The organism is Nonomuraea sp. NPDC003560 (genome assembly GCF_042878785.1).
GTDB lineage: Bacteria > Actinomycetota > Actinomycetes > Streptosporangiales > Streptosporangiaceae > Nonomuraea.
Genome location: NZ_JBIAOF010000013.1, coordinates 56137 through 113222, shown reverse-complemented (window position 1 = coordinate 113222; position 57086 = coordinate 56137). Strand labels below are relative to the sequence as shown.

At 73.4% G+C, this 57086-nt stretch carries 47 protein-coding genes (2 of these 47 only partly in view); 30 read left to right on the top strand and 17 right to left on the bottom strand.

The genetic code is table 11. The features are described from left to right. Positions 1–561 carry the start of an oxygenase MpaB family protein gene (locus tag ACFYUV_RS40050; protein ID WP_387678592.1) on the bottom strand. It extends 663 nt beyond the left edge of the window, so the window shows 561 of its 1224 coding nt (coding positions 1–561); the start codon lies at positions 559–561; its stop codon lies off the left edge, out of view. Between the two features lie 265 nt (positions 562–826). Between ACFYUV_RS40050 and ACFYUV_RS40045 the strand changes: the two genes are divergently transcribed. Continuing rightward, on the top strand, positions 827–1498 hold the full coding sequence (locus ACFYUV_RS40045; RefSeq protein WP_387678590.1) for a TetR/AcrR family transcriptional regulator: 672 nt from the start codon (positions 827–829) through the stop codon (positions 1496–1498). A 17-nt stretch (positions 1499–1515) separates the two neighbouring features. On the opposite strand, the gene ACFYUV_RS40040 is transcribed toward ACFYUV_RS40045, so the two are convergent. Beyond that, positions 1516–1956: a hypothetical protein gene (locus tag ACFYUV_RS40040; protein WP_387678588.1), complete on the bottom strand. Its 441-nt coding sequence runs from the start codon at positions 1954–1956 to the stop codon at positions 1516–1518. 305 nt (positions 1957–2261) lie between these two features. Here ACFYUV_RS40040 and ACFYUV_RS40035 point away from each other — a divergent pair, with 305 nt between their 5' ends. Further along, entirely contained in the window at positions 2262–5444 is a 3183-nt protein-coding gene (locus ACFYUV_RS40035; RefSeq protein ID WP_387678585.1) for an amidohydrolase family protein, read from the top strand. Positions 5445–5603: 159 nt separating this feature from the next. Beyond that, entirely contained in the window at positions 5604–7154 is a 1551-nt protein-coding gene (locus ACFYUV_RS40030) for an alpha/beta hydrolase (RefSeq protein ID WP_387678583.1), read from the top strand. 80 nt (positions 7155–7234) lie between these two features. Here ACFYUV_RS40030 and ACFYUV_RS40025 read toward each other — a convergent pair whose 3' ends face one another. After that, complete coding sequence (locus tag ACFYUV_RS40025) at positions 7235–8920, bottom strand: tetratricopeptide repeat protein (RefSeq protein ID WP_387678580.1); 1686 nt, start codon at positions 8918–8920, stop codon at positions 7235–7237. 298 nt (positions 8921–9218) lie between these two features. On the opposite strand from ACFYUV_RS40025, the gene ACFYUV_RS40020 reads away from it, so the two are divergent. From ACFYUV_RS40020 to ACFYUV_RS40010, 3 genes are read left to right on the top strand one after another with little or no spacing between them, the layout of a single operon-like run. Continuing rightward, positions 9219–10547, top strand: coding sequence for an SWIM zinc finger family protein (locus tag ACFYUV_RS40020; RefSeq protein WP_387678578.1), 1329 nt, complete (start codon positions 9219–9221; stop codon positions 10545–10547). Then, on the top strand, positions 10544–13735 hold the full coding sequence (locus tag ACFYUV_RS40015) for a hypothetical protein (protein ID WP_387678575.1): 3192 nt from the start codon (positions 10544–10546) through the stop codon (positions 13733–13735). The genes ACFYUV_RS40020 and ACFYUV_RS40015 overlap by 4 nt, the downstream gene beginning before the upstream one ends. Then, positions 13732–16488, top strand: a complete 2757-nt coding sequence (locus tag ACFYUV_RS40010) for a hypothetical protein (protein WP_387678572.1) — start codon at positions 13732–13734, stop codon at positions 16486–16488. The genes ACFYUV_RS40015 and ACFYUV_RS40010 overlap by 4 nt, the downstream gene beginning before the upstream one ends. Before the next feature lie 170 nt (positions 16489–16658). Here ACFYUV_RS40010 and ACFYUV_RS40005 read toward each other — a convergent pair whose 3' ends face one another. Then, positions 16659–16868 carry a heavy-metal-associated domain-containing protein gene (locus ACFYUV_RS40005; protein WP_358301112.1) on the bottom strand — a complete coding sequence of 70 codons (210 nt, stop codon included), beginning with the start codon at positions 16866–16868 and terminating at the stop codon, positions 16659–16661. 150 nt (positions 16869–17018) lie between these two features. Here ACFYUV_RS40005 and ACFYUV_RS40000 point away from each other — a divergent pair, with 150 nt between their 5' ends. The 3 genes from ACFYUV_RS40000 to ACFYUV_RS39990 are packed head-to-tail and all read left to right on the top strand — an operon-like array spanning position 17019 to position 19509. Next, positions 17019–18161, top strand: a complete 1143-nt coding sequence (locus ACFYUV_RS40000) for an NAD(P)/FAD-dependent oxidoreductase (protein ID WP_387678569.1) — start codon at positions 17019–17021, stop codon at positions 18159–18161. Between the two features lie 26 nt (positions 18162–18187). Then, positions 18188–18562: a BlaI/MecI/CopY family transcriptional regulator gene (locus ACFYUV_RS39995; RefSeq protein ID WP_357972372.1), complete on the top strand. Its 375-nt coding sequence runs from the start codon at positions 18188–18190 to the stop codon at positions 18560–18562. Further along, entirely contained in the window at positions 18559–19509 is a 951-nt protein-coding gene (locus tag ACFYUV_RS39990) for a M56 family metallopeptidase (protein WP_387678566.1), read from the top strand. The genes ACFYUV_RS39995 and ACFYUV_RS39990 overlap by 4 nt, the downstream gene beginning before the upstream one ends. A gap of 38 nt (positions 19510–19547) precedes the next feature. Here the strand turns inward: ACFYUV_RS39990 and ACFYUV_RS39985 are convergent, their stop codons facing one another. Continuing rightward, positions 19548–20153 carry a MarC family protein gene (locus tag ACFYUV_RS39985; protein WP_387678563.1) on the bottom strand — a complete coding sequence of 202 codons (606 nt, stop codon included), beginning with the start codon at positions 20151–20153 and terminating at the stop codon, positions 19548–19550. 344 nt (positions 20154–20497) lie between these two features. On the opposite strand from ACFYUV_RS39985, the gene ACFYUV_RS39980 reads away from it, so the two are divergent. The 4 genes from ACFYUV_RS39980 to ACFYUV_RS39965 all read left to right on the top strand — a co-directional run bounded on the left by ACFYUV_RS39980 (position 20498) and on the right by ACFYUV_RS39965 (position 25184). Next, positions 20498–21094 (top strand): DUF4396 domain-containing protein, encoded by a 597-nt coding sequence (locus ACFYUV_RS39980; RefSeq protein ID WP_387678561.1) that lies wholly within the window; start codon positions 20498–20500, stop codon positions 21092–21094. Positions 21095–22041: 947 nt separating this feature from the next. Beyond that, complete coding sequence (locus ACFYUV_RS39975; protein ID WP_387678559.1) at positions 22042–23481, top strand: MFS transporter; 1440 nt, start codon at positions 22042–22044, stop codon at positions 23479–23481. A gap of 32 nt (positions 23482–23513) precedes the next feature. Further along, positions 23514–24002 (top strand): universal stress protein, encoded by a 489-nt coding sequence (locus ACFYUV_RS39970; RefSeq protein WP_387678556.1) that lies wholly within the window; start codon positions 23514–23516, stop codon positions 24000–24002. 234 nt (positions 24003–24236) lie between these two features. Beyond that, the gene (locus ACFYUV_RS39965; RefSeq protein ID WP_387678553.1) at positions 24237–25184 is read left to right on the top strand and encodes an NlpC/P60 family protein; all 948 of its coding nucleotides are present in this window, start codon (positions 24237–24239) and stop codon (positions 25182–25184) included. A gap of 83 nt (positions 25185–25267) precedes the next feature. Here the strand turns inward: ACFYUV_RS39965 and ACFYUV_RS39960 are convergent, their stop codons facing one another. From ACFYUV_RS39960 to ACFYUV_RS39945, 4 genes are read right to left on the bottom strand one after another with little or no spacing between them, the layout of a single operon-like run. Next, on the bottom strand, positions 25268–27508 hold the full coding sequence (locus tag ACFYUV_RS39960) for a heavy metal translocating P-type ATPase (protein ID WP_387678550.1): 2241 nt from the start codon (positions 27506–27508) through the stop codon (positions 25268–25270). 28 nt (positions 27509–27536) lie between these two features. Continuing rightward, positions 27537–28523, bottom strand: a complete 987-nt coding sequence (locus ACFYUV_RS39955; protein WP_387678547.1) for a hypothetical protein — start codon at positions 28521–28523, stop codon at positions 27537–27539. Continuing rightward, the gene (locus ACFYUV_RS39950; protein WP_358301136.1) at positions 28520–28732 is read right to left on the bottom strand and encodes a copper ion binding protein; all 213 of its coding nucleotides are present in this window, start codon (positions 28730–28732) and stop codon (positions 28520–28522) included. Before ACFYUV_RS39950 ends, ACFYUV_RS39955 begins: the two co-directional genes overlap by 4 nt. A 22-nt stretch (positions 28733–28754) precedes the next feature. Then, entirely contained in the window at positions 28755–29036 is a 282-nt protein-coding gene (locus tag ACFYUV_RS39945; RefSeq protein ID WP_352356023.1) for a metal-sensitive transcriptional regulator, read from the bottom strand. 115 nt (positions 29037–29151) lie between these two features. Between ACFYUV_RS39945 and ACFYUV_RS39940 the strand changes: the two genes are divergently transcribed. Beyond that, positions 29152–29637 carry a cyanamide hydratase gene (locus tag ACFYUV_RS39940; protein WP_387678544.1) on the top strand — a complete coding sequence of 162 codons (486 nt, stop codon included), beginning with the start codon at positions 29152–29154 and terminating at the stop codon, positions 29635–29637. A gap of 24 nt (positions 29638–29661) precedes the next feature. Here ACFYUV_RS39940 and ACFYUV_RS39935 read toward each other — a convergent pair whose 3' ends face one another. Genes ACFYUV_RS39935 through ACFYUV_RS39920 form a run of 4 tightly spaced genes read right to left on the bottom strand, consistent with a single transcriptional unit; the run spans position 29662 to position 33757 of the window. Continuing rightward, entirely contained in the window at positions 29662–30423 is a 762-nt protein-coding gene (locus ACFYUV_RS39935) for an SDR family NAD(P)-dependent oxidoreductase (protein WP_387678541.1), read from the bottom strand. Then, positions 30420–31262, bottom strand: a complete 843-nt coding sequence (locus ACFYUV_RS39930) for an amidohydrolase family protein (RefSeq protein WP_387678539.1) — start codon at positions 31260–31262, stop codon at positions 30420–30422. The genes ACFYUV_RS39935 and ACFYUV_RS39930 overlap by 4 nt, the downstream gene beginning before the upstream one ends. Continuing rightward, a complete protein-coding gene (locus tag ACFYUV_RS39925) occupies positions 31252–32433 on the bottom strand; it encodes a mandelate racemase/muconate lactonizing enzyme family protein (protein ID WP_387678536.1) in 1182 nt (393 codons plus the stop codon). The genes ACFYUV_RS39930 and ACFYUV_RS39925 overlap by 11 nt, the downstream gene beginning before the upstream one ends. Beyond that, a complete protein-coding gene (locus ACFYUV_RS39920; protein ID WP_387678533.1) occupies positions 32420–33757 on the bottom strand; it encodes an aspartate aminotransferase family protein in 1338 nt (445 codons plus the stop codon). The genes ACFYUV_RS39925 and ACFYUV_RS39920 overlap by 14 nt, the downstream gene beginning before the upstream one ends. 161 nt (positions 33758–33918) lie before the next feature. On the opposite strand from ACFYUV_RS39920, the gene ACFYUV_RS39915 reads away from it, so the two are divergent. The 12 genes from ACFYUV_RS39915 (at position 33919) to ACFYUV_RS39860 (ending at position 49222) form a co-directional block, all read left to right on the top strand. Then, a complete protein-coding gene (locus ACFYUV_RS39915; protein WP_352356035.1) occupies positions 33919–34716 on the top strand; it encodes an IclR family transcriptional regulator in 798 nt (265 codons plus the stop codon). 175 nt (positions 34717–34891) lie between these two features. Beyond that, complete coding sequence (locus ACFYUV_RS39910) at positions 34892–36841, top strand: hypothetical protein (RefSeq protein ID WP_387678529.1); 1950 nt, start codon at positions 34892–34894, stop codon at positions 36839–36841. A gap of 12 nt (positions 36842–36853) precedes the next feature. After that, positions 36854–38920, top strand: coding sequence for a hypothetical protein (locus ACFYUV_RS39905; RefSeq protein WP_387678526.1), 2067 nt, complete (start codon positions 36854–36856; stop codon positions 38918–38920). Beyond that, complete coding sequence (locus tag ACFYUV_RS39900) at positions 38921–40141, top strand: Gfo/Idh/MocA family protein (protein WP_387678523.1); 1221 nt, start codon at positions 38921–38923, stop codon at positions 40139–40141. Between the two features lie 12 nt (positions 40142–40153). After that, positions 40154–41377, top strand: a complete 1224-nt coding sequence (locus tag ACFYUV_RS39895; RefSeq protein ID WP_387678520.1) for an ABC transporter substrate-binding protein — start codon at positions 40154–40156, stop codon at positions 41375–41377. Next, positions 41377–42231, top strand: coding sequence for a sugar ABC transporter permease (locus ACFYUV_RS39890; RefSeq protein ID WP_344207378.1), 855 nt, complete (start codon positions 41377–41379; stop codon positions 42229–42231). Before ACFYUV_RS39895 ends, ACFYUV_RS39890 begins: the two co-directional genes overlap by 1 nt. Continuing rightward, complete coding sequence (locus ACFYUV_RS39885) at positions 42228–43073, top strand: carbohydrate ABC transporter permease (protein ID WP_344207377.1); 846 nt, start codon at positions 42228–42230, stop codon at positions 43071–43073. Before ACFYUV_RS39890 ends, ACFYUV_RS39885 begins: the two co-directional genes overlap by 4 nt. Next, positions 43073–44095 carry an NAD-dependent epimerase/dehydratase family protein gene (locus ACFYUV_RS39880; RefSeq protein ID WP_387678516.1) on the top strand — a complete coding sequence of 341 codons (1023 nt, stop codon included), beginning with the start codon at positions 43073–43075 and terminating at the stop codon, positions 44093–44095. The genes ACFYUV_RS39885 and ACFYUV_RS39880 overlap by 1 nt, the downstream gene beginning before the upstream one ends. After that, positions 44095–45111: a dihydrodipicolinate synthase family protein gene (locus ACFYUV_RS39875; protein WP_387678513.1), complete on the top strand. Its 1017-nt coding sequence runs from the start codon at positions 44095–44097 to the stop codon at positions 45109–45111. Before ACFYUV_RS39880 ends, ACFYUV_RS39875 begins: the two co-directional genes overlap by 1 nt. Further along, positions 45095–46069 (top strand): hydroxyacid dehydrogenase, encoded by a 975-nt coding sequence (locus ACFYUV_RS39870; protein ID WP_387678510.1) that lies wholly within the window; start codon positions 45095–45097, stop codon positions 46067–46069. The genes ACFYUV_RS39875 and ACFYUV_RS39870 overlap by 17 nt, the downstream gene beginning before the upstream one ends. Continuing rightward, positions 46066–46923 carry a GNAT family N-acetyltransferase gene (locus tag ACFYUV_RS39865; protein WP_387678507.1) on the top strand — a complete coding sequence of 286 codons (858 nt, stop codon included), beginning with the start codon at positions 46066–46068 and terminating at the stop codon, positions 46921–46923. The genes ACFYUV_RS39870 and ACFYUV_RS39865 overlap by 4 nt, the downstream gene beginning before the upstream one ends. A 109-nt stretch (positions 46924–47032) precedes the next feature. Beyond that, positions 47033–49222, top strand: a complete 2190-nt coding sequence (locus ACFYUV_RS39860) for an alpha-L-fucosidase (protein ID WP_387678504.1) — start codon at positions 47033–47035, stop codon at positions 49220–49222. Between the two features lie 51 nt (positions 49223–49273). On the opposite strand, the gene ACFYUV_RS39855 is transcribed toward ACFYUV_RS39860, so the two are convergent. Continuing rightward, complete coding sequence (locus ACFYUV_RS39855) at positions 49274–50821, bottom strand: alpha/beta hydrolase (protein WP_387678501.1); 1548 nt, start codon at positions 50819–50821, stop codon at positions 49274–49276. Between the two features lie 138 nt (positions 50822–50959). Between ACFYUV_RS39855 and ACFYUV_RS39850 the strand changes: the two genes are divergently transcribed. After that, a complete protein-coding gene (locus ACFYUV_RS39850) occupies positions 50960–52162 on the top strand; it encodes a histidine kinase (protein WP_387678498.1) in 1203 nt (400 codons plus the stop codon). A gap of 17 nt (positions 52163–52179) precedes the next feature. Beyond that, positions 52180–52866, top strand: coding sequence for a response regulator (locus ACFYUV_RS39845; protein ID WP_387678495.1), 687 nt, complete (start codon positions 52180–52182; stop codon positions 52864–52866). 35 nt (positions 52867–52901) lie between these two features. Here ACFYUV_RS39845 and ACFYUV_RS39840 read toward each other — a convergent pair whose 3' ends face one another. Continuing rightward, positions 52902–53609: an alpha/beta fold hydrolase gene (locus tag ACFYUV_RS39840; RefSeq protein WP_387678492.1), complete on the bottom strand. Its 708-nt coding sequence runs from the start codon at positions 53607–53609 to the stop codon at positions 52902–52904. An 82-nt stretch (positions 53610–53691) separates the two neighbouring features. On the opposite strand from ACFYUV_RS39840, the gene ACFYUV_RS39835 reads away from it, so the two are divergent. Further along, positions 53692–54639 carry a helix-turn-helix transcriptional regulator gene (locus ACFYUV_RS39835; RefSeq protein WP_387678490.1) on the top strand — a complete coding sequence of 316 codons (948 nt, stop codon included), beginning with the start codon at positions 53692–53694 and terminating at the stop codon, positions 54637–54639. A 131-nt stretch (positions 54640–54770) separates the two neighbouring features. Beyond that, complete coding sequence (locus ACFYUV_RS39830; RefSeq protein WP_387678487.1) at positions 54771–55154, top strand: hypothetical protein; 384 nt, start codon at positions 54771–54773, stop codon at positions 55152–55154. 37 nt (positions 55155–55191) lie between these two features. Here the strand turns inward: ACFYUV_RS39830 and ACFYUV_RS39825 are convergent, their stop codons facing one another. Together ACFYUV_RS39825 and ACFYUV_RS39820 are read right to left on the bottom strand one after the other, a co-directional pair. After that, positions 55192–56886, bottom strand: a complete 1695-nt coding sequence (locus tag ACFYUV_RS39825) for a SulP family inorganic anion transporter (protein WP_387678485.1) — start codon at positions 56884–56886, stop codon at positions 55192–55194. Beyond that, positions 56883–57086 carry the 3' portion of a metalloregulator ArsR/SmtB family transcription factor gene (locus tag ACFYUV_RS39820; protein WP_352327141.1) on the bottom strand. Its footprint extends 138 nt past the window's final position, so the window shows 204 of its 342 coding nt (coding positions 139–342); the start codon falls outside the window, past its right edge — the gene reads right to left on this strand; the stop codon is at positions 56883–56885. Before ACFYUV_RS39820 ends, ACFYUV_RS39825 begins: the two co-directional genes overlap by 4 nt.

Genomic DNA, 57086 nt, shown 5'->3' with positions numbered 1-57086 from the left:
GCCGGGCCCCCAGGCGTTCTGGGGCCTGACCGCGTACGCCAGGACGTTCGTCTTGGCGACCCGGTCCTTCAGGTCGGCGCCGCCCGCGGAGTAGTAGACCGCGCGGGCCTCCTTGGGGATGGCGGTGGCCAGCATGCCGGCCCCGACGATGGTGAGCACGACGATGTAGTTGCCCTTGAGCGCGTGGAACCGCGACGCGGCGTCCAGCTTGCCCTGGTCGGCCCAGGACGGGAGCTGCCGCGCCTGCTCGATGAAGGCCCGCAGGTCGGCCGGCAGCCCGGCGGGCAGCGGCTGGTCGTTGCGGTTCCAGTCGTAGAGCAGCCGGTTGACCTCGGGGATGACCCCGCGGTCGAACAGCGAGGCGAGGAGCGGGTCGGCGACGTCGTCCCACACCCAGCGAGGGTCGGCGCCGGTGCCGGAGCCCGCGACCGAGCCGGCGGCCGGCCACTCCCAGCCGTCGGCGAGGGCCTTGGCCTGGGCCGGGGAGGTGATCCCCAGCGCGCCGAGGGCTCCCAGTGCGGTGCCCGAGATCAGTATCTCGCGCCTGCTCAGCTCTGCCATGCTCTGCACTCCTTCGAGATGGGGGTCCCGCTCAGGGCAGTCTCGATCGGCTCGCCGGAGATCCACCGAACAGGGAGCGCGTGTCGGCGCCGTCGCCGGAATCACGCCTGCTGAGTTCTCCCACGCCGCTTCCTCCTTCTCGCCCGGGGCCGAGAAGTGGGTGATACTGAGAAACAAACCATGAGTCTGTGTATCATCATGAGAGCACGTTGTGATGGACATCACAAGACCCGCCCCTGAGGCAGAATCGATCCAGGAGGTGATCGTGGAATCCGTGCTGTCCGGCTTCATGGCGCCGTCGGGCTCGGAGTCGTTGCTGGAGCGCGCCTTCGTCGACGCCGTCGAACGCGTCGGCGACCCCGACGAGCTGCGGACGCGCATCCTCGACGCGGCCTACGAGCAGTTCTGCCGGATGGGCATCAGGCGCTCCACCATGGAGGACGTCGCGCGCCTGGCCAAGGTGTCACGGATCACCGTCTACCGGCGCTTCGACACCAAGGACACGCTGGTCGAGCACGTGGTGCGCCGGGAGTTCCGCCGCTACTTCGACCGGTTCCTCATCGACATCGAGCAGGCGCACACGCCGGCCGACCGGGTGGTCCTCGGCTTCGTCAGCTCGTTGCGGGCCATCCGCGGCAACCCGCTGATCGGCGGTCTCATCGCCACCGAGCCCGATCTGCTCGTGCCGTCCCTGATGACCGACGGCGGCCAGACCCTCGCCACGGTGCGGCAGTTCGTCGCCGGCCAGCTCCGCCGGGAGCAGCGCGCGGGCAACGTGTCCGACGGCCTCGACGCCGATCTCGTCGCGGAGATGATGGTGCGCATCTCCACCTCCTTCCTGGCGATCCCCAGCGCCGTCATCGACCTCGACGACGACGGGCAACTCGCCGAGGTGGCCAGGCGCTTCCTGGTGCCCATGCTCCAGCCGCCCGCCTGACCCGCGGGGCCCGGGCCTCACTTCCCGCCGGCGAAGGCGGCGCGCAGCGCGGCGCCGCGGGCGATGACGGCGACGCCGGCCAGGGGCAGCGCCGACAGGCCCTGGAGCACGGCGTACCAGGCCGGGCAGAGTCCGGGGATCAGGTCCACGCCGATGATCGCGATCGGCATGACGGTGGACAGGGTGCGCACCCGGTCGAACGCCTTGTACGACCCCTCCGCGGCGCGGACGGTCATCCGGTGGATCAGCGCAGCCATCGCGACCAGCACGACCCCCCGGACCCACATGAAACCGGACGCCTCGCCGCCGGTGAACGCCATCACCGCGACCACGCCGAGCACGATGACACCGACGGCCCCGAAGAGCGTGACGCACTTCCTCACCGTGGCGAGGGCCTCCTGGGCACGGGCGTCGCCGAGGGCCGTCGTCGCGGTCGGGGTATCGCCGGTGTTCGCCATGATCTGTCTCCTCCGTGTCGTTGTGGCAGCGAGCCTAGGAAGCACCCGCCGGGCCGGAACATGGGGTTGGCCGTACGGGTGGGTGGGGCTGGCCCCACTTCTGCCGGCGATCCCGTCCCGCCCGTCCCTCTTGACTTATTCTTTTGACCGACATATCTACTTTCCTGAAGGCATTTTCCAGCCACGAAACATTGGCCGATCAGATGAACTCCGAGGCGATTAGGCAATTCGTCTGGGACCATGAATCGCGCGTCGTCGTGTTCAGCCTTTCGCCGACCATCTGAACAGTGGAATGGAAATTCGCGATGTCTCACGCACCGGTTCCCTCCGACGTCTCCGCCGCCCCGTCCGGATCGATGTCAGGGCCGTCCCGGCGGGCCGTCCTGGCCGGTGGCGGCGCCGCGCTCGCCGCCGCGCTGGCCCCGGCCGCACCGGCGCGGGCCCGCGTGGCGCGGGACGCCGGCCGGACGGCCGTCACCTCCGGCACCGACTTCGCCGTCGCGCCCTCGCCCGACGGCCGCCTGCTCGCCCTCGACCTGCTCGGCGTGCTGTGGGTCTGCTCGGCCTCCGGCGGCGCCGCCCGCAGGCTCACCAGCGACCTGTACGACATCGCCCAGCCCGACTGGTCCCCCGACGGCGAGACGATCGTGTTCCAGTCGTACCGCGACGGCGTCTTCGACCTGTGGACGATCCGGCCCGACGGATCCGCGATCAGGAAGCTGACCACCGGCCCGTACGACCACCGCGAGCCCCGCCACAGCCCCGACGGCCGCACCATCGCCTACTCCTCCGACGCGGGCGGCAGCTACGGCATCCACCTGCTCGACGTCGCCACCGGCGCGAGCCGCGTCCTGACCGACGGCTCCGCCGAGGAGTACGAGCCGGCCTGGTCGCCCGACGGAAGCAAGATCGCCTTCGTCGTCGCCGACACCAGGATCGACGTCGTCGAGGTCGCCACCGGCACGCGCGCCACCGCGGTCACGGTGCCCGCCGGGCAGGTCGTCCATCAGCCGTCCTGGCTGCCGAACGGCGCCGACCTCGCCTACCACCACTTCCACTCGGGCGCCAACGACCTGGCCGGCACCGCGGGCGCGCTCGTCACCGGCGAGGAGGTGTTCCCGTTCCGCGCCCGGTTCGCCCCGGACGGACGCTATTACTACACCTCCGCCGGCACCATCAAGGTCCGCCGCCTCGGCTCCCCCACCGCCGGCACGGTCGGCTTCACCGCCGCGCTGACGACGACCACTCCGAAGTACCGGAAAAAGGTCCGGGTATTCGACCGGCCGGGATCGTTCCCGGTCGTCGGAATCGGCAGCCCGGCCGTTTCGCCGGACGGCTCACTCGTCGCCTTCCGCGCGCTCAACGACATCTATCTCATGCGCGCCGGCGGCACCCCGGAACCGCTTTTCCGGGACCGCTGGTGGAAAGCCGACCCGGATTTCTCCCCCGACGGGCGGCGGCTGGCATTCGTCACCGACCGCACCGGCACGCTCAACGTCTGGGTCCGCGAGCTGGACACCGGCGCCGACCGGCAGGTGACCCGGCTGACCGACTCCGCCGCTCTGTCGGTCCGCTGGTCGCCGGACGGCAGCGAGATCGCCTACCTGGACCAGGACGGCGCCCTGTGGGTCGTGGAGGTCTCCACCGGCGACCGCCAGAAGATCTACGACGCGACCTTCGAGCCGGGCCGCCCGACGTGGTCCCCCGACGGCAGGACGCTGGCGATGGCCGCGGTGGTGCCGTACTCGCGGCGCTACCGGGAGGGGCTGTCCAAGATCCTGCTCGTGGACCGGGCCACCGGCGCCGGCACGTACGTCGACCCCGCGCCCCACCGGTCCCTGCAGACCCGCGGCGACGACGGCCCCGTCTGGTCGCCCGACGGCACGATGCTCGCCTTCGCCATGGAGTCGCTCCTGTGGGTGCTGCCCGTCGACCGGACCGGCCGGCCCACCGGCGCGGCCCGTCAGGTCACCCGGGAGGTCTCCGACGCCCCCGTCTGGGCCGGCGACTCGGCCACCCTCCTCTACCTGAACGAGGGACGTCTCAAGCGGGCGAGCCTCGACGGGAGGCCCGCGCGGCCGGTCCCGGTGCGGCTGACCTGGCGCAACGACCCCGGCCCCGACCAGGTCGTCATTCACGCGGGCCGCATGTGGGACGGCGTCTCCGGCCGCGTCGTCCGTGACGTCGACATCGTCGTGCGGGGCCAGCGCATCGCCGCGATCGAGCCGCACCGGGACGGACGGCCCGGCGACCTGATCGACGCCCGCGACAGGTTCGTCATGCCCGGCCTGATCGACATCCACCACCACCGCGAGATGCAGGGCTACGCCTACGGGTCGCGGCAGGGCCCGCTGTGGCTGGCGCTGGGCGTCACCACCACCCGTTCGCCGGGCTCGCCCGCGTACCACATGGTCGAGGAACGGGAGTCGGTGCAGTCGGGCGCCCGGCTCGCGCCGCGCTACCTGGGCACCGGCGAGGCCATCGACGGGGCGCGCATCTATTACAACTTCATGCGCCCGACGTACTCGCACGAGCAGCTGCGGCTCGAACTGCGGCGGGCCGCCGCCCTCGACTACGACCTGCTGAAGTGCTACGTGCGGCTGCCGGTCGTCTGGCACCGGGAGGTCATCGACTGGGCCCACCGCCAGGGCAAGCCGGTCAGCTCGCACTACCACTACCCGGCGATCGCCATGGGCGGCGACCAGACCGAGCACGTCGGCGCCACCAACCGGTTCGGCTACTCGCGCACCGTCACGAACGTCGGCTCGGCCTACTCCGACGTCATCTCCATGTTCAACGCCTCGAAGATGGCCAGGACCCCGACCCTGTTCGCCTCCTCGACCCTGTACCGGGAGGACACCTCGCTGGTCACCGACGAACGGGTGCGCCGGCTCTACCCGAACTGGCGGATGGCCGCGCTCCGGGCGACGGTCACCGCGGCGCAGACCGCCGACCCGGCGGCGGTCCAGGTGGTCCGGACGAACCTCGCCAACCAGGTCGCGCAGCTCGCGGCGATGATCCGCGGCGGCGGCGTGATCACCGCCGGCACCGACGCGCCGATCGACCACCTCGGGCTCAGCCTGCACATGAACTTGCGGGCCATGGTCCGGTACGGCCTGACCCCGCGCGAGACGCTCACCACCGCGACCAGCACGTCCGGGGCCTACCTGGGCCTCCCGCTGGGCCGGATCGCCACGGGCATGTACGCCGACCTGGCCATCGTCGACGGCGACCCGCTGTCCCGCATCGAGGACGCGGCCAACGTCACCGCCGTCGTCGTCGGCGGCAGGCACCACACCGTCGAGCAGCTTCTCGCGCCCTACCCGTCCGCTACCACCACCGCCACCGACCAGGCGGCGTCCGTGGCGGCCGCGCCCTCCGGGCGGGTCAAGGCCCGCGTCCCCGTCCATCCGAGCACGGCGGGCCACTGGTGGAACGACCCCGCCCACCTCGCCGAAGCCCGCACCGCCTGCTGCGACGGCCACTGAACCAGCCCCGGCCGCTCATGTCCGCGTGCGGGTCAGGCTGTCCGGAGCAGGACGTCGGAATGGCCGTACGGCCGATCTTGGTCGGCCGTTCGGCTGATCAAGGTCGATCGCGCGGCCCCCTAGCGTCGGTGCCGACATCATCAGAAAAGGGGGCTTTCTGTGCGTGCACGAAGGATCGTCACAGCCGTCGCCGCGAGCGCGACCCTGATGGCGGGGATGGCGGTCACCGGCCAGGCGTCGGCGGACGTCAGGCGGGACAGCGGGACCGACGCCCTGGCGGGGTTCCACCGCCAGGCGCTCGCCTGGCACCGCTGCTCAACCGGTCCGGCCGACGACGCCGGCGCGGCTCTGGACGCGGCGGGCGCCCAGTGCGCCGAGGTGACCGTTCCGCTGGACTACCGCAGGCCCCGGGGGCGGACCGTGTCGGTGACGATCTCACGGATCAAGGCGGCCGATCCCGGCGCGCGCCGGGGCGTCCTGCTGATCAATCCCGGCGGTCCGGGCGGGAGCGGGCTGCGACAGCCGCTGCTCGGCAGGCTCATGCCCGCCGTCGCGGCCCGTTACGACCTGATCGGGATGGATCCGCGCTTCGTCGGCCGCAGCACGCCGATCCGCTGCCGGTGGACGACCGACACCCCCACCCGGTCGGCCGGCCCGACCCGCCGCACGTTCGGCGAGAGCGCCACGCTCATGCAGGAGCTGGCCGCCGGATGCGTCCAGGGCAACCGTGACCTGCTGCCGCACGCCTCCACCCGCAACACCGCCCGCGACATGGACGTCATCCGCGCCGCGCTCGGCGAGCCCAGACTGTCCTACCTCGGCTACTCCTACGGCACCTACCTGGGCGCCGTCTACGCGCAGCTGTTCGGCGGCCGCGCCGACCGGTTCGTGCTGGACAGCGCGGTGGACCCGGACGTCTACGGCCCCGACCTGCTGTCCGCGACCGGCCCGGCGATCGACGCCGCGCTGAGGCACTGGGCCTCCTGGGCCGCCGCCCGCGACGCCGAGTACGGCCTGGGCGCCACCGAGGCCGACGTCCTGGCCACCGTGGAGCGGGTGAACCGGGCCGCGTCGCGTCGTCCGCTGCGCGTCGGCGGGTACCGGATCGACGCCCACCACGTCCCCTACCTGCTGTTCATCCGCCTCTACGACGACAGCGCCAAGGCGTACGCGAGCTTCGCCGCGGAGGTGCGGACGCTGGACCGCGCCGCCCGCGGCGACGCGGTCACCGTCCCGGCGTCGTTGAAGGAGACGCTCGACGGCCTGTTCACCGGGTCGGGGTCGGCCGAGGACCGGGCGGGCACCCCGATCCTCTGCGCCGACCGGGCCGCCTCCCGCGACCTGGAGTCCTACTACCGCGACATCCAGGCCCACCGCGCGGACGAGCCGCTGTTCGGGCCGATGACCCGCAACCTCGGGCCCTGCTCCTTCTGGCCGGTCGCGCCGGTGGAGGCGCCCACCGCGCTCGGCAACGACGTCCCGCTGCTGGTCGTCGGGGCCGAGGGCGACCCCGTCACCCCCTTCCCCGGCCAGCGGTCCATGCACCGGGCGCTGACCGGCTCACGCATGATCACCCTGCGCGGCGCCTACCGCCACGGCGCCTACCTCGCCGCGGGCGACGCCTGCGTGAACGCCACCGTCGACCGGTACCTGGTGGACGGCGTCCTGCCCGCCGAGGACACCACCTGCGACGGGACCGGCCGGGGATGAACCCGGCCGCGGATCGACAGGCGGGACCGGCCGGGGGAACCCCGGCCGCGGATCGATCGGCGGGCTGACCCCGCCGGAGGTCAGCCGGAGCGGGCGCGCCGGCAGCGGTCCAGCTCGGCGCGCAGGTCGCGGCGGAGCGCCCGGTCCAGGCCCGGCTGGGCGAGCGCGTCGGTGAAGTCGCGGGCCGCCTCCTCCCAGCGGCCGAGCCGGGCCAGCGCGGTGCCCCGGTTGTAGCGCGGCTCGGGCGCGGGCGACAGGGCCACCGCCCGGTCCAGGTCGGCCACGGCGGCGGTCACCTCACCGCGTTCGAAGCGGACGGCGGCGCGATTGGTCCACGCCTCGACCAGCGTCTCGTCGCCCTCCAGAGCCTGGGTGAACAGGTCCTCGGCCGGTTCGCCGCGCTCGGAGCGGATCAGGCCGAGCGTGCACAGCAGCGCGGGGTCCTTGGGGGCCAGTTCGAGGCCGGCCAGCGCGTCCCGTTCGGCGGCGTCGAGCGCGCCGCGCTCCAGGTGGGCGTTGACCAGGGCGATCCGGGCGTCCAGGTGGCCGGGGTCGATGGCGAGCGCGTGCTCCAGGTCCTCGCGGGCCCGGTCGTCGCGGCCGCGTTCCAGGTGCAGCACGGCGCGGTTGTAGTAGGCCTCGGGCAGGTGCGGCCCCAGGCTGATGGCGGTGCCGTAGTCCTTGATCGCGGCTTGGACGCGACCGGCCGCCCGGTGCAGGGCGGCCCGGTCCACGTAGTACTCGCTGTTGTCCGGGTCGTGGGCGATCACGCTGTCCAGGTCGGCCAGGGCCCGCTCCGGGTCGCCGAGCGCCAGGTGCACCTGGGCGCGGTTGTGCCGCAGGCGGGCCAGGTGCTGCGGGTGCTCGCCCGGCGCGAGCACCGCGGTCAGCCTGGCCAGCCCGTCGTCGACCAGCCGCAGCGCCCGGTCGGGCGCGCCCGACTTGGCGTCCAGCAACGCCAGGCCCTGCTCGTAGAAGACGGTGGAGATCACCCGGTGACGCGGGTCGTCCAGGCTCTGCGCCAGGTCGAGCGCCTGTTCCAGCCAGTGCCGGGCCTGCGCGGGGTCCTGGCGGGCGGCCGGGAGGTGGCGGGCGTACAACATGGCGGTGGCGTACGCGGCGGACATGTTGATCTTCGGGTCGCCGGTGGCGGCGCGGGCCTCGTCGTAGAGATCGAGCGCCTCCTCGGCGCGCTCCAGCGCCGCCAGCGCGGTGGCCAGGCCGGTGCTGCAGGCCCACCATTGCCGCAGGTCGCCGTCCGGGGTGACGAGGGCGCGTCCGTGGGCGGCGACGCGGGCCGCGTGGTGGTAGAAGCCGCGGGCCAGGCCGTCGCCGAGGGCGGCGCGGACGGCGTCCGGGGCCGTGGGCAGCGGCGGCGGCTCGGCGGGACCGTCGGCACGCAGGTCCAGGCGCAGCGGGGTGGCGGCGGTCCGCGGGACCAGGACGTCCAGCAGCTCGGCGGTGGTCTCGTCGGCGTTCGCGACGTGGTCGAAGGTGACGGTGACCGGGCGGCGGAGGGTGCCGGCCCAGGCGGCGGCGAACTCGGCGGCGCCGTACGCCAGGCAGGCGGTGCGGCGGGCGGGGTGGAACCTGATCGGCTCCTCCTCGGCGGCCGGTCGCGCCGTACGGTCGAGCCAGGGGGCGATCGCGTACAGCTCGACCCGATGACGGGCGGCCAGGCGGGGACGCTCGGCGGCGATCGTGGCGAGGAATCCGGCGACCCCGGCATAGGGCCCGTGGCCGCGATGGCAGTCGTAGCGGTTCACGGCCGCACCGGGAACCGCAGGGGCGGGCACCCGAGAGCGCCCGCCGTCTCGGCACCTACCAGCACCACTCGATCCAGAGCCGGCGGGCCCCGGCCATCAGGCGCTGCGTGCTCTTGCGGCGGATGGTCATCTTCTTCATGGGCGCCTCCCAGGGGGGGTGATCCACTTCAGGTTGCCCAGAGCATAAACCGGCTTGTCCGAAATGAGTAGAGCATCCGGAATCAAAGATGATCTGGCCTCAAAACCGGCGGAACGCGTAGCGGAGATCTTGTCGGTGGCGCGATCTATCGTCCCGGCCATGACTTCAGCGACGCAGGCGTACACGTACGCCGCGCCCTCCTCGCTCATCGACGGTCGCCTCGGGCTCGCGACCTCCGGCGGCCGTGCCCTGTCCGGCCCCGCCGTGGCCCCCCGCTTCTTCAGCGGCGTGGTGACCCAGGCCGCCCCCGCCGCGGCGGCCCTGCTCGGCGTCGCCGACGTGGCGCTGGCCCGCTACCACCAGCCGCAGGAGCGACCCGGCTGGGTGCGCGACCCGGTGGTGACGTGCAACGGCGACCGCCTGCGCTTCGAGTCGTTCTCCGCCTGCGGCGGCGTGTACGCCCGGCTCGACCTGCTGCAGGGCGCGCTCGACGGCGAGGTCTTCGACCGGGGCACCACCAACGTCGACGTGAACGCCCCGCTGCGGGAGGCGCTGGCGCGCATCGGCGCGCGCGACCCGCTGCACCTGGGAGTGGGCCTCGACGAGCTGGTCGTGACCACCACGGACGGCGCGGTGGTGGAGAAGAAGGTGCCGCTGCCCGAGCGCTGGCTGCGCGGGTTCGCCGAGGTGCAGGTCATCGCCTCGGGCATGGACCAGCGCGGCGAGCTGGCCGGCATGGCGGCGGTGCGCTTCCTGCGCGGGCTGCCCAGGAAGGGCACGGTGTGGGTGGCCCAGGTGGGGCGCGACCTGAAGGTCTCCGACCGCCCGGTCGCCGGATCCGTCCAGCTCGCCGGCCCCAACCGGCTCGCCACCCTGCTGCCGTTGCTCCGCTTCGCCAAGGCCCTGCGGGTGTACGGCCCGTCCGACGCCGCCTCCAGCGCCTGGGAGCTGGAGCTGCCGGGCATGCGCTACACGCTCACCCTGTCGCCCGAGCGCTGGCGCGGCTTCTCCGGCGAGGGCGCGGTGCTCGACGACCTGGCCACCGACGAGGCCGAGAACGACGCCGACGTGGTCGGCATGCTGCTCAACTTCGAGCCCGAGGTCGAGATCGGCCTGCTGGCCGACCGCGCCGGCATCCCCGCCGACCGGGTGCGGGCCGCGCTGACGCAGCTCGGCGTCGCCGGCCGGGTCGGCTACGACCTGGCCGAGGCCGCCCACTTCCACCGCGAGCTGCCCTACGACAAGGACAACGTGACCGTGCTCAACCCGCGGCTGGCCAAGGCGCGCAGGCTCGTCGAGGCGGGCGCCGTGCGGCTCGACGGCGAGTCGGCCACCGTCCGCACCTCGGGCGGCACGCGTCAGGTCTCGCTGGCCGACGGCTCCTGCACCTGCGAGTGGTGGTGGGACCACCGCGGCTCCCGCGGTCCGTGCAAGCACGTGCTGGCCGCACGGATCGTCGCCCGCGCCGCCGTGGAGGTCTCCCGATGACCACCTGGACGGAGATCCGCGACCTCGTCGTCCGCAACGAGTCCGGCCGCCTGGCCGACCGGCTGGTCACACTCACCGAGCAGGAGCGCGCCGAGCTGGCCGGGCAGCTGCCCGGCCTGGTCAAGGAGCTGCGCCGGGTCCGCACCGAGCAGGTGCGCGCCGAGCACCCCGACGACTTCGGGGAGATGGTCTCCTGGGAGGTCGAGAAGCTGTTCACCGGCATCGCCAGGGCGCTGCTGGTGGCCGGCGTCGGGCTCATCACCGGCCCGGCCGCCGCGGTGACGTGGATGACCGGCCGCGACGTCAACCGCCGCTGGGGGCCTGCCATCAGGGTCGACCAGGTGTGCCGGGTGGCGGCCGCCCGTCCGCCGGAATGGCGCCGGGACGTCGCGGTCCGGCTGGCCCGGCGGGTGCGCCGTCCCGCCGACCGCATCGCGCCGCTGGCCCTGGAGCTGCTGCGCCAGTCCGGCGCGGTGCCGCCCGACCACGACCCGCTGGTGGCCGCCTGGCTGTTCCAGCCCACCGTGCCCGACGACCCGCTGGCCCCCGTGCTGCTGCCCCGGGTCTTCGACGCCGACGGCGCCGGCCGCGTCCTGCGGGAGGAGTCGCTGCAGCCCCGGCCCTCCCGCTGGCTGGCCGCCGTCGCCCGCAAGATCCCCAGGGAGCAGGCCCTCGACGGTTGCGTGAGCCGGTTCCTGCGCGGCGGCGAGCAGCAGGACCTGCGGTTCTTCGTCCGGCTGCACACGCTGCTCGACCCCACGCCCGCGGAGTCGGCTGCCCGCCTGCGCGACTACCTGCGGTTGTTGCCGTCCGCGCCGGGCACGGTCGCCGAGTCGGCCGCCGCGCGGGTGCGCGCCGCGATGCCGCTCGACCACGCCGACCTGGTCGAGGCGGTCGACGCGCTCACCTTCCGGGCCGAGGCCAAGCTCGCCGCCACCGGGCTGCGCTGGCTCGACCGGGCGATCCGGGCCAGGCCGGAGACCGCCGCCGACTTCGTCGCCGCGCTGACCACGGCGTACGCGCACACGTCCTTCGAGGTGCGCAACCGCGCGGTCGAGCTGACCCTCAAACACGCCGGCCTGCTCACCGACCACGCCGGGGCGATCCTCGACGCCGTCCGCGACCTGCCCGCCGACCTGGGCGCGAAGCTGGCCGGGCGGTTCGGCGGGGAGACCCCGGTCGAGGAGCTGCTGGAGCCCAAGGAGTTCCCGCCGCTGCCCGAGCCCGCGCAGGCGCTGCCCTTCCCCGAGCCGTCGATCTTCCCCGGCGGGCACGAGCCCTGGATCGACGAGGAGCGCTGGCTGGCGGCCTTCGTCACCGGCGTCGCCGACGACCGGGCGGAGCTGCGCCGCAGGCTCGCGCCCCACATCGAGCAGGCACACGCCGAGCAGGTCCACGTCGCGCAGGCCCACATCGCGCAGGCCCACGTCGCGCAGGCACACGGCCACCGGCGGCTCAAGGACGTGTGCCTCGATCCCGGCGAATGGCGGGCGGCGCTGGCCGCGGAGCTCGTCACGCCCGGCAGCGTGCCGGAGCTCCCGCCGATCCAGCCGGAGAGGTTCTGGGAGCGCGCCGCCCACTCCGTGGGAGTGCGCGTCGTCCCCCGCGGGCAGGAGCCCGGCCAGGAGCCGCCGACCGGGCGGATCATGGTGGGCGGCGGCCGCCGGCCCGGCCGCTTCCTCGACGACGACGCCCCGCTGCGCGCCTTCTCCATCACCTGGACCAGCGACGAAGGTCCCGCCAAGGCGGTGGTCCGCGAGGTCGACCAGGAGATCCCCTTCGCCGGCGGCCGGATCCGGCTGAACGAACCCGATGATCGCCCGGTGCGGAAGAGGCCCGGCGTCCTGTACGACGACTCCGTGGAGGCCATGCCGTACCACGTCCTCGACCGCGCCTACGACGAGATGACGGCGCTCGGCGTGGACCCCGCCCGGATCGCGGCGATGCGGCTGGGGGAACCGGTGCCCCCGCCGGGCCCGGACGAGCCGCTCGCGCGGGTGACCGTCGTGTTCGTCCCGCCGCGGCGACGTTCGTACCTGCCCGAGGCGCTGTCCGAGCAGGACGAGTGGCGGCGGCGCAACCGCCTGCCCCGCGCCGGCCGGGTCGCCCCGCTCCACGACTTCCTGCTGCACCGCTACGCGGAGCTCGCCGCGGCCCTCCGCGAGAACGCCCTCCCGCCGGTGCTGCTGGCCACCCCGACCTGGACGAGCGGCCACCTCGACCCCGACGTGCTGGTCGGCCGGCTGGAGACGTGCGCCGCCGCCGGGGTGGAACCGCTCCCCGCCGACCTGGCGCAGGCGCTGCTGCGGCTGCCGCGGGGCCGCCATCCGGCGGCGGCCGAGCGGGCCGCCAAGGTCGAGTCGGAGGCGGCGCGGTCGGCCGCCCGCTGGCTCGCCGGTGACGGCATGGCCGACCCCGAGTGCGGCCACGGGTGGCGGCACATGGTCGACGCGTCCATGGTCGAGTTCGGCGACGGCGACCCGGAGCACTTCACCGAGGTCAGGCTGCGGCCCGTGCTGCGGGTGACGGCCCCGACCGGCCATCGGCTGATCGACGAGGTGGTGCTGCGGGAGCCGTCCGACCGGGCGGGCAGCGAGTCCGGCCACATTCTGGGGGCGTGGCCCGCCGTTCTGCCCTCCCACCGCGAGGTCGTGGCCGTCAACTTCCTGCCCTACCTGCTGCAGGGCCACTGGGGCGTCTGGCGCGCTCCGGCGGAGATCATCGGCCTGGAGCTCGCCCAGGGGCCGATGGGCGAGTCCACGGCGCTGATCCTCGCCTTCCTCCTGGCCGGCGGCGTGCCCGACCTGATCCCGCTGGTCCTGCGCATGGCCGCCAGGGGCGAACTGCCCGCCGAGGAGATGGGCCGTCAGCTCGCGCTGGTGCTGCGCCGCACCTGGCAGGAGACCACCCCCGCCATCGCGGCCCTGACCCGGCTGGCCGAGGCCGGCGGCCACCACGAGGTGTGGCGCGTCATGCGGGCCCTGCTGCCCGTGATGTCGCCCGGCGAGGGGCGGCGCGTCACCGTGAGCCACACCCGGCTCGTCGCCCTCGCCACCGACGTGGCCCTCTGGACCGGCGCGCGCGGGGAGATCCCGGTCGTCGCCGAGTTCGCGGGCGGCCGCCGGACGACCCGCTTCGCCCACGCCTGCCGCCGCCTGCACGCCCAGCTCACCGGGGCCACGTCATGACCGCCGACGACGTCCGCGCCGAGATCAGGCGCCTCGTGCTCGCCCGCGACACCGAGCGGCTGGCCTCCCGGTTGCCGGACCTCACCGGCGCCGAGCGGGCCGCCGTCGCCGCCGAGCTGCCGGGCCTGCTCGCCGAGCTGCGCCCGCGACTGCCGGCCGCCCGCTGGAACGCCTTCGACCAGCCCACCAGTCACTCCGAGGCGCTGATGATGGTGGGCGCGGCGACCGTTCCCGGCCCGGCCGGCGCGGCCACCTGGCTGATGAAGCGCGACCTCGACCCGGGAACGTCCGGCGCGCCGAGCCCGCACCGGCTGGTCAGGGCGGTCTCCGGCCGCCCGGCGGCCTGGCGGGCCGATCTGGCGGTCCGGCTCGCGCGCCGCGTCCGCCGTCCCGACGACCGGGTCGTGCCGCTGGCGCTGGCGCTGCTGCGCGACGGCCCGGTTCCCCCGCCCGACCACGAGCCGCTGGTGGCGGCCTGGTTGTCGGCGGCGACCGTGGCCGACGACCCGCTGACGCCCCACCTGCTTCCGCGGATCTTCGAGGCGGCCGGCGCGGGCCGGGCGCTGGCCGACGAGCAGCTCACCCCCGAGCCGTCCCACTGGCTGGCCCTGACCGGCCGCGCGCTGCCGCGCGAGCAGGTCATCGCGGGCTGCGTGCGCCGTTTCCTGCTCGGCGGCGACGCGCGTGACCTGCGCTTCTTCGTCCGGCTGCACACGCTGGTGGCGCCCACGCCGGCGGAGTCGGCCGGACGGCTGCGCGACTACCTGCGGCTGCTGGCCACCGCGCCGGGCCCGGTGGCCGAGCTGGCCTGGCGGCAGGCGCGCGCGGCCCGGCTCGACCCGGCGGACGTCGCCGAGGCCGTCGAGTCGATGACCTTCCGCCCGGAGGCCGGGCTCGCGGTGAAGGGCCTGACCTGGCTCGACCGTGCCCTCGGCCCTCACCCGGAACGGGTGAACAACCACGTCAGGGCGCTGACCAACGCGTACGGGCACGCCTCCCACGAGGTGCGCGACCGCGCGGTGGCCCTCACCCTCAAGCACGCCGGTCACGTCACCGACCCCACAGCGCTCCTGGAGGGGGCCGAGCTGCTGCCCCCGGCCTCGGCCCGGCGGCTCCACGAGCGCTTCGGCGCGGGCCGGACCGGCGACTTCACCCCTGGCCGGCTGCCCGAGGCCACCGTGCCCGGCCCGTTCCCGGTCCGCGGCCCGGAGGCCGGCCCGCCGGCGGAGGCAGGCTGGATCGCCGTCGAGGCGTGGCTGGCGGCGGTCGTGCGGGAGGCCCACGCGGACCCCGGCTCCCTGCGCGAGACGCTGGCCCGGCGGTTCGGCGAGGAGCTGCGGCCGGTGCTCTACGACATGCCGGTGTGGGAGTCGCCGCGCGACTGGTGCACCGCGCTGGCCAGGGAGCTGGTCAACCCGGGCGAGGATCCGGGGCCGCCCGGCTCGCGTCCGCCGCGGGGGTGGCCGCCGTACCGGAGCACGCCCGGCGACGTCGGGCAGGCCCTGTACGACGGCATGGTGAACCTCGCGGCCACGGCCTTCCGGCTGCTCCCCGGCCTGCGCACGATGCTCCCGCTGCACGACCTGCCCGACGACGTGCAGGAGGAGCTGCTGCGGACGGACGACGTCGAGACCGATCTCTACGACCCCGACGCCCGACCGGCGCCCGCCGAGTGGAACCGCCTCCCCCGCCCGGAGGAATGCGCCGGCCCCCACGCCTTCCTGCTGTCCCGCCTCGACGAGCTGCTGCGCGCCGCGAAGGCCGGCGCCCTGCCCCCGGTCCTGCTGGCCACGCCCACCCGCGCCGACGGCGACCTCGACCCCGAGACCCTGCTCACCCGCCTGGCCGGGTGCGCGCGCTCCGGCCGCGAACCGCTGCCGTTCGACCTGGCGCAGGCCCTGCTGCGGCTGCCCCCCGATCCGGCCCCCGACCTGGCCGAGCGGGCGCGGGGCATCGGCTCGGAGGCCGCCGCCGCGGTGGCCCGCCGGCTCGGACGCGGCGCGCCCCCGCCGCCGCGGGTCGAGGTGACCTGGACCCCCGGCCTCGGCTCGGCGCCCCACGAGCAGGTCCCCGGCCGGCGCGGGATCGCCGCCGTGAGCTGGCCGCCCGCCGAGCCCACCGGCCTCGCCGCCGTCGACGCCCTGCTGGCCGCGCCTTCCCGGAGAGGCTTCTGGCGCGGGTCACGTGACTTCTGGACGGGCATGACGCCGCACCACCGGGAGCTCGCGGCGGCCCATCTGGCGCTCTGCCTGCTCGACTACTCGGTCCCGCCCGGCGTCGACGACCTGCGCGGCCTGGCGCTGGCCGGCGGGGAGTCCGGTCCGGCCACGGCCCTGGTCCTGGCCTTCGTGCTCACCACGGAGGGCGACGACGCGGTGCCCCCGCTGCTCGAACTGGCGGCCAAGGGCGCGCTGCCCGCCGCCGGGACGGGCCGTGCGCTGGGCATGCTGAGCCGCCGCGGCGGCGTGCGGCCCGACCTCGCCCTGCCGTCACTGGAACTGGCCGCCCGGCAGGGCGCGCACGCCGAGGTGTGGACGATCCTGCGCCACTTCCTGGCCGTCTTCCTCCCGCGCGGGGGCGAGCGGGCCCGGCGTGCGCACACCGACGCCGTCGTGCTGGCCACGGACGTCGCCATGTGGGCCGGGGCGCGCGGCGAGATCCCGGAGGTGGCCGCCCACGCGGGCAGACGCGGCTCGACCGCGCTCACCCGCGCCTGCCGTGGCCTGCACCAGGCGCTGACCAGGGAGCCCTGAACCGGCCCTGAACCGGCCCTGAACCGGCCCTGAACCGGCCCTGCCCCGGAAGCCCTGAACCGGCCCGGCGCCGCTCCCGCCGACCAAGCCGAACCGGCGGCGGGGTCAGCGCCGGGCATGCCGAAGCGGCGCCGGGGTCGGCCCGACGCCGCTTCGGTGGTCTTGACGGCTCAGCCGGCCACCAGCTCGTAGCCCGCCTCTTCGACGACGTCCCTGATCTTCGTGTCGTCGAGGGCGTCGGTCGAGGTGACGGTCACCTGCCCCGTGGCCAGCTCGACGTCGACCGAGGAGACCCCGGCGACCTTGCCGATCTCGGTCTTGACGGTGCCCGCGCAGCCGCCGCAGGTCATTCCGGACACCGTGTAGGTCTTCGTGCTCATCGCCTCGCTCCTCTCGTGATACCCCGGCCGGGTATGTCGGAAGAGAACGTACGCCCGATCTTGCGTAAAGGCAAGCCATACGCCGGAGGGGTATGTGAGACGCGCGTCACATTGCCGCACCCATACCCCCTCCCGGTATCGTTGCCTCGCATGAGAACCCTTGACAAGATCGTTGTGGTCGGCGCCTCGCTGGCGGGGCTGCGGGCCGTCCAGACCCTGCGCCGGGAGGGCTTCGACGGCGAGCTCACGCTGGTCGGCGCCGAGGCGCACGTGCCGTACAACCGGCCGCCGCTGTCCAAGAGCGTCCTGCGCGGCGACGAGGACGTCACGCTCCCCGGCGCCGAAGAGCTCGGCGACGACTGGCTGCGCGGCAGGCAGGCGGTACGCCTGGACGCCAGGAGCCGCACGGTCGTCCTCGACGACGGCGCCGAGCTCGGCTACGACGGCCTGGTCGTCGCGAGCGGCGCCCGTCCCAGGCGGCTCGACGGCGTGCGCACCCTGCGCACCCTTGAGGACGCCCTGGCCCTGCGCGCCGAGCTGGACTCCGGCCACGAGCACGTGCTGGTCATCGGCGGCGGGTTCATCGGCGGCGAGGTGGCGACCACGGCCAGGCAGCTCGGCCGCAAGGTCACCCTGGTCGACTCCGGCCCGCACCCCATGCACGCGGGCCTCGGCGCGCAGGCGGCGCGCTGGCTGGCCGGGCACCATGAGCGCAACGGCGTCGAGCTCGTCACCGGTGCGCGCGTCACCGAGGTGACCGGCGGCCAGGTGCGGCTCGACGACGGCCGCGTGCTCTCCGCCGACCTGGTCGTGGGCGGCATGGGCGTGACGCCCAACACCGAATGGCTGGACGGCAGCGGCCTGGCCGTGGACGACGGCGTGCTGTGCGAGCCGACGCTGTACGCCACCGGCTCGGTGAACGTCGTCGCGGCGGGCGACGTGGCCCGCTGGCCGCACCGCCTGTACGGCGACGCCCTGATCCGGGTCGAGCACTGGTCCAACGCCAACGAGCAGGGCGCGGTGGCCGCCCGCAACCTGCTGGCCGGGCCCGACGAGGCGCAGCCGTTCGCGGACGTGCCGAACTTCGCCACCCACGTGCACGGCGCCCGCATCCAGACGGCCGGCCTGCCCCACCTGGCCGACGAGGCGCGCGTCGTCGCCGGCGACCCGGAGGAGGACCGCTTCGCCGTGGCCTTCGCCCGCGACGGCGTGCTGGTCGGCGCGGTCGCCGTCAACGCGCCGAAGGACCTGATCAGGCTCAAGCGGTCCATCGCCGCGGGCGAGGCGATCTGACTACGACCGCGGGTAGCATGACCGGCATGATGCGTGGCCTTGGCGAGCTCGAATCCACGATCATGGACTGGATGTGGGCCAGGCGGCGTCCCGCCTCGGTCCGCGACGTCTTCGAAGACCTCAAGCAGCGGCGGACCATCGCCTACACCACGGTGATGACCGTGATGGACAAGCTGCACACCAAGGGCATGCTCCGGCGCGAGGCCGTCGGCCGCGCCTACGTCTACGAACCGGTCGCCTCCAAGGAGGCGTACACCGCCGACCTGATGCGCCGCGCGCTCGCGGGCAGCGGCAACCAGGCCGCCACCCTCGTGCACTTCCTCGAACGGCTCACCCCCGAGGAGGCCGCGGCGCTGGAGGCGGCCCTTCAGGTCTACCCGCACCGGGGCCGTCCCGCATGATCGCCGCCGTCGTCCTGGCCTGTTACACGGTGGCGGCGGCCGTCTGGCTGCCCGTGCTGGGGCAGCGGGCCGCCAAGTGGTCCGACCGGGCGCCGCGGCTGGCGATCGCGCTGTGGCAGGCGGGAGCGGCGTCCGTGGTGGCCTCGGCCGTGCTCGCCGCGCTGGCCTTCGCCGTGCCGGCCGAGATCGTGGGCCACGGGCTGGCGGGGTTGTTCGAGGCGTGCGCCGACATGCTCGGCGACGGCTCCAGCGTGTCCCGGGTGGGGTTGGCGGCCATGCTGGCGGCCGGCGCGGTGCTGTCCAGGGTGCTCTGGTGCGGCGTGACGGTGCTGGTGCGGGCCGCCGTGGAACGTCGCCGGCACGCCGCCATGTTGCGGCTGCTCGGGCGGCGCGACGCCGAGCTGGGCGTGGTGGTGATCGACTACGACGAGCGGCTGGCGTACTGCGTGCCGGGCCGGCGCGCTCAGACGGTCATCACCACGAGCGCGCTGCGGGCCCTGACGCCGGAGCAGATCGCCGCCGTGCTGGCGCACGAGCAGGCGCACCTGCGCGGCCGTCATCATCTGGTGCTGGCCGGGGCCGAGGCCCTGGTCCGGGCGTTTCCCAGGGTGCCGCTGTTCGAGCGGGCCAGGACTGAGATCGCGCGGCTGGTCGAGCTGCTCGCCGACGACGTCGCGGCCCGCCGCCACCCGCGCGCCCAGATCGCCGCGGCGCTGGTCAGCCTGGCCACGGGGCGCGCGCCCGCGTTCACGCTCGGGGCGGGCGGGGAGACGGCGCTCAGCCGCGTACGCCGGCTGCTCGGCCCCGAGCAGCCGCTCGGCCGCCGCGAACGGCTGACCGGGCTGCTGGCGGTCAGCGCGCTGCTCGGCGGGCCTGCGGCGGTGGCGCTGGCGCCGGGGGTCGGCTCGTTCCTGGCCCACCACTGCCACTCGCTGCTGTCGCTCTGATGTACTACTTCCCTTAGTAGCCAGGTGGCCGGACGGGGTCAGGCGACGCCCCAGCGCGTCCAGTGCTGCACGGCCGCCGCGACCAGTTGCACCGCCATGGCCGCGGCCAGCAGTCCCATCACCCGGGTGACCAGATTGAGCCCGTTGTCCTTGAGCAGCCGGCCGATCGCGAAGGAGAAGCGCAGCGTGAGCCACGTCAGGAGCAGCGCCGCGGCCAGCGCCAGGACGACCGCCGTCACGGCCGCGGCGGTGGCCGCCTTCTCCATGTAGAGCATCGTCGCCGCGATGGCCCCCGGCCCGGCCGGCAGCGGCGTGCCGAGCGGGACGAAGGCCACCGCCCCGCTCCCGGCGTTGGCCCGGTTGCGGGCGCAGTCGGCCTTGAGCAGGTCGAGCGCGATGAGCGCGAGCAGCACGCCGCCGGCCACCTGCAGCGCCTGCAGGGAGATGCCGAGCGCGTCGAGCAGCCCGTTGCCGAGCACCGCGAACACGGCGACGACGCCGGCCGCCACCAGCACGGAGACCCTGGCCGTACGGCGGCGGCCCGCCGGGTCCTGGCTCCTGGTGAGGGTGAGGAAGATCGGGATGGCCGCCAGCGGGTCGAAGATGACCAGCAGCGTGACGAAAGCCTGGACGAACAGCGACATGACCTGCTCCACGGGTACGGAGGGGTTCCCCGCGGTCAGCGCGCGGGGCCGGGCCGGATCTCCGTGGAGCGGCAGGGCACGGACCGGCGCAGCCACACCGCGCCGCCGTGCTCCCGCCTGTTCATGCCCGCCCGAACGGGGGCGGCGGCCGGGCTGTTCCCGAGGCGTCCTGATGGCGTCGGACCGCTCTAGTCTACTATTCAGAATAGTAGGCTGACCGTCCGCGCCCATCCGGTCCCCGACCTCCCTCTTCGCCCCCATGTCGCTGACAGGAGGCTCACCTCCCTCTTTACCGGCATACCCCATACCCCTAAAATCGGTCACCCCACCTAAGGAGTATCACCATGGACCATAGTGGACATCACCCTCCCTCCTCCTCGTCGGAGCACCAGCACGCCGCTCCGCCCGCCGCCACGTGGGCCATGGCCGCCCAGGCGACCCTGCACTGCCTGACCGGATGCGCGATCGGCGAAGTGCTCGGCATGGTGATCGGCACCGCGCTCGGCCTGTCCAACCTCACCACCGTGATCCTCTCGGTGGCGCTGGCCTTCGTGTTCGGCTACGCGCTGACCATGCGCGGCGTCCTGCGTGCCGGGGTGGACTTCAAGTCGGCGCTGAAGGTGGCGCTGGCGGCCGACACCATCTCGATCGCGGTGATGGAGGTGCTGGACAACACCGTGATGGTGACCGTGCCGGGCGCCATGGACGCCGGGCTGGGCAACTGGCTGTTCTGGGTGGCGCTGGCCGGGTCGCTGCTGGTGGCGTTCCTGCTGACGACGCCGGTGAACAAGTGGCTGATCTCCCGCGGCAAGGGTCACGCCGTGATCCACCAGTACCACCAGGGCCACGGCGGCCACGGCGGCCACCAAGGTCACGACGACCACGAGGGCCATCAGGGACACGAGGCCCATCACGGCCACCAGGGCCACCAGGGCCACTGACAGGACACCACCCCAGTCACGACACGAGCCGACCCGCCCGCCGTCCGCGATCGCCGACGAATCCCGGACGAGAGGCGGGCCCGCTCACAGACCCCCGCCCCGCCCCCATGACCGCCCCTCCCCGACCACCCCACAGGCCGGCCCCCACACAGGCCGACCCCGACGCCGAACCCGGAGAGCGCGGCAACCCCGACACGACACCCAGCTCACCGCCACGACCGGGCATCTCCCTCCCTCGCGCCATCGCAGGCCCACCAAACGCCGAGCCGGGTGGGCAGGGCCACCCCGGCATACCCTCGGCTCACCGCCATGAGCGGGCAATTTCCTTGCGCCGCAAGGGGCGCCCCCGACGTCGAGCCAAGAGCGCGCGCCGATCCCCCGACGCGACGCCTCCCGCGACGCGCCAACCCGCACACCCACCCACCCCGGGCACGCCAAGCCCGCACACCCCAGCCCCCTGACGCACCCCGCATACCCCACCCCCGCATACCCGGAGCCGCATCCCGGCCACCGCATATTCCAGCCCACACCCCTCAGCGCCACACACCGCAGCGCCACGTGCCCCGGCGCGCATACCGTGACCCGGCCCGCGCACCCGGTCCTCTTTCGCGTACCGCATACCCCCCACCCACATAGCGCGCGCCCCCAGCCCCGTGCATGTGTCACTTACGCGCCCCTGCCCCGTGACGCGTCACCCGCCGACGCTCCGCCTTACGCCGCCGGAGCTGCGGGAATGTCGTCGCCGCGTGGTCGTCCTGCCGCGTCGTCGGCGCACGTGGGCCCGCTGGCACGCGGTGCCGCCCGGACGGGATCCGGCGTGCGGACTTGACAGATACCCCCCCGGTGTATGTATGTTCATCGCCAGATACCCCCTACCGGTATTTACGAGGAACCCAAAGACCCGCCCGCATCCCCACCGGGGTACGGCGTAGCGCTGGAGAATGCTCATGTCCGCACCATCCCCCCGGCGATGGACCGCCCTGGCCCTGATCGCCACGGCCCAGTTCATCGTCATCATGGACACGTCGATCATCGGCGTGGCCCTCCCCCGCATCCAGGAAGACCTCGGCTTCTCGCAGGAGAACCTGTCGTGGGTCTTCAACGCCTACGTCGTCGCCTTCGGCGGCCTCCTGCTGCTCGGCGGCCGGCTCTCGGACCTGTTCGGCGCACGCAAGCTGTTCGGCGCCGGCTGGCTCATCCTGCTCGCCGGCTCGCTCGTCGCCGGCATCGCCCCCGAGGTGTGGGTCGAGCTCACCGGACGTGCCGTCCAGGGCGTCGGCGCGGCCCTGATCGCCCCGTCCGCGCTGACCCTGCTGATGATGCTGTTCGGCCACGACCCCAAGGAGCTCACCAAGGCCCTCGCTCTCTACGGCGCGGCCGCCCCGGCGGGCGGCACCGCGGGCGTGTTCCTCGGCGGCGTCATCACCGAGTACCTGAGCTGGCCCTGGGTCTTCTACATCAACATCCCGATCGCGCTCGTCGCACTCTTCGCCACCCGTCCGCTGATGCCCGCCGGTCAGTCCCAGCGCGGCTCCATCGACATCCTCGGCGCGCTGACCGTCACCGCCGGGCTGGGCGCGGCCGTCTACGCCATCGTCCGGGCGCCCGAGGTCGGCTGGGGCTCCGCCCAGACCTGGGGCGTGCTGGCCGCCGCGATCGCGCTGCTCATCGCCTTCCTGGCGATCCAGGCCCGCCGCCGCGAGCCGCTGATGAGGCTGTCGATCTTCCGTACGCCGAACCTCGCCGCCGCCAACCTGACCCAGCTCCTGCTCGGCGGGGCCTGGATCCCGATGTGGTTCTTCCTGAACCTCTACCTGCAGCAGGTCCTCGGCTACAGCGCCTTCCCCAGCGGCGCGGCCCTGGTGCCGATGACCGTCCTCATCATGCTCGGCATGATCGTCCTGGCGCCGCGCGCCATCAACCGGTTCGGCCCCAAGGCCGTCACGGTGGCGGGCCTCGTCCTGCTCGCCGTCGGGATGGGCTGGCTGTCGCTGATCAGCCCCGAGGGCAGCTTCGCGGTCGACGTCCTGCCCGCCAGCCTGGTGGCCGCGCTCGGCATGTCGCTGGCCTTCATCCCCTCGCTCGGCACCGCCATCTCCTCCGCCCGTCCCGAGGAGGGCGGCCTGGCCTCCGGCATCGTCAACACCAGCTACCAGGTCGGCTCGGCCCTCGGGCTGGCCGCCATGACGGCCGTCGCCGCCGCCAACGGCGCCGCCCAGCTCGGGAACCTGCCCGCGCTGACCGACGGCTTCTCCTCGGCCTTCGTGGGAGCCGCCGGGATCGCGGTCGCCGGCGCCCTGATCGCCGCGCTGACGCTCCGCTCGCGGGGCGCCGCCCCCGCCGAGGCCGCCGACACCGCCGAGACCACCGCCGCCACCCGCGGCTGACCTCGACGCTCACAGCTCCGAAGGAGATCCCCATGTCCATCCTCATCGCCTACGACGGTTCACCCGACGCCCGCCACGCCGTCGAGGAGGCCGCCCGGCTGTTCCCCGGCGCGTCCGCGGTGGTGCTGTACGCCCGTCAGCCTCTGGAGAGCCTCGCCGCGCACCTCGAAGGGCATCCCGCCCTGGAGGACCTGCGGGACATCGACGCCAGGACCATGGACGCCTCGGAACGGCTGGCCGCCGAGGGCGCCGATCTCGCCCGCTCCCTCGGGCTGCGGGCCGAGCCGCGGGTCGCCTCGGTCCCGGAGGAGGTCGTCGCCGCCGCCATCGTCGACGCCGCCGAGGAGGCCGACGCCTCGCTGATCGTCCTGGGCTCGCGCGGCCGGCAGGGGCTGCGGGCGCTGCTGTCGGGCAGCACGTCCACCCACGTCATGCACGCCACCGCGCGCCCCACGCTGATCGTCCCCTCCAAGCCGCTGGCCGACGCCCGTCGCGCCGCCGAGCACCGCGCGGCCCGCTGAGGTCGCCGAGAGACGCCCGGCTCCCATCGGGAGCCGGGCGTTTCGGCGTTCCGGTGAACGCGCCGGACGTGGCGTGCGTATCCCCACACGAGCCGGTACGACGGCCTGTTACGCCGGATAGTACGGACGAAATGCCAACAAGCAGGGCGACCTTCGGTACTATTCCGCCTCAGACATGGAGGCGTACGAGGAGGCATCGTAGTGGTCGTGGCGACGAGGCTGGGGCGAGCGGCAGTGGCCGTGACACTTGCGGCGGTCGCGGCGGTCTCCATCCCGGGCGTCGCCTCGGCCGACCCGTCGCCCGCCAAGGCCAAGGCCAGGCTGGTGAAGCTGAACGAGCGGGCCGACGAGGTGGTCGAGCAGTACAACCAGGCGACCGAGGCGCACAAGAAGGCCAAGCAGAAGTACGACGCCCTCAACGCCGAGGTCGCGCGCAAGAACGCCCAGGCGGACGGGTTACGCAAAGACCTCGTCTCGGCGGTGGTCAGCGACTACCAGTCGGGCCCGCTCACGACCTGGGGCCGCTTCGTCGCCGACGGCACCCCCGACGAGGTGCTGAGCGGCATGGCCGCCCTGGAGCAGATCTCCCGGGCCAGAGCGGCGAAACTGGCGGCGTTCCAGGCCACCACCAAGGACCTGCGCGCCCGGCGCGACGAGGCCCGGACCGTCCTGGCCGAGGCCGACGCGGCGCGCGACAAGGTGCGGGCGGAGAAGGCGAAGGTCGACAAGCTGGTCAAGGCGCAGACGAAGCTCCTGCGCAGGCTGGGCGCCTTCCGGGCGGGCGATCCGAACAGCGCCGGCATCAGGTACACCGGCTCGGCCTCCGGAAACGCCCGCCTGGCGTTGCAGTTCGCCTTCGCCCAGGTCGGCAAGCCCTACCAGTACGGCGCCGAGGGCCCGAGCTCCTACGACTGCTCCGGCCTCACCCAGGCCGCCTGGCGCACCGCGGGCGTCGAGCTGCCCCGCACCACCTGGACGCAATGGGCCTGGGGCGCGAGCAGACGCGTCTCGCTCGACGCGTTGCAGCCCGGCGACCTGCTCTTCAGCAAGGGGCTCGGCCACATGGGCATGTACGCCGGCAACGGGAAGATGGTCCACGCGCCCCAGACCGGTGACGTCGTCAAGGTGGTCGACCTCGACGACTACTGGCGCACCCGGCTGCTCGGCGCGGTCCGCCCCTGACCGGCGACGGCTGTGCACAGGCCGGGCACGTGAAGAGGGCTCCGGGCGTCGTGCCCGGAGCCCTCTTCACTTGGGGCCGTTGTTCACTTGAAGCGGCGCAGCCGGAGGCTGTTGCTGACCACGAACACGCTGGAGAAGGCCATCGCGGCCCCCGCGATCATCGGGTTGAGCAGGCCGAGCGCGGCCAGCGGCAGGGCGGCCACGTTGTAGGCGAAGGCCCAGAACAGGTTGCCCTTGATCGTGCCGAGCGTCCGGCGGGAGAGCCTGATCGCGTCGGCGGCCACCCGCAGGTCACCGCGGACCAGGGTCAGGTCGGACGCCTCGATGGCGGCGTCCGTGCCGGTGCCCATGGCCAGGCCCAGGTCGGCCTGGGCGAGCGCGGCCGCGTCGTTGACGCCGTCGCCGACCATCGCCACGACCTTGCCCTCGCCCTGGAGCTCCTTGACGACGTCGACCTTGTCGGCGGGCAGCACCTCGGCGATCACCTCGTCGATGCCGACCTCGGCGGCCACCGTCCTCGCCACGGCCTCGTTGTCCCCGGTCAGCAGGACCGGGGTGAGACCGAGCGCCCGGAGCTGCTGGATGGCCTCCTTGCTGGTGGGCTTGATCACGTCGGCGACCACCAGCACCGCGCGGGCCTTGCCGTCCCAGCCGACCGCCACGGCGGTCCGGCCGCCCGCCTGGGCGGCGTGCAGAGCGCGTTCCAGGTCGGACGGCAGGTGCTGGGACCACTCCTCCAGCAGCCTCGGCCGGCCCACCAGGACCGCGTGCCCCTCGACGACGCCCTGGACGCCGAGGCCCTCGACGTTCGCGAAGTCCTCGGGGGTGGGCAGGTCGCCGACGCGGGCGGCGGCGCCCTTGGCGATGGCCTGGGCGATCGGGTGCTCGGAGGCGTGCTCCAGAGCGCCCGCCAGGCGCAGCACCTCGGTCTCGTCCTCGCCGTCGGCCAGGTGCACGCCGGTGAGCGTCATCCGGCCCTCGGTGACGGTGCCCGTCTTGTCGAGCACCACCGTGTCGATGCGGCGGGTGGACTCCAGCACTTCGGGGCCCTTGATCAGGATGCCGAGCTGCGCGCCCCGGCCGGTGCCGACCAGCAGCGCCGTCGGGGTGGCCAGGCCGAGCGCGCACGGGCAGGCGATGATCAGCACGGCCACCGCGGCGGTGAAGGCCGCGCCGACGCCGTCGCCGGTGCCGAGCCAGAAGCCCAGCGTGCCGAGAGCCAGCGCGATCACGATCGGGACGAAGATGCCCGACACGCGGTCGGCCAGCCGCTGCACCTGCGCCTTGCCCGTCTGGGCGTCCTCGACCAGCTTGGCCATCTGGGCGAGCTGCGTGTCGGCCCCGACCCGGGTGGCGCGGACGACCAGCCGGCCGCCCGCGTTCACGGTGGCGCCGGTGACCGTGTCGCCGGGACGCACCTCGACGGGCACGGACTCGCCGGTCAGCATCGAGGCGTCGACCGCGGAGGTGCCCTCCTCGATCACGCCGTCCGTGGCGATCTTCTCGCCCGGCCGCACGACGAACCGGTCGCCCACGGCCAGCCGGTCGCTGGGGATGCGGGTCTCCACGCCGTCGCGCAGCACCGCGACGTCCTTGGCGCCCAGTTCGAGCAGGGCGCGCAGGGCGGCGCCGGCCCGGCGCTTGGAGCGGGCCTCGAAGTAGCGGCCGGCCAGGATGAACGCCGTCACCCCCGCCGCGGCCTCCAGGTAGATGTTGCCCGACCCGTCGGTGCGCTCGATCGTGAACGCGAAGGGGTGGGTCATGCCCGGGGTGCCGGCCGTGCCGAAGAAGAGCGCCCACAGCGACCAGCCGAGCGCGGCGATGGTGCCGACCGAGATCAGCGTGTCCATCGTGGCGGCGCCGTGGCGCAGGTTCGTCCAGGCGGCCTTGTGGAACGGCCAGCCGGCGTAGACGACGACCGGCGCGGTGAGCACCAGCGACATCCACTGCCAGTTGGTGAACTGCAACGGCGGGATCATCGCCATCGCGATCACCGGCACCGCCAGCACCACCGAGGTGATCAACCGGCTGCGCAGCGGGCGCAGCTCGTCCTCCGGCTCCCGCTCGCCCGGCTCGCCCTCGGAGCGGGGCGGCGCGGGCAGCGCGGCGGTGTAGCCGGCCGCCTCCACCTGGGCGATCAGCTGCTGCGGATCGACGCCTTCGGGGAAGGTGACCTTCGCCTTCTCGGTGGCGTAGTTGACCGTGGCGGTCACGCCGTCCATCTTGTTGAGCTTGCGCTCGATGCGGTTGGCGCACGAGGCGCAGGTCATGCCGCCGATCGAGAGTTCGACCGCGTTCTGCCGGTCATCGGTGACAGAGGTCATCACCGTTCCCCTTTCCCAGTGGCTTTTCTCAGTGGCTGTGGTTGCCGTGCCCGGCGGGCGTCGCCGACGCGTCGGGGGTGGCGGGGGTGGCGGGCCGCGGCCCGGCCGCGAGCGTGAAGTCGGCGGTACGGACCTCGCCCTTGTGCTGGAAGTCCAGGAACAGGCGGTAGTCGCCGCCGCTCGGCACCTCGGCGTAGAAGACGATCTCGGGGCCCGGCTGCGTCCTGCCGTCGCCCGGCTCGCCGTCGGGGTGAACGTGCAGGTAGGCCAGGTCACGACCGCGGAGGGCGACCAGGTGGCCGAAGGCGCCGAGGTAGGGCTGCAGGTCGGTGACCGGCTTGCCGTCCTTGCTGACCTTGAGGGTGAGCTTGCTGGCCTGGCCCGGCGTCAGGTCGCCGTCGAGGGTGACCTCGTAGCCGTCGACCTTCGAGGTGCGGCCGGTCTCCGGCAGCGGCTTGGGCTGGTAGTCGCCCGCCACGGCCAGGTCGGCGCCCAGCGTCAGGGGCTCGCCGCCGGTCGGCGCGAAGTCGGCGAAGGCCCGGTAGCCGCCCGCCTCGGGGAAGGTGACCTTGACCGACCAGATGCCGTCGGCCGACATCTCCGGATGGACGTGCTGGAAGCTGCCCAGGTCGCGGGAGACCACGATGAAGTGCAGCTTCTTGTCGTGCTGGACCTGGTAGTCGGTGACCGGGCGGCCGTCGGGGCCGGTCACGGAGAAGCGGAAGTCGGCGGGCTCGCCGGGCTTGAGCGACGTGGTGAGCGGGTTGAGGGTGTAACCGTTCTCGGACACTTGGAGCCCCCCGGGGGTATCGTTCTTCTTCGTCGTCGTCGGCTGCTGGGCTGCGTGCTGGTTGTGGCCCGCGCTCTGCGCGGTCTCCGCGGTGGCCGTCATGGCGCTGTGGTCGGCGGCGGGAGCGGCCCCCACCGGGCCCACGACCTTGCCGGCGCCCAGGGCGCCGCCGAAGACGACGGCCAGCCCCAGGGCGTAGGAGCCGAGCTTGGCTGCGGTGTTCACGACTGGTTCGCCACTTCGTACCCGGCCTCCTCGACGGCGGCGACGATCTTCGCCGCGTCGATCGGGCTGTCACTCTCGACGGTCAGCAGGCCGGAGGCCAGATCGACCTCGACGCCGGTCACCCCGGCGACCTCGCCGACCTCCTCCTTGACCGAACTGACGCAGTGGCCGCAGGTCATGCCCTTGACGGTGTAGGTGGTGGTGCTCATATCGGTCTCTCCCTCAATCCGGTCAGGAACGAACAAGTCTGGCGATGGCGTCGGAGGCTTCCTTGACCTTGGCCTCGGCCTCCGGGCCGCCCTTCGCGGTGGCCTCGGCGACGCAGTGGGCCAGGTGGTCCTCCAGCAACGACAGGGAGAACGACTTCAAGGCGCTGGTCGCGGCCGACACCTGGGTCAGGATGTCGATGCAGTACTTGTCGTCCTCGACCATCCGCTGCAGGCCGCGGACCTGCCCCTCGATGCGGCGCAACCGCATCCCTTGGTCCTGCTTGCCACTGCCGTGTCCAGCCATGTCAGCCCTCCCTCGGCTCGTTGCCGTTGAAGACACTATACCCCCCTATGGTATCCAGAAGGCAAGTGGCGGCCCCTGCCGACGGGATCCGGCGGCCGGATGAAAGGCTGAAGGCATGTTCCCGGAGACTCCCGCCGCCGCCGCGGCGCTGTCGGTGGCCGGTCGTCACTGCTCGCCCGCGCTGCTCCACGACATGGGGCTGACCGAGCCCTTCGACAGCCACCGGCTGCCGTTCGAGGAGGCGGGCGGGCAGCTCGCCTGGGTGTTCGGCACGGCGGCCGGCTGGCCGGCCGAGCGCGCCGAGCGGGCCGCCGAGATCATCAGGCTGCACATGCGCGCCGACGTGTCCGCCGCCGACGACCCGGAGTCCCACCTGCTGCAGGTCGCCACGAGCTGGGACGTGGTCGGGCGGCGGCCCGAGGAGTTCGCGCCGGACGCCAGGGCCGAGCTGCTCGCCCGATATCCCAGGATGGGCTTCGGCGCCGAGTTCCTGGCCTGCTTCGAGGACCAGGCCAGGCGCAAGCCGGACAGCGCCGCCGCGGCGTCGGTCCGGAACGACGTCGCGGGGCGGATCGCCGCCAACCCGCTGGACGGCGGCTGACCCGAGCCCCGGCGACGCCGCAGGTCAGGAACCGGGCCGCAACGAGTTCCGGTACGGCGGCATGAACCGCGTCCTCGGCATCTGGTCGGCCAGCACGCCGCCGTCCACGACCAGGGTGGAGCCGGTGACGTAGCGGGCCGACTCCGAGGCCAGGTACGCCACCGCGCCGGCCACGTCGTCCGGCCTGCCGTACCCGCCGCGCAGCGGGATGCGCTCCTCCCACGCCGCCTCGAAGGCCGCGCGGTCGAAGGGGAAGTCGCCGTCGATCGGGGTGGCGATCATGCCGGGCGCCACGGCGTTGACGGTGATGCCATGAGCGCCCAGCTCGGCGGCGAGCGAGCGGGTGATCAGCTCCAGGGCGCCCTTGGAGGCGTTGTAGTGGGCCAGCCCGGCTTCGGCCATGAGGCCGTTCTTGGAGGAGACGTTGACGATCCGCCCCCGCACGCCGTCGGCGATCATGTGCTCGGCCACCCGCTGCGCCAGGAAGAACGGCGCGTCGCAGTTGACCCGCATGACGGCCTGCCAGCCGGCCACGGTGATCTCGTTGAAGTGTTCGAGCCGGGCCACCCCGGCGTTGTTGACCAGGACGTGGATCGGCCCGTGGTCGCGGCGGACCGCGTCGGCCAGCCCGGCCAGGCCCTCGGTGTCGGCCAGGTCGAAGTCGTAGACGCAGCCCGCGCCCGGCCGGTCGACGGTGATCACCCGGTAGCCGTCGGCCGTCAGGCGCGCGGCGATGGCCTGGCCGAGGCCCCGGGCGGCCCCGGTGACCACGGCCAGTTCGGTCATGACAGCCCCAGCAGGTCGAGCGACGGGCGGTGGATCAGCTTCTCGATCTCCTCCTGGTCCAGGGGCGGCAGACCGGGGATGCCGGGGACCGCGCCGACCGCCCGTAGCCCCTCCACCGAGGCGTCCACCGTGGTGAAGGGGTAGTCGCTGCCGAACAGCAGCTTGCCCCACACCCCGTAGTCCTGGGCCAGGCGCAGGCTGTGCCAGAGCTGGAAGGGGCGGTAGTGCAGGGCGGAGACGTCGGCGTAGACGTGGCGGTGCTTGCGGATCACCGCGATGCACTCCCCCTCGTACGGGTGGCCCAGGTGGGCCAGGACCATGCGTAGCTCCGGATGCCTGATGGCGACCTCGTCCAGGTGCACCGGCAGCGCGTAGCGCAGGGGCGCGGCCGAGACGAACGTGGTCCCGGTGTGCACCAGCAGCGGCAGGCCGTGGCGGGCGGCGTAGGCGTACAGGTCGTCCAGCTCGGGCGCGGCCGGGTCGAAACCGGCGTACATCGGCATGAGCTTGATGCCGCGCAGCCCCAGGTCGCGGTGGCCGTGTTCCAGCTCGTCGCGCCAGCCGGGCTGGGTGGGGTCGAGCGACAGGTAGCCGATGAGCCGGTCGGGGTGCTCGCCGGCGTAGGCGGCCACGGCGGCGTCGTCCACCCACAGGCCCGACCGCCTGGCCTTGCCGCCCACCACGACGGTACGGGTGCCGGCGGGCGAGGTGGCGGCGTAGTCCGCCCAGCGCACGGTCAGGTCGACGTGACCGCCGTGCGCGCGGGCGGACTCGGCCGCGAACGGGTCGCCGACGTCGTCCGGGCAGCTGAACAGGTGGGAGTGGACGTCAACGATCACGCTTCTCCCAGCCCTCCTTGAACATGTTCCAGAACCGGTGGGACGGCGGGTGCTCGGCGAAGACCTCGTCGGCCAGCTCGACGCCGAGGCCGGGCCGCTCCGGCAGGCCGACGTGACCGTCGACCACCGGCAGCACGCCCTTCAGCGCGTCGAAGACGTACGGCTCCAGCATGCCGTCGAACGTCTCCAGGATCAGCAGGTTCGGCATGCCCAGCACGGCGTGCACGGAGGCCGTGGTGCACAGCGGGGAGTTGGAGTTGTGCGGGGCGACGAGCATGGCGTGCACGTCGGCCTGCGCGGCCAGCTTCCTGATCTCGGTGAACCCGCCGGCCATCGACAGGTCCGGCTGGATGATGTCGACCGCGCCGGTGGCGAACAGCCGGGCGTACTCGTAGCGGTTGTGGAAGTGCTCGCCGCCGGAGATGGGCATGGCGGCGCGGGCGCGCAGCTCGGCGTAGCGCTCGATGTGCGTCCACGGCAGCGGCTCCTCGAACCAGCCGAGGTCGAACGGCTCCAGCTCGCGCACGAGCCGGACGGCGGTCGGCATCGCGAACCGGGCGTGCCCCTCGACGAACAGGTCGAGGTCGGGCACGGCCTCGCGGACCGCCGCGACGATGTCGACCGAGAGCCGCAGCTCGGCCCGGGACAACTCGCCCAGCCCGGCGCCGAACGGGTCGAACTTCAGCCCGGTGTAGCCGCGGGCGGCGACCTCCTTGGCCTTGGCCGCGAACACCTGCGGGTCGCGCTCGCCGGTGTACCAGCCGTTGGCGTAGACCCGCACCCGGTCGCGGCAGGCGCCGCCGGTCAGCCGGTAGACGGGCACGCCGAGCGCCTTGCCCATGATGTCGTGGAGCGCCTGGTCGACGCCGGAGACGACGATGCCGCCGACGTCGCCGCCGCGCAGGAAGTCGCCCTGGTACATCCGCAGCCAGATCTCCTCGACGTCGAAGGGATCGGCGCCGATCAGGTGGCGCTGGGCCATGGCCTCGGTCAGCGAGCAGGTCTCCCGGCCCCGGTAGGGGTGGGTGATCTCGCCGATGCCGCTCAGCCCTTCGTCGGTGTGGATGCGCACGTAGGAGAAGTCGCGCCAGGCGGTGCCCAGCGAGAGAGTCTCGACGCGGCTGATCCGGCCGGCGGGGCCGGCCGGGCGGCTGGTGTCAACGGTGAGCATCGGCGCCGCCCATGGTGCTGACGTCGGTCAGGTCGAGCACGTCGCCGCGGGCGAGCCTGGCCGCGGTGGCGGCCGCCTCCAGCAGGTGGTCGGCGTCGGCGTCGGTGTGGGCGTAGGAGACGTGGCTGCGCTTGAGGTTCAGTGGCAGCTCGAAGACGCCGTGCTCCAGCAGCCGGCGGCGGTACCCGATGAACATGTTGGCATCATTGCGCAGCAGGTCGTCGTAGGTGCGGGCGGGTCCGGTCATGAAATATCCGACGAAGACCGAGCCGTACCCGCTGACCAGCGCCGGGATGTCCAGCGAGGCGAACACCTCGGCCAGGCCGGTCCTGATCCGCTCGCCGAGTCGGAAGACGTGCTCGTGCACCGGCTCCTCGCGCAGCTTGCGCAGCGTGGCCAGGGCGGCCGCCACGACGGCGGGGTGGCCGTTGTAGGTGCCGGCGAAGAAGGCGGGGCCGCCCGGTCGCGAGCTGAACAGCTCCATGAGATCGGCGCGGCCTCCGAGCGCGCCCACCGGGTAGCCGTTCGCGATCGCCTTGCCCATGGTGGTGAGGTCGGGGGTGATCCCGCAGATCGCCTGCCAGCCGCCCAGGTGGTGGCGGAAGCCGGTGATGACCTCGTCGAAGATCAGCACGCTGCCCGCCCTGGTGCACTCGGCGCGCAGCGTCTGCAGGAACTCCTGCTCGGGCAGCAGGCAGCCGACGTTGTGCGGCACCGGCTCCAGGATGACGGCGGCGATGTCGTCGCCGTGCTCGGCGAACGCCCGGCGTACCGCCTCGGGGTCGTTGAACGGCAGGACCAGCGTGGCCTGCAGCACCTCGGGCAGGATGCCGGTCGAGATGGGGTCGTGGGTGCCGACCTTCTCCGGCGCGGAGATCACGTTGAGGCTGACCGCGTCGTGCCAGCCGTGGTAGCAACCCTGGAACTTGACCACGAGCCGGCGGCCGGTCGCGGCCCTGGCCACGCGCAGGGCGTGGAAGGTGGCCTCGCTGCCGGTGCTGGTCAGGAGCACCTTCTCCACGCTCGGCACGAGCTCTGCCAGCGTCTCGGCGAGCTCGACCTCGCCGGCCGTGACGCCCACGCCGCACAGGTCCACCGTGCGGCCGGCCTCGGCGACGGCCGCGCCGACGTCGGGGTCGTTGTGGCCGAGCAGCGGCGGGCCGAAGGCGGCGTGGTAGTCGACGAACTCCCGTCCTTGCGAGTCGCGGAAGCGGGCGCCGGCGGCATGGGTGATCACCAGGTCGGTGAGCCCCGGAATGCTGCGCTGCCCGCTGTTCACGCCGCCGGGGATGACCTGGCGTGCGCGCTCGGCTAGGTGCTTCAAATCTCTCTCCTCCGACGCGCCTCCCGGCCCGGCCCGGCCTGGGAAGCGCTGATCGTCCGCCACAAATTCCGAACAGTGTTTGGCAATACCGAACAGGTGAGGGAGATTGAAACACGAGATTGGGTGGGGGTCAACGATGAATTCCGCTAAGCTGTTCGGCTGTGACGAACACTGCTGCTGAGGAATCGCGATATTGGGTCCGCAGCGTCGCCCGCGCCGCCGAGGTGCTGGAGGTCCTGTCCCGCGTGGGGCCGGGTGGCGGCATGAGCGTGACCGAGGTCGCCGCGGCCTGCGGGCTGAGCAAGAGCGCCGCCTTCGCCACCCTCTACACGCTGCGCGGCTACAGCCTGGTCGCCGACGACGGCGAGGGCATGAACCGCCGCTACCGGCTGGGCATGGCGCTGTCCAGGCTGGGCGCCAGGGCCCAGGAGCAGCTCTCGCTGCGCGACGTGGCCCGCCCCGCGCTGGTCGCGCTCACCGAACGCACCGGGATGAACTCCAGGCTCGCGGTGCCCGAGGCCGGCCAGGCGGTCGTCGTCGACCAGGTGAGCAACGGCGAGCGCATCCAGGTCGACCTGCGGATGGGCACCAGAGAGCTGCCCCACTGCACCGGGCTGGGCAAGGCGCTGCTGGCCGAGATGGACGACGAGGAGGTCGCCAGGGTCGTCGGCCACGTCGGCCTGCCGCGCCGCACCGGCAACACGATCACCGAGCTGCCGGTGCTGCTGGCCCACCTGAAGACGGTCAGGGAACTCGGCTACGCGGTCGACGACGAGGAGGACGCCGACGGCATCTTCTGCATCGGCAGCGCGCTGCGCGACCACACCGGCGCCTGCGTCGGCGCGATCAGCATCACCTCGCTCAAGCGCGACCTGCCCGCCTGGCGCTACCAGGAGCTCGGCCGGGAGGTGAGAGAGACGGCGGCGATGATCTCCCAGCATCTCGGGCATGCCACGTGACGGCTTGACAGATGCCTCATCCACTGTCTAGCGTCCTCGCCAATCGTTTCGGGCGAAGATCCGACTCCGAGCGCCGCGGCCCCCGGCGCCGGACGTCTGGCCGCAGCACCGCCGCCTGCCCGCCTTCGCACGTCGCCCGGCCTTCCCATCACCCCGCTCCCGAAGGCCTCCCCCCATGAACCATGTAGCCGACGTCGCGCGCCTTCTCGCGCTCGACGCCTCCCGACTCGCCGACGGCACGCTGCTGCGTGTCGCGGGCTATCACCGCGCCGGTGACGGCGGTGGCAAGCTCGTCCGCTGGGACGCGGCCTCCACCGCGCCCGCCAACGGCGGCACCGTGCTCGGCTCCGCGCCAAAGGGCCGCTGGATCCAGCTGCACGACGGCTGCCTCGACTTCCGCGCCTTCGGCGTCTTCGACGACAAGACCCCCGCCGACGACGCCCTGGAGGCCATGGTCGGCGACCCCGCCGTCTCCAGGATCGAGGCCCACACCGACCTCAACTTCGTCAAGCGCCACAAGTTCCAGCGCTCCGGCCTGGTGCTCGACTTCGGCGGCCACACCATGACCACCGCCGGCATCGAGAAGAACTCCCACGACAACCCCTTCGGCGCGGTCCTGTTCTTCCAGGGCGAGCGGACCGGGACCACCGTCACCGGCACGCTCACGGCCACGCTCCCCGACCTGGCCGACGTCTTCGAGGTCGACTCCCGGCAGTTCCAGGTCGGCCAGTGGTGGGCCGTGCAGGTCGACGCGCTGGCCGGCACGTACGAACGCGAGCTCCAGCGCCTGGTCCAGATCACCCAGGTCGTCGACGGCCGGCACGTCCGGGTCAACTACAAGAACGGCTGGGAGCTGGCCGCCGGCCGTACGCTGACCTGGACGCTGGTCCGGCCGGTCGAGCGCGTGCACGTGCGCGACCTGCGCTTCCAGGCGGCCCCGGGCGGCGACGAGTACACCGGCTCGCACCCGATCGCCTACGAGTACGCCGTCCACTGCGACGTCGAGGACGTGCACGCCACCGGCAGCTTCTGGCCGGTGATCATGCGACGCTGGTGCACCCACTTCCGCACCGAGCGCTGCAGCCTGAAGAACCCCCCGACCGTCATGTACGGCGGAGCCGGCTACCTGACCCAGCAGATCTACTGCCTGTACGGCCACGTCGCCGACTGCACCACCTCCAACGTCCGCCATCTCAACGACTTCACCGCCAGCGCCTACTGCACGGTCGAGAACTGCCACGGCGACGGCGACGACGAGGGCGGCAACCCCTTCACCACCCACGGCCAGTACGAGCACGACCTGGTCTTCACCGGCAACTCCGGCCTCATGGACATCGCCAACAGCGGCGCGCTCTGGGGCACCAGCGCCAAGCGCATCACCGTGCGCAAGCACCTGTGCTCGTGGTTCGTCGCCGGAACCAAGATCACCGACCTGACGCTGGAGGACGTCCGGGTGATCCCGCGCTCGACGTTCGACCCGGCGGGAACGCTCCAGGTGAACGCCGACGGCCTGCACATGCGCGGCTGCTCGGCCAAGACCGTCGCGATCGGCCAGCGGTCCAGCCGCTCCGGCCGGCCCAACGTCATCGAGGGCTGCTCCTTCGAGCTGCCGAAGGACCAGGTGCTGGTGCAGACGCCGGTGAGCAACGCGCTGCACTTCAAGGAGTGCGCCATCACCGGTCTCGACGGCGCCACCCTGCGCGGCTCCGGCCCCCTTCGCTTCACCGGCTGCGTCCTGAGCGGATCGGGCAAGGTCTCGGTGGGCTCGGGCGACGTCGTGATCAGCGGTGGCCGGCTCGACGGCGTGCGCGTCGAGCTGAGCGCCGTGCGCGACCAGCGGCTGCGCCTGGAGGGCGTCACGCTGGAGAACGCCGCGCTCGGCCGGGCCGCCGGTCCGGGCGTCCTGACCTGGGAACTGGCCGCCTGCACGGCCACCGGCACCCGCGTCGAGCCGGCCACCGGCGACAACCGCTGGCGCGCCACCGGCTCCCGGTTCACCGGCGGCCGGCTCGACCTGACCGCCACCACCGTCCTGGTGCACACCGGCTGCACCGAGGAGGGCGTCGAGCGCGCCTTCCCGCCCGCCGGCCCCCGCGTCCTCATCGCCGACACCCTCGCACTGTAAGGAACCACCCCCATGGAACGTCGTGACATCCTGCGCGTCACCGGTTTAGCGGCTGTCGGCACCGTCCTGATGGCCAAGCCCGCGCTCGCCGAGCCGGACAAGAAGCCCAAGGACGAGGTGCAGGCGGTCGCCACCGTGGCCGAACTGCTCGCCTTCGAGGCCGACAAACTGACGGACGGCACGCTGGCGCAGGTCGCGGGCTATCTCAAGCCGGGCGACGGCGGCGGCAAGCTCGTCCGCTGGGACGCCGCCTCCACCGCGCCCGCCAACGGCGGCACCGTGCTCGGCTCCGCGCCAAAGGGCCGCTGGATCCAGCTGCACGACGGCTGCCTCGACTTCCGCGCCTTCGGCGTCTTCGACGACAAGACCCCCGCCGACGACGCCCTGGAGGCCATGGTCGGCGACCCGGCCGTCTCCAGGATCGAGGCCCACACCGACCTCAACTTCGTCAAGCGCCACAAGTTCCAGCGCTCGGACCTGGTGCTCGACTTCGGCGGCCACACGATGCGCACCGCCGGCATCGAGAAGGCGGGCCAGGACGACCCGTTCGCGGCGGTGATGTTCTTCCGCGGCAAGGTCACCGCCACCACGGTCAGCCACAAGCTGAGCGCCCCGGTGCCCGACCTGTCGGACGTCTTCGAGGTCGCCGACTCCGCCGCGTTCAAGGTCGGGCAGTGGTGGAGCGCCGAGGTCAACGCGCTGTCCGGCCGCTGGGAGCGCGAGCTGCAGAAGCTGGTCGAGGTCACCCAGATCGTCGACGGCACGCACATCCGGGTCAACTACAAGAACGGCTGGGAGCTGGCCGCCGGCCGCACGATCACCTGGACCCTGGTCGAGCCGGTCGAGCGCGTGCACGTGCGCAACCTGCGCTTCGAGGGCGTCGCGGACGGCGACCAGTACACCGGCTCGCACCCGCTGGCCTACGAGTACGCCGTCCACTGCGACGTCGAGGGCATCCACGGCACGGGCACGTTCTGGCCGCTGATCATGCGGCGCTGGGCCACCCACTTCCGCACCGAGCGCTGCACGCTGAAGAACCCCGCCAGCGTGACCTGGGGCGGGGCGGGCTACCTGACCCAGCAGATCTACTGTCTGTACGGCCACGTCCGCGACTGCCACACGGCCAACGCCCGGCACCTGAACGACTTCACCGCCAGCGCCTACTGCTACGTGGAGAACTGCCACGGCGACGGCGACGACCAGGGCCCGTTCGTCACCCACGGCCAGTACGAGCACGACCTGACCTACACCGGCAACTCCGGCCTGATGACCTTCGCCAACTCCGGCGCGGCCTGGGGCTCGGCGGCCAAGCGCATCACGGTGCGCAAGCACGTCTGCTCGTGGTTCGTGGCCCGGGTGAAGGTCACCGACCTGACGCTGGAGGACCTCCAGGTCATCGGCAAGCCGTCGCTGGAGGGCTCGGGCATGATCTGGGTCAACGCCGACGGCGTGCAGATGCGCGGCTGCTCGGCCAGCCACACGCTCATCGTCTCCCAGCAGTCGAAGTTGTCGCGGCGGCCCAACCTGATCGAGGGCTGCGTCTTCAACGTCCCGGCCAAGAGCGAGATCGTCCAGGCGAACGTGACCGCGCCGCTGCACGTCAGCCGCACCACGTTCCACGGCCTGAACGGCAACGCCTTCAACGGCGCGGACCTGCGCCTGTCCGGCTCGACGCTGAACGGCGCCGAGGGCGCGGCCCCGCTGGTCCTGGCCGGTTCGGTGGCGCTGACCGGCTGCACGGTGAAGAACGTGGGCCTGGCCGCCGCCGGCAAGGCCGACCAGCGCATCCGCCTCGACGGCGGCACCGAGCTGGCCGAGGCCGGGCTGTCGCGGGTGGAGGCCGCCGGGCTGGTCTCCTGGCAGCTGGCCGGGGTCCGCAGCCAGAACGCCGGAGCCCACGTCCAGCTCGACGCCGGCCGGAACCGCTACGCGGCGACCGGCTGCCAGTTCGGCGGCGGCCGTCTGTCGATCAAGGCCTTCGAGGTGGTCCAGCACACGGGCAACGTCGAGGAGGGCGTCGCCAGGGAGCTGCCGGCCGACGGCCCGAAGGTCCTCACATCAGGAAATCTGGTGATTTAGGTGCGAAAAATAACGCTGGCGGTCGCGGGAGCGGGCAACCGGGGGCAGACCTACGCCTCCTGGATCGCCGCGCACCCCGATCGCGCGGAGCTGGTCGCCGTGGCCGACCCCGACCCCGCCCGCCGGGCCAAGCTGGCCGGCCCAGGCGTGCGCGAGTTCGGCGACTGGCGCGACCTGCTGCGCGAGCGGGTGGCCGACGCCGTCGTCCTGGCCACCCAGGACCGCCTGCACGTCGAGCCCGCCATCGCCCTGGCGCGGGCGGGCTACGCGCTGCTCGTCGAGAAGCCCATGGCGCCGACCGAGGAGGAGTGCCGCGAGATCGTCTCGGCCGTCGGCGAGACCGGCGTGCTGCTCGCCGTCTGCCACGTGCTGCGCTACACGCCCTACACCGCGCTGGTGAAGGAGACCGTGGACAGCGGCGTGCTCGGCGAGGTCATGAGCGTCGAGCACCTGGAGCCGGTCGGCTGGTGGCACCAGGCGCACTCCTACGTGCGCGGCCCCTGGCGCAGCGAGCGCCTGGCCAGCCCGATGCTGCTGGCCAAGTCCTCCCACGACCTCGACTGGCTGACCTACGTCACCGGGCTCAGGATCGAGCAGGTCGCCAGCTTCGGCTCGCTCGGCCACTTCAGGCCCGAGCGGCGCCCGGAGCAGGCCGCCGACCGCTGCCTCGACTGCGTCCTGGAGCCCCGGTGCCCGTACTCGGCGCCCCGGCTGTACCTGGACCGCGGCTACGACTGGCCGACCAGCGTCCTCGGCGAGAACGAGGAGCAGGTCATGGACGCCCTGCGCACCGGCCCGTACGGCAGGTGCGTCTACGCCTGCGACAACGACGTGGTCGACCACCAGGTGCTCGCCATGCAGCTGACCGGCGGCGCGACCGCGACCTTCACCATGACCGCCTTCACCGAGCAGACCCACCGCCAGACCAGGATCTTCGGCACCCACGGGCGGCTGATCGGCGACGGCGAGTCGGTCGAGGTCCTCGACTTCCGCGACGGCCGCAGCAGCCGCCGCAGCGTCGCCGAGACCGGCTCGAACGCCGGCGACGGCCACGGCGGCGGCGACGACGGCGTGATGGACGCCTTCGTCACCGCGCTGGCCACCGGCGACCCCGCACACGTGCGCTCGGGCCCCACCGAGTCGCTCCACAGCCACCTCGCGGTCTTCGCCGCCGAGAAGGCCCGGCACAGCGGCACGGTCGTCACCGTGCCCGCATTCTAGGAAGGAACCATCATGCGACTGCGCGCGCTGGCCGCCGCTGCGGCCGCCCTCGGCACGCTGACCGCCTGCGGCGGCGGCTCCGGAGGCGACGAGAAGCAGACCGTGACCATGTGGATCTACCCGAACATCGCCGACCAGCCCAAGCACCAGGCGTTCTGGGACGAGCAGACCAAGGCGTTCGAGGCGGCCAACCCGAACATCGACGTCAAGGTCGAGATCTACCCGTGGGCCAAGCGCGACGAGGCGCTGTCCACGGCGATCGCCGGCAACAAGGCGCCCGACGTGGTCTACCTCATCCCCGACCAGCTCCCCAAGTACGCCAGGACGCTGGAGCCGGTGGACGCCTACCTCGCCGACAAGGCCGACTACCGGGACAACGCCCTGAAGTCGGTCACCATCGACGGCAAGGTCATGGGCGCGCCGATCCTCATGTCGGCCAACCCGCTGGTCTGCAACCAGAAGGCGTTCGATGCCGCCGGCGTCACCGAGTTCCCCAAGACCTGGGACGACGTGCTCGCCCTGGCCCCGAAGTTCAAGGCCAAGGACGTCGACGTCACCAACTACTGGGCCGACCCCGCCGCCACCCTCAACCAGTCGTTCTACCCGCTGCTGTGGCAGGCGAGCGGCGACGTGTTCAGCCCCGACGGCAAGTCGGCGGCCTTCGGCGGCGCCGAGGGCGTCAAGGCGCTGACCTTCCTGAAGAAGCTGGCCGACGGCGGCTACGTGGAGAAGGACCTGCTGACCGGGCTGCCCAAGTTCGAGCAGACCAGGACCGCCCAGAACAAGGTGGCCTGCACCTGGCAGCAGCTGCCCGCCGACGTCGAGTCGTTCTGGGGCAAGGAGAACATCAAGGTCCTGCCGCCGCTGACCGACGCCAAGCAGGTCGCCTACGGCACGGTCGGCTCGCTGGCCCTGCTCAAGGCGTCCGACCACAAGGAGGCGGCGGGCAAGTGGATCGGCTTCGCCACCGGCGCCGCCCCGAGCAAGGCCTACGACCTGGCCTCGGGCTACTTCTCCCCGCGCAAGTCCACCGGCTCGCTGTACGCGGCCGACCCGGTGCAGGCCGAGGTGGAGAAGGCCCTCGACCTGACCACGGCCGGGCCGCTGCACGAGAAGGCGCGTGACGTGATGGGCGTCCTGGCTCCCGAGATCCAGGCCGCGCTGATCGGCAAGAAGACGCCCGAGCAGGCGCTCGCCGACGCGGCCAAGGCCGCGGACGCGCTGCTGGGTGGCTGATGGCGGCGATCGACGTCAGGCGGTGGGAGGCGCGGACCGGACTGCTGTTCGTCCTGCCGTGCCTCCTGCTCTTCCTGCTGTTCCGGTTCGGCCCGTCCGTCGCCGGGGTGCTGCTGGGGTTCTTCGACTCCTCCATCGGCGCCAGCCCGGAGTGGACCGGCGTGGACAACTACCGGCGGATGGCCGCCGACCCCGTCTTCTGGGAGTCGCTGCGCATCACGCTGATCTACACGATCCTGTACGTGCCGGCGTCGATGGCCGCCTCGGTGGGCATGGCGCTGCTGGTGCGCCGCGCCTTCCGCGGGGCGGCCTTCTTCCGCTCGGTCTTCTTCCTGCCCGTCGTCACCAGCCTGGTCCTGGCCGGGACGGTCTTCACCTGGCTGTTCTCCTCCGAGGGGCCGATCACCAAGCTCACCGGACAGTCCTGGCTGGCCTCCACCACGCTGGTCATCCCGGCCCTGGTGATCGTCTCGGTCTGGTCCAGGTTCGGGTACGGCATGCTGATCGTCCTGGCCCGGCTGCAGGACCTGCCGCGGGAGCTGGAGGAGGCCGCGCTCACCGACGGCGCCTCCACCTGGCAGCGGTTCCGCTACATCGTGGCCCCGCAGCTGCGCCCCGCGCTGTTCTTCGTCGCCGTGATCGAGACGACGAACTCCTTCCAGGTGTTCGACCTGGTCTACGTGATGACCGGCGGCGGCCCGGCGCACGGCAGCTTCACGCTGGTCATGGCCCTGTACGAGCAGGCGTTCAAGAACTTCGACTTCGGCTACGCCAGCGCCATCGGCGTCGCGCTGTTCGTCATGACCCTCGTGGTCGCGCTGGTCCAGCGCCTGATGATCGGGAGGTCGAAGTGACGACATACCGCCCGTACAAGGCGCTGGAGCCGACCAGGGCCGGCAAGGTGGCCAGGTTCGTCCTGCTGGCCGTCGCCACGCCGGTCACGCTGTTCCCGTTCTACGCGATGGTCGTGCTGTCGCTGAAGCCGGGCACGGCCGTGACGTTCCCGGAGAGCATGCTGCCCTGGCCGGTCGACTTCAGCGCCTACGGCGAGGTGCTGGGCGGCCGCGACCTGGTCACCTGGACCGTCAACACGCTGATCTACTCCGTGGTCAGCGTGGTGGCCGTGCTGCTGCTGGCCTCGCTGGCCGGATACGCCTTCGCCAAGAAACGGTTCCCCGGCCGCGAGCCCATGTTCTGGTCGTTCCTGGCCATGGTCATGGTGCCCTACCACGTGACGCTCATCCCGACCTTCATGCTCATCGCCGAGCTGGGCGGGGTGGACACGTACTGGGGGCTGATCCTGCCGACGCTCGCCAACGCGCAGGCGGTCTTCCTCATGCGGCAGTTCATCATGGGCCTGCCGGACGAGCTGTTCGAGGCGGCCCGGCTCGACGGCGCCTCCGAATGGCGGATCTTCATCAGGATCGTCCTGCCGTTGTGCAAGCCGATCCTGGCCACGCTGGGCGTCTTCGTCTTCCTGTGGCACTGGAACGACCTGCTCTGGCCGCTCATCATCGGCGGCGGCGCCGACATGCGCACCCTGACCGTGGGCATCGCCTCCCTGCAGACGGAGAACGTGCCGCTCAGCGTCGTGCTGGCCGGGGCCACGGTCGCGTTCGTACCGATCTTCGCCGCCTACCTGGTCGGCCAGCGTTATTTCACCGAAGGAGTCACGATGTCGGGGATCAAGGGTTGATGTTCACCTCCGTCGACGATCTGGAAGAGCACCTCACCCGTCCGTCCGAGTCGCTCGTCGCCGACCTCGCCGCCGGCTCCGGCGACCTGGTCGTGCTGGGCGCCGGGGGCAAGATGGGGCCCACATTGTGCCGCCTGGCCCGGCGCGGCCTGGACGCCGCCGGTCGCGGCGCCGACCGCGTCTTCGCCGTCTCCCGGTGGTCCGACCGCGCGGCGGCCGGCGCCCTCGCCGCGCACGGCGTGGACGTCGTCCCCTTCGACCTGCTCGACGGCGACCTGGGCACGCTGCCCGACGCCGCGGACGTGGTCTTCATGGTCGGGGCGAAGTTCGGCACGTCCGCCGCGCCGTACCTGGCCTGGGTCGTCAACGCGGCCCTGCCCGCCCGCGTCGCCGAGCGGTACGGCGGTGCGCGCGTCGCGGCGCTGTCCACGGGCAACGTCTACCCGCTGGTGCCCCTGTCCTCCGGCGGCAGCGTCGAGGGCGACCCGGTCGGGCCGGTGGGCGAGTACGCGATGAGCTGCCTCGGCCGCGAGCGCGTCTTCGAGCACGCGGCCGCCGCCCGCGGCACGGCCGTGACGATCGTCCGCCTCAACTACGCCGTGGACCTGCGGTACGGCGTGCTGGCCGACATCGGGCAGCGGGTGCTGTCCGGCGCTCCGGTGGACGTGACGACCGGGCACGTCAACGTGGTGTGGCAGGGCTACGCCAACGAGGTCGTGCTGCGCTCGCTGGGCCACGCGACGGCGGGCACGCCGTTCACGCTGAACCTGACCGGCCCCGAGACCGCCTCGGTGCGCCGGGTGGCCGCCGCCTTCGGCGCGCGCCTCGGCACGCCGGTGTCCTTCGAGGGCGCGGAGGCCGCGACGGCGCTGCTGAACGACGCCACGCTGTGCCACCGCCTGTTCGGCTACCCGAACGTGCCGCTGGGCACGCTGATCGACTGGCAGGCCGACTGGCTGGCCGCCGGGCTGCCGACGTCGGGCAAGCCCACCAAGTTCGCCGTACGAGACGGGAGATTCTGATGCCCACGCCGAATCCCGCGCTGTCGCGCCTGCGGGCGGGGACCGTCATCCCCGCCCACCCGCTGGCGCTCACCGCGGACCGGACGCTGGACGAGCGCCGCCAGGCCGCGCTCACCCGGTACTACCTGGCGGCGGGGGCCGGCGGCCTGGCCGTGGGCGTGCACACGACCCAGTTCGAGATCCGCGGGGCCGGGCTGCTGGAGCCGGTCCTCCGGCTGGCCGCCGACGTCGCCGGTGAGTCCGCCCGCGACTCCGCCCGGGAGCGGCCGGTGCTGGTCGCCGGGGCGTGCGGGCCGACCGCGCAGGCGGTGGCCGAGGCCGAGCTGGCCGCCTCGCTCGGGTACGACGCCGTGCTGCTCTCACCGGTCGTGCCCGGCGTCTCCGAGGACGACCTGTTGGCGCGGGCGCGGGCCGTGGGCGAGGTGCTGCCGGTCGTCGGTTTCTACCTCCAGGCGGCGATCGGCGGGCCGGTGTTGTCGCGCGGCTTCTGGCGGGCCCTGGCCGACCAGCCCTCCACGGTCGCGGTGAAGGTGGCGGCGTTCGACCGCTACCGCTCGCTGGACGTGGCGCACGGCGTGGCCGCCTCCGACCGGGCCGACCAGGTCGCCCTCTACACGGGCAACGACGACCACATCATCGGCGACCTGCTGGCCGAGCTGCCCGGCGGCCTGCGCTTCGCCGGCGGCCTGCTCGGCCAGTGGGCGGTGTGGACGCGGGCGGCGGTGGAGATGGTCGACGGCCTGCGCGACGACCCGGCGCGGTGGTGGGGCCGGGCCACGGCGCTCACCGACGCCAACGCCGCCGTCTTCGACAGCGCCAACGCCTTCTCCGGCTGCATCGCCGGCGTGCACGAGGTGCTGCGCAGACAGGGCCTGCTGGCCGGCACCTGGTGCCTCGACCCGGACGAGGGCCTGTCCCCCGGCCAGGCCGAGGAGCTGACCCGGGTCGGCGCCGCCTACCCGTGGCTGACCGACGACGACTTCGTGGCGGAGCACCGCGATGCCTGGCTCGGCTGACTCCGCCGTGCGCGTCCTGGTCAGCGTCCCGCCGCCGCTGCGCGCGCAGTTCTTCCCCGACCCCGCCGCCCTGCTGGCCCTGGGGGACGTGCGGCTGCTCGACGACCACCGCGCGCTGCCCGAGGCGCTGCCCGGCACCGAGGTGCTGGTGACCTCCTGGGGGGTGCCGCCGCTGACCGCCGAGCTGCTCGACCGGGCGCCGGGGCTGCGGCTGGTCGCGCACACCGGAGCGACGGTCAAGCCGTTCGTCACCGGCGAGCTGTGGGCGCGGGGCGTCCGGGTGACGCAGGCGGGCGCGGCCATGGCCCGGTCGGTGGCCGAGGTGGCGCTGACGTTCACGCTTGCGCTGCTGCACCAGGTGCACCGCTTCGACCACGCCCTGCGCGGCGGCCGGCCGTGGGAGGCGGCCGAGCGGGCGCCGGCCAGGCGGGAGATCCTCGGCTGCCCGATCGGCGTCATCGGCGCCTCCAGGACCGGCCGGGCCTACCTCGACCTCGTCCGCGCGCTCGGCGCCGAGGTCACCGTCGCCGACCCGTACCACGAGGGCGCCGTGGAGCTGGACGAGCTGCTGTCCACCAGCCGGATCGTGGCCGTGCACGCCCCGGCGCTGCCGGAGACGCGCCACCTGCTCGGGGCGCGGGAGCTGGCGCTGATGCCCGACGGCGCCGGGCTGGTCAACACCGCCAGGTCGTGGCTGGTGGACGAGGCCGCCCTGCTGGCCGAGCTGCGTCCGGGACGGCTGGACGCGGCGATCGACGTCTTCGACGAGGAGCCGCTGCCGGTCGGGCACCCGTTCCGCGCGCTGCCGAACGTGCTGCTCACCCCGCACCAGGCGGCCGGCACCGATTCGGGGCGGGCCCGTCAGGGCCGGGTGGTGGTCGAGGAGATCGCCCGGTACGCCGGCGGCCTCCCGCTGGCGCACGAGGTGACGCCGGAGCTGCTGGGGAGGATGGGATGACGTCCCTGCGGACCGCTCGTCCGGTCGACCGGGAGGCGCTCTACGCGCTGTGGGCCGCCTGCTTCGACGCCCCGCACGTGGTGCCCCTGTACGAGACCGACCCCGGCCGGTACGGCCGGACGTTCGTGACCGGCGACGTGTCGGCCTGCGTGTACTACCTGCCGCGCCGGCTGCACGACGGCCTGGGCGGCGAGGTGCGGACAGGGGGCGTGGCCAACGTCGCCGCCCATCCGTCGGTCCGCGGGCGCGGGCACGTCCGGCGGCTGCTGGCGCTGGCGGCCGAGGCGATGGCGGCCGACGGCTGCGCCTGGTCGTTGCTGTTCACCGGCACGCCCGGCGTCTACAAGGAGTGGACCGGCTTCGAGCTGCGGACGGTGTCCGGCCCGTTGCGCCGGACCGGCCCGGCCGGGCGGGGGCTGCGCAGGATCCCGGCCGGCGAGGCGGCGGTGCTGCGGGAGGTGTACGAGCGGCACAACGCGCGGCGTCCGCTGACCGCCGTGCGCGACGAGGCGCACTGGCGGGACCGGCTGCCCATCTGGTACGGCGACCCGGTCGATCTGCTGGCCGGGGACGCCGGGTACGCCGCCGTGCGCTGGGACGGCGGCGTCCTCGACGTGCTGGAGGTGGCCGGGGACCTGCCCGGGGTGCTCTCCGCGCTGGCCGCCGAGGCGGCGGTGCGGGGCGTCCGTACCGGCAGGGCCAGGCTGACCTGGGACGAGCCGGCCCTGCCGCACCTGTTCGCGAGCGTCGTCCGAGAGCGGGACCGCACGGGGATGGCCCGCGCGATCCTGGGCGACCCGGGCCCCGTGGTGGGCGCGGAGAACGCCGCCCACTGGCCGGCGGACTACTTCTGACCGCTACGCCTCTCCGGGCAGACATCGGATGAATCTCCGCGCAGCTCTTGCCGAGAGATCAAAGATCGGGCTACGTTTCCTCCAATCTCTTCACCGCTTTGGAGTGGACATGGCCCGCTTACGTCGACTTCTCGCCGTCTCCATGCTCAGTGTCATCGGATGTCTTCCCGCTCCTGCTCAGGCCGCCACGGACGGCCCCTACGAGCCGACCGTCGAATCCCTGAACAGTCACCCGACCCCTAAGTGGTTCAACAACGACAAGTTCGGCATCTTCCTCCATTGGGGGGCGTACTCCGTCCCGGCCTGGGGCCCGCGCGGCAGTTACGCCGAGTGGTACTGGTACTACATGAACTCCCCCGGGAACGCGACCAACAGCTACCACCGGGACACCTACGGGCCGGGCTTCGCCTACGACCGCTTCGCCGAGCAGTGGAAGGCCGAGAAGTTCGACGCCGCCGACTGGGTCAAGCTCTTCAACGACGCCGGGGCCAAGTACTTCGTCCTCACCTCCAAGCACCACGAGGGCGTCGCCCTGTGGGACAGCAAGGTGAGCGAGCGCGACACCATGGCGATGGGCCCGAAGCGTGACCTGGCCAAGGAGCTGTTCACCGCGGCCCGCGCCGACGGGAAGCTGCGCGCGGGCTTCTACTACTCGCTCATGGAGTGGTACAACCCGCTGTTCACCGGCCACCCGGCGACCAACCCGTACACCGGGCAGCCGGTGCCCTACACCGGGGCCCCGCAGAGCGGCGACTACGTCAAGGACTACATGCTCCCGCAGATGCGCGAGCTGATCGACGGCTACGACCCCGACATCCTGTGGTGCGACGGCCAGTGGGACCGCTCGGCCGCCCAGTGGCAGACCGCCGGGGTGATCGCCGACTACTACAACAAGGCGGCCAAGAAGGGCAAGGAGGTCGCGGTCGCCAACCGGTGCAAGATCGAGAGCGGCGCGCTGGAGAGCCACGAGCTGGACTTCCAGACGCCCGAGTACTCCGTCAAGCCGGACATCGACCCCGTCAAGTGGGAGGCCAGCCGCGGCATCGCGCACTCCTACGGCTACAACCAGAACGAGCCCATCGAGGACTACCTGACCTCCGACCAGCTCGTGGACTCCTTCGTGGACATCGTCAGCAAGAACGGCAACCTGCTGCTGGACGTGGGCCCGAAGGCCGACGGCACCATCCCCGACGTGCAGCGGGAACGGCTGCTGGACATGGGCTCCTGGCTGAAGGTCAACGGCGAGGCCATGTACGGCACCACGTACTGGACGCGCGCCGAGGAGAAGGGCGGCCCGGACGACGTCCGGTACACCGTCAAGGACGGCGTCCTCTACGCGACCGCGCTGAAGTGGCCGGGCGAGCGGCTCACGCTGGGCGCGGACGTGCCGGCGGGCCCCGGGACGCGGATCACGCTGCTCGGCTCCGACGCCGGCCCGCTGCCGTGGCAGCGCGACGAACAGGGCCGGGTGGTCGTCACCACGCCCGCCGAGACCGGGCAGTACGCCTACTCGTTCAAGATCGAGACGCCCGGGGTGACGGCCCTGCCGCGCTTCGGCACCGACCTGCCCGAGCATGTGCAGGCCGGTGAGAGCGTCACCGGCAAGGTGACCGTCACCAACCCCGGCTCCACGCCGCTGCGCGCGGCCTCGCTGACCCTCGCCGCGCCCGACGGCTGGACGGTGACGCCGGCGAGCACCCGGATCGGCCGCCTGGCCGCCGGGGCGAGCACCGAGGTGCCGGTCACCGTGACCGTGCCGCCCGGGGCCGAGCCCGCCGCGCTCGGGATCCAGGCGACGCTCAAGTCCGGACGGCTGCGCGCGGCGTACCGGCTCCCCGTCTCGGTGGTGCTGCCGAACCTGGCCCAGGGCAAGCCGGCCACCCAGCAGAGCACCGGCTACGACGCCCCGGCCGCGCGGGCCGTGGACGGCAACACCGACGGCGGCTTCTGGAACGGCTCGGTCACCCACACCCAGGAACCGGCCAGGGAAGCCTGGTGGCAGGTCGATCTGGGGGCCTCGGCCGCGCTGGACAGCGTGGAGATCTGGAACCGCACCGACTGCTGCGCCGAACGGTTGCGGGACTACTGGGTGATGTCCTCCGAGCAGCCGATCACCGCCGACGGCCTGGAGGCGGCCCGCACGACGCCGGGCGTGACCGCCGTGCACGTGCAGGAACAGGCCGGCCGGCCCAGCACGGTCAAACTGCCCGCCGGCACCACCGGCCGGCACGTGCGCATCCAGCTCTCCTCCGGCACCGACCCGCTCGCCCTGGCGGAGGTACGGGTGAGAGGCCGCTAACGCGGGCGGCGAACCATCAGCCCCTGACCGGCACGCTCGTCGGCGGGCCGGTCAGGGGCGGCAGGTCTGGTCGGTGGCGGGGAGTGCGCCGGTGGCCAGGTAGGCGTTGACCTTGGCGTCCACGCAGGCGTTGCCGTACTCGCCGTAGATCCCGTGGGCGATGGCGCCGCGCAGGGTGAGCAGGCGGGAGCCGGTCAGCGCCCGGTGCATGGCCTTGCTGCCCTCGTAGGTGGTGGCGGTGTCGCCGGTGGCGGACACGATCAGCGCGGGGGTGGGGTTGGCGACGTGCGTGAGCGGCTCGCGCGGCGCGTCCGGCCAGAAGGCGCAGGGCCAGATGTTGTTCTTGACCGGGCCGAAGAGCGGGTGACGCGCCCGGCTGCGCTGGACGTCGTCCCAGTAGACGTCGGGGTCGCCCGGCGCGGCCCGGTCGCCGCAGGTGATCGCGGCGGCCGGACTGGCCAGCGGCGAACCGGCCCCGGTCAGGACGAACGCCAGGAATCCGGCGAGCTCGGCGCCGGGTTCGGCCGGGCGGCCGTGCGCGGCCTCGTTCAGGGTCCGGACGGTGGCGGCGAACTCGGCGCGCGCCTCGGGACGGTCGTTCGCGGAGCCGACGGAGAGCAGGTACGGGACCGCCTGGTCGTCCACCTCGTACGCCCCGACGCGCAGCGGACGCTCCTCCGCGGCGGCGACGATCGTGTCCACGGTGGCGAGCACGCGGGCGGTGGTCGCGCCGAGCCCGTAGGTTCCGTGGCGTCCGGCGGCCCAGGACGCCCAGGCGCGCAGCGCGCGGTCCGCCTCGTCCTCGGAGCCCCGCATCGCCCTGGGGCCCCACTTGCCCGGGTCGCCCGCGCTGTCCAGGACCACCCGGTCGGTGCGGCCGGGGAACATCTGCGTGTAGACCGCGCCCAGGTAGCTGCCGTAGGAGTAGCCGAGGAAGGAGATCCGGCGCTCCCCCAGGGCGCGGCGCACGAGGTCGATGTCGCGGGCCGTGTCGCGGGTGTTGGCGTACGGGAGCACGTCGGCGTGCCGCTGGGCGCAGCGCTCGGCCAGGTCGCGCTGCACCGCCACCTGGTGGTCGAACCGGGCGCGGGTCGAGCCGGCCGAGCGCAGCCACAGGCCGATGGGCCAGCCGCAGTCGAGCGGCGTGCTGCGTCCGACGAAACGCGGGTCCAGGCCGATGACGTCGTACCGGGCGGCGACGTCCTTCATGGCCGCGCGTGTCCGCAGGGGCATGCCGAGCGTGCTCTCGCCGGGGCCGCCGCTGTTGAGCACCAGGGCGCCGATGCGATGGGCGCGGTCGGTCGCGGGGATGCGGGACAGCGCGAGCTTGATGGCGCGGCCGCCCGGCCTGGAGTGGTCGAGCGGGACGGCGAGCTCCGCGCAGCGCGCGCCCGCCTGGTCGAGCTGCCTGCCGACGGCGTCGTCCGGGCCCAGGGAGCAGCGTCTCCAGTCGAGCGCCGGGGGTTTCCCGCCGGTCGCCGCGGGCGCGCCGGCGTCGGCTCCGGCCGGGGGCGCGACGGCGACGGACAGGGCGATCAGGGCGGTCAGTGCGATGGCCGGGACCAGACGGCCGAGCGGCCGCACGCGTGTCGGTTTCATGGCCGGGGACGCTATTCCGGCCGGACGCCCGGCACGATACAGCCGGCCGCACGCCCTTGGTACAGCCCGCTGTAGTGTCCGGCCGCGGACGGTGACGGGATACTGGTGCCCCGGTACGCAGGTCAGGAGGAGGTGCGCATGCGTGACCGCGCTCTCCCCGCCTCGGTCTCCCGGCTGTTCTCCGGTTCGACGTCCTGGCTGTCGTCCGGCTCGGTCTCCCGGCTGTCGTCCGGGTCGGGCTACCTGCTGGGCACGCTGGCCACCGCCGTGGCAACAGCGGTCGCGCTCCCGGTGCTGCTCGCGCCGGCGGCGGGGCGGGGCTGGGCGGCCTGGCACCGCCGGCGGGCCGGGCGGCTGCTCGGCGTCCCGGCGGACGGGGTGCCGGGCGGGCGGCGGGATCTCGCCTGGGCGCTCGCGCACGTCGCCACCGGGTTCCCGCTCGGGCTGGCCGCCCTGCTGTGCCTGGGCAACATCGTGGTCGCCGCGGTGGCGATGGTCGCGTGGCAGGCGTTCCCGGCGGACGCGCGTCCCACGCTGTTCTCGTTCTTCGACGTTCCCGTGGACGATTGGGCGACCGCGCTGGCCGGCGGGTCGGCCCAGATCGTCGTCCTCGGCGCGGCGGCCTGGTGGGGGCTGCCCGCGCTGGCCCGGCTGCACGCCCGGCTGTCCCTGGCGCTGCTCGCGCCGTCGGCCCGCGAGCGGCTCACCGAGCGGGTCGACGTGCTGACCAGGAGCCGGGTCGGCGTGGTCGACGCCCACGGCGCGGAGCTCCAGCGCATCGAACGCGACCTGCACGACGGGACGCAGGCCCGCCTGGTGACCATCGCCATGCACCTCGGCCTGGCCCGCGAGTCGCTCGCCGACGACCCGGACACGGTCGCCCTGCTGCTCCAGGAGGCGCACGAGACGGCGGAGGAGGCGATGGCCGAGCTGCGCGCGGTGCTCCAGACGATCTACCCGCCGATCCTCGCCGACCGCGGGCTCGACGGCGCGCTGACGGCGCTGGCCGCCCGGTCGAGCGTGCCGGTCCACATCGAGCTCGCCGACCTGGGCGCGCTGCCGCCGTCCGTGGAGACGGTGGCCTACTACGTGATCGCCGAGGCGCTGACGAACGTGACCAAGCACGCCGCCGCCACGCGGGCGTCCCTGCGGATCGAGCGGGCCGGCGACGTGCTGTCCGTCGAGGTCACCGACGACGGCAGGGGCGGCGCCGACGAGGCGCGCGGCACCGGGATCCCCGGGATCCGCCGGCGGGTCGCCGCCCTCGACGGCACGCTGCGCCTCGACAGCCCGCCGGGCGGCCCCACCACGCTCGCCGTCCGGATGCCGTGCGCGTCGTGACCGTCGAAGGAGGTCCCTTGCGGGTCGTGATCGCCGAGGACAACGTCCTGCTGGCCAGTGGGCTGAAGCTGCTGCTGGCGGCCAGGGGCTGCCAGGTCGTCGCGGTCGTCGGCGACGGCGAGGCGTTCCTGCTCGCCGTCGCCGAGCACCGCCCCGACATCGCCATCGTCGACGTGCGGCTGCCGCCGTCGTTCCGCGACGAGGGCATCCACGCCGCGCTGCGGGCCCGCCGCGAGCACGGCGCGCTGCCCATCCTGGTGCTCTCGCAGTACGTCGAGCGCGAGTACGCCGGCGAACTGCTCGCCGACGGCCGCGGCGGCATCGGCTACCTGCTCAAGGACCGCATCGGCCGGGTGGCCGAGTTCGTCGACGCCCTGCGGCGGGTCGCGGCCGGCGGCACCGCGATGGACCCGGAAGTGGTCGCCCAGCTCTTCGCCCGCCGCGCCGACGACCCCCTCGCCGCCCTCACCGCCCGCGAGCGGGAGTCCCTGGCCCTCATGGCGCAGGGGCACGACAACGCCACCATCGCCGAGCGCATGCGCATCTCCGACAACGCCGTCCACAAGCACATCGGCAACGTCTTCGCCAAGCTCGGCCTGGCCCCGGACGACTCCGGCCACCGCCGCGTCCGCGCCGTGCTCGCCTACCTGGACGGCACGCCGCGCCCGCCCGAGCAGGCTCCCGTCCGCGAAAAGCCGCGCTGACCCCATCCCTTCCGGCAGAAACGCCCGCGCGGGCGTCAGAGCAGCGCGGCGAGCTCGGCCGGGCGCGAGAACATCGGCCAGTGGCCGGTCGGCAGCTCGGCGAACGTCCACTCGGGCGTGCCTAGCGCGGCGAACGCGGGGTTCCCCGAGTCGATCAGCTCGCGGATCAGCGCCACCGGCATGGTCGAGGCGACCATGGTCTTCGGCGTCGCCGGGATGCGCTCCGGCCGCTGCGCCGGCTGCACGGCCGCGCCCCACGGCTGGGGCGTCGCCTTCGCGCGGATCTGCTCCCATCGTTCCTCGGTCAGGCCCGCGAACTTGCCCGCCCCCTGCTCGTAGGCGGGCACGTCGAGCGCGTGGCCGTCCCCTACCTGGGCACGCCAGGCATTCTGGGTGTCCTCGTCGTTGAAGTCGATCACCGCCGCCCCGGACGGCAGCGGCCCGGCGTCCACGTAGACGACCCGGCTGAGCCGCTCGGGATGCCGGTCGGCGACCGCGGTCACCGGGACGTTCGCCCCGCTGTGCCCGACCAGGACGACGTCGTCCCATCCGTCCATCGCCGCCAGGATGTCGGCGACGTGCGTCTCCACGCCGACCTCCGGCGACAGCTCGCCGGCCCGCTCCGCCACCCCCGTCAGGGTGACCGCCCGCACCTGGTGCCCGGCGGCGCGCAGTTCGTGCGCCACCTCGTCCCAGGCCCAGGCGCCGAGCCAGAATCCGGGCACCAGCACGTAGTTCGCCATCTCGTCGTCCTTCCAAGTGAGCCGATGTCGCTACGCTAAAGCGGAAAGCGGACAGAACCCGCCCGGATAAAGAGGGTGACCTGTGTCATATCCGGCGACCCGGATGCTGGCGATGCTCGAACTGCTCCAGGCCCACCACGTGCTGGGCGGCCGCGACCTCGCCCAGCGGCTCGGCGTGGACGAACGGACCGTCCGCCGTTACGCCGCCCGGCTCGCCGACCTGGGCATCCCCGTCGCCGCCGAACGCGGCCGGTACGGCGGCTACCGGCTGATGCCCGGCTACAAGCTGCCGCCGCTGATGCTCACCGACGACGAGGCCACCGCCGTCGTCCTCGGCCTGCTCGCCGGACGCCGCCTGGGCCTGGCCGCCGAGGCCACCGAGGCCGCCCTGGCCAAGATCCGGCGGGTGCTGCCGGCCACGCTGCGGCAGCAGGCCGGCGCGCTGGAGGAGACCCTCGACTTCACCCTCGCCGCCCGCGCGGCGCGGACGCCCGCGAGCCGGGCCGTGCTGACCCTGGCCGCCGCGATCCGCGACCGCCGCCGGGTCACGCTGGGCTACCGCTCCTGGAAGGGCTCCACCACCGAACGCGAACTGGACGGCCACGGCCTGGTCTTCCACTCCGGCCGCTGGTACGTGACCGGCCTCGACCACCTGTCCGGCGAGCTGCGCACCTTCCGCCTCGACCGGATCTCCTCCGTCGTCCCCGGGACGGCCTCCTACGAGATCCCCGCGGAGTCCGACCCGGTGCGGCAGGTCACCGCGTCGCTGGCCCGGGTGCCGTACGCGCACCTCGTCGAGGTCGTGCTGGGCGTGCCCCTCGCGGAGGCGGCCCGTCGCGTCCCGCCGTCGGTGGCCACGCTCACCGAGACCCCGGACGGAGTGCTGCTGCGGATGCGCGCCGAGTCCCTGGACGGCATGGCCGCCATGCTCGCCGGGCTCGGCTTCCCGTTCACGATCCAGTCGCCGCCGGAGCTGCGCACGGCCGTCCGCCGCCTGGCCCAGAGCCTGCTGGACCAGACCTCCGAGTGAGGCGGTACTGGAGGGACGGTGCCAGCCGAGTCCGTCCGGGTCCGTCCGAGCTGCTGTTGGACACCCCGGGCCGGCCGCTTGCCTGGGGTGCGAGGCGGCCGACCGGGCCGCCCGCAGCGAAGGAGAGACCCGTGAACGCATCCAGCGCGCCGCGCCCCAGGACCAGGAAGGTCACCGCGGCCCTCGCCGCCACCGCACTCGCCGCCGGGCTCGGCCTGGCCGCCCTCGCCACCACCGCGCCGCCCGCCCAGGCGACCTCCGCGGCCGGCCCCGCGGCCGGCCCCGCGACCGGCCAGCCGGGCCTGGACCGGCTGCACGCGTACTGCCAGAGCCTGGGCCACCTCAACTCGGTGGCCCAGAATCCGAAGTCGGTCTGGAGCTGGCGCTGCGTCGGCGTGGACGGCACCATGCACGGCATCAACATGCACGACGCGTGCCGCTGGCAGCACGGCGCCGGCCTGTCCCACGCCGCCTTCCACGACGAGCGCAACGCCTTCTCCTGGTACTGCTACTGATCGCGGCGCCACCTGCCCGCCCCGCCTTCGTCGGCGGTCAGCCGATGGGGGCGGGGAGGACGCCGGTGCGGTGGAGATGGCGGCGGGCCGCCGCGATGGCCTCCGGGGTCGAGGCGAACACCTGGCCGGCCTCGTCCAGGCGGGCGATCGCGCCCAGGGCGCGCAGCGGCCGGTGGTGGCCGTCCCGGATGCCGGAGACGTACACGGTGATGCCGCGTCGTTCCAGGCGGGCGACGGCGTCGCCGAGCACCAGGGCGCCGCTGGCGTCGATCGTGGTGATGCGGGACATGCGCAGGATCACCACCGAGACGTCGGCGACCTCCGACAGCTCCAGCAGGAAGCGGTGCGCCGCGGCGAAGAACAGCGGCCCGTCCAGCCGGTAGGCGACGATGTGCTCGGCCAGCAGCTCGTGCTCCTCGGCGTCGTGGTCGCCGGGCAGGTCGGCCCGCAGGGGCACGGTGTCCAGGCGCACGTTCCCGGCGATGGCGCGCAGCGCGAGCGCCCCGGCCACGATCAGGCCGAGGATGACGGCGGTGACCAGGTCGAGGACGAGGGTCGCGACCGCGGTCGAGACCAGGACGACGGCGTCGGCCCGGGTGGAGCGCAGCATCGACGTCACCGAGCCGACCTCGACCATCCGCGCCGCGGTGGCCAGCAGCACCCCGGCCAGGGCCGCCAGCGGGATGCGGGCGACCAGCCCGGCGGCGGTGAACACGATGACGCCGAGGATCGCGGCGTGCGCGAGCGCGGCCAGCCGGGAGGACGCGCCCGCGCGCACGTTGACGGCGGTGCGGGCGATCGCGCCGGTGGCCGGGACGCCGCCGAACAGCGGGGCGACCAGGTTGGCGATGCCCTGGCCGAACAGCTCGCGGTCGGGGTCGTGCCGATGGTTGACGCTCATGCCGTCGGCGACGGCGGCCGACAACAACGATTCCAGCGCGGCGAGCGCGGCCACGGCGAACGCGGGGGCGACGAGGGAGCTCAGCGCGCCGACGTCCAGGAACTCCAGGGACGGGGCGGGCAGCCCCGCGGGCAGGGCGCCGATGCGCGTCACCGGCAACCCCGCCAGCTCGGCGACGAGCGTGGCGGCGACGACGGCGAGCAGCGAGAACGGCACCGCGGGCCGCCGGCGTCCGCCGACCAGGATCAGCGCCGCGACCGCCGCGGCCATGGCGAGGGCGGCCCAGTTCGGACGGGCGGCGAAGTCGCGTACCGCCTGCCAGGCCACGGCCAGCACCTTGTCACCCGCGGGCGTGGGCACGCCGAGCGCGGCGGGCACCTGCTGCATGCCGATCACGCAGGCGATGCCCAGGGTGAAGCCCTCCACCACCGGCGCGGGCACCAGCATCATGAACCGGCCCGCCCGGGCCAGGGCCAGGCCGAGCAGCAGCAGCCCGGCCAGCAGCCCCACCGTCAGCACGCCGGTGGCGCCGTGCGCGTGCATGATCGGGACGAGCACCACCGTCATCGCCCCGGTCGGCCCGGACACCTGCAGCGCCGAGCCGCCGAAGACGGCGGCCAGCGCGCCGGCCACCACCGCGGTGGCCAGCCCCGCCTGCGCGCCCAGCCCGCTGGAGATGCCGAAGCCGAGCGCCAGCGGCAGCGCCACGATGGCCACTGTCAGCCCGGCCAGCAGGTCGCGGCGTGGATGACGGCCGAACGCGGCCAGATCGGCCCGGCCGGGCAGGACGGGACGCAGACGGGCCCAGCCCGCCCGGAGCACTGAGGTCACCGTTCGCCGGCCTCCGATTCGAGCAGCTCGTTCAGCAGTGCGTGCCGGCCGGAGAGCTTGGCCTGGAGCAGGTGGCGGGCGGCGCGCAGCAGCTCCGCCACGTCGCCGCCGGACAGCGCGTACACGACGGTCGATCCGTCGCGGCGGGCGGTGACCAGCTCCGAGCGGCGCAGCACGGCCAGATGCTGGGACAGGCCGGT

Excerpts from the sequence above, each read along its gene's own strand:
- ACFYUV_RS39990 (WP_387678566.1), top strand. The coding sequence starts at position 18,559 with ATGATCGCCGCCGTCGTCCTGGCCTGTTACACGGTGGCGGCGGCCGTC.
- ACFYUV_RS39870 (WP_387678510.1), top strand. The coding sequence starts at position 45,095 with ATGCCTGGCTCGGCTGACTCCGCCGTGCGCGTCCTGGTCAGCGTCCCG.
- ACFYUV_RS39980 (WP_387678561.1), top strand. The coding sequence starts at position 20,498 with ATGGACCATAGTGGACATCACCCTCCCTCCTCCTCGTCGGAGCACCAG.
- ACFYUV_RS39880 (WP_387678516.1), top strand. The coding sequence starts at position 43,073 with ATGTTCACCTCCGTCGACGATCTGGAAGAGCACCTCACCCGTCCGTCC.
- ACFYUV_RS40005 (WP_358301112.1), bottom strand. The coding sequence starts at position 16,868 with ATGAGCACGAAGACCTACACGGTGTCCGGAATGACCTGCGGCGGCTGC.
- ACFYUV_RS40020 (WP_387678578.1), top strand. The coding sequence starts at position 9,219 with ATGACTTCAGCGACGCAGGCGTACACGTACGCCGCGCCCTCCTCGCTC.
- ACFYUV_RS39860 (WP_387678504.1), top strand. The coding sequence starts at position 47,033 with ATGGCCCGCTTACGTCGACTTCTCGCCGTCTCCATGCTCAGTGTCATC.
- ACFYUV_RS39840 (WP_387678492.1), bottom strand. The coding sequence starts at position 53,609 with ATGGCGAACTACGTGCTGGTGCCCGGATTCTGGCTCGGCGCCTGGGCC.
- ACFYUV_RS40035 (WP_387678585.1), top strand. The coding sequence starts at position 2,262 with ATGTCTCACGCACCGGTTCCCTCCGACGTCTCCGCCGCCCCGTCCGGA.
- ACFYUV_RS40000 (WP_387678569.1), top strand. The coding sequence starts at position 17,019 with ATGAGAACCCTTGACAAGATCGTTGTGGTCGGCGCCTCGCTGGCGGGG.
- ACFYUV_RS39905 (WP_387678526.1), top strand. The coding sequence starts at position 36,854 with ATGGAACGTCGTGACATCCTGCGCGTCACCGGTTTAGCGGCTGTCGGC.
- ACFYUV_RS39940 (WP_387678544.1), top strand. The coding sequence starts at position 29,152 with ATGTTCCCGGAGACTCCCGCCGCCGCCGCGGCGCTGTCGGTGGCCGGT.
- ACFYUV_RS39970 (WP_387678556.1), top strand. The coding sequence starts at position 23,514 with ATGTCCATCCTCATCGCCTACGACGGTTCACCCGACGCCCGCCACGCC.
- ACFYUV_RS40015 (WP_387678575.1), top strand. The coding sequence starts at position 10,544 with ATGACCACCTGGACGGAGATCCGCGACCTCGTCGTCCGCAACGAGTCC.
- ACFYUV_RS39935 (WP_387678541.1), bottom strand. The coding sequence starts at position 30,423 with ATGACCGAACTGGCCGTGGTCACCGGGGCCGCCCGGGGCCTCGGCCAG.
- ACFYUV_RS39910 (WP_387678529.1), top strand. The coding sequence starts at position 34,892 with ATGAACCATGTAGCCGACGTCGCGCGCCTTCTCGCGCTCGACGCCTCC.
- ACFYUV_RS39865 (WP_387678507.1), top strand. The coding sequence starts at position 46,066 with ATGACGTCCCTGCGGACCGCTCGTCCGGTCGACCGGGAGGCGCTCTAC.
- ACFYUV_RS39960 (WP_387678550.1), bottom strand. The coding sequence starts at position 27,508 with ATGACCTCTGTCACCGATGACCGGCAGAACGCGGTCGAACTCTCGATC.
- ACFYUV_RS39995 (WP_357972372.1), top strand. The coding sequence starts at position 18,188 with ATGATGCGTGGCCTTGGCGAGCTCGAATCCACGATCATGGACTGGATG.
- ACFYUV_RS39850 (WP_387678498.1), top strand. The coding sequence starts at position 50,960 with ATGCGTGACCGCGCTCTCCCCGCCTCGGTCTCCCGGCTGTTCTCCGGT.
- ACFYUV_RS39855 (WP_387678501.1), bottom strand. The coding sequence starts at position 50,821 with ATGAAACCGACACGCGTGCGGCCGCTCGGCCGTCTGGTCCCGGCCATC.
- ACFYUV_RS39925 (WP_387678536.1), bottom strand. The coding sequence starts at position 32,433 with ATGCTCACCGTTGACACCAGCCGCCCGGCCGGCCCCGCCGGCCGGATC.
- ACFYUV_RS39945 (WP_352356023.1), bottom strand. The coding sequence starts at position 29,036 with ATGGCTGGACACGGCAGTGGCAAGCAGGACCAAGGGATGCGGTTGCGC.
- ACFYUV_RS40040 (WP_387678588.1), bottom strand. The coding sequence starts at position 1,956 with ATGGCGAACACCGGCGATACCCCGACCGCGACGACGGCCCTCGGCGAC.
- ACFYUV_RS39875 (WP_387678513.1), top strand. The coding sequence starts at position 44,095 with ATGCCCACGCCGAATCCCGCGCTGTCGCGCCTGCGGGCGGGGACCGTC.
- ACFYUV_RS39950 (WP_358301136.1), bottom strand. The coding sequence starts at position 28,732 with ATGAGCACCACCACCTACACCGTCAAGGGCATGACCTGCGGCCACTGC.
- ACFYUV_RS39890 (WP_344207378.1), top strand. The coding sequence starts at position 41,377 with ATGGCGGCGATCGACGTCAGGCGGTGGGAGGCGCGGACCGGACTGCTG.
- ACFYUV_RS40010 (WP_387678572.1), top strand. The coding sequence starts at position 13,732 with ATGACCGCCGACGACGTCCGCGCCGAGATCAGGCGCCTCGTGCTCGCC.
- ACFYUV_RS39975 (WP_387678559.1), top strand. The coding sequence starts at position 22,042 with ATGTCCGCACCATCCCCCCGGCGATGGACCGCCCTGGCCCTGATCGCC.
- ACFYUV_RS39895 (WP_387678520.1), top strand. The coding sequence starts at position 40,154 with ATGCGACTGCGCGCGCTGGCCGCCGCTGCGGCCGCCCTCGGCACGCTG.
- ACFYUV_RS39985 (WP_387678563.1), bottom strand. The coding sequence starts at position 20,153 with ATGTCGCTGTTCGTCCAGGCTTTCGTCACGCTGCTGGTCATCTTCGAC.